The 57,671-nt window shown below is 52.3% G+C and carries 54 protein-coding genes, 1 tRNA gene and 3 pseudogenes (2 of these 58 running past the window's edge); 36 read left to right on the top strand and 22 right to left on the bottom strand.

The window, feature by feature from the left end; all coding sequences use genetic code 11:
• The 4 genes and pseudogenes from OGY72_RS02305 to OGY72_RS02290 form a co-directional block, all read left to right on the top strand.
• Positions 1-318, top strand: a pseudogene (locus tag OGY72_RS02305) (transposase); its annotated part reaches 165 nt to the left of the window's first position; the annotation flags it as partial.
• Between the two features lie 345 nt (positions 319-663).
• A complete protein-coding gene (locus tag OGY72_RS02300) occupies positions 664-1,026 on the top strand; it encodes a GtrA family protein (RefSeq protein ID WP_257661732.1) in 363 nt (120 codons plus the stop codon).
• Positions 1,023-1,946: a glycosyltransferase family 2 protein gene (locus tag OGY72_RS02295; protein WP_286546555.1), complete on the top strand. Its 924-nt coding sequence runs from the start codon at positions 1,023-1,025 to the stop codon at positions 1,944-1,946. The genes OGY72_RS02300 and OGY72_RS02295 overlap by 4 nt, the downstream gene beginning before the upstream one ends.
• Positions 1,936-3,435 carry a hypothetical protein gene (locus tag OGY72_RS02290; RefSeq protein WP_286546550.1) on the top strand — a complete coding sequence of 500 codons (1,500 nt, stop codon included), beginning with the start codon at positions 1,936-1,938 and terminating at the stop codon, positions 3,433-3,435. The genes OGY72_RS02295 and OGY72_RS02290 overlap by 11 nt, the downstream gene beginning before the upstream one ends.
• 22 nt (positions 3,436-3,457) lie before the next feature.
• Here OGY72_RS02290 and OGY72_RS02285 read toward each other — a convergent pair.
• Positions 3,458-4,478, bottom strand: a pseudogene (locus OGY72_RS02285) (IS3 family transposase); the annotation flags it as partial.
• A gap of 230 nt (positions 4,479-4,708) precedes the next feature.
• On the opposite strand from OGY72_RS02285, the pseudogene OGY72_RS24750 reads away from it, so the two are divergent.
• Positions 4,709-4,840 (top strand): annotated as a pseudogene (locus tag OGY72_RS24750) (tyrosine-type recombinase/integrase); the annotation flags it as partial.
• Between the two features lie 29 nt (positions 4,841-4,869).
• Here the strand turns inward: OGY72_RS24750 and OGY72_RS02280 are convergent.
• Both OGY72_RS02280 and OGY72_RS02275 read right to left on the bottom strand, forming a co-directional pair.
• Positions 4,870-4,946, bottom strand: a tRNA-Arg gene (locus OGY72_RS02280).
• A gap of 39 nt (positions 4,947-4,985) precedes the next feature.
• On the bottom strand, positions 4,986-5,165 hold the full coding sequence (locus OGY72_RS02275) for a hypothetical protein (protein WP_003831122.1): 180 nt from the start codon (positions 5,163-5,165) through the stop codon (positions 4,986-4,988).
• 34 nt (positions 5,166-5,199) lie between these two features.
• On the opposite strand from OGY72_RS02275, the gene fimW reads away from it, so the two are divergent.
• The 3 genes from fimW to fimZ all read left to right on the top strand — a co-directional run bounded on the left by fimW (position 5,200) and on the right by fimZ (position 8,121).
• On the top strand, positions 5,200-5,793 hold the full coding sequence (fimW, locus tag OGY72_RS02270; protein WP_008784010.1) for a fimbria biosynthesis transcriptional regulator FimW: 594 nt from the start codon (positions 5,200-5,202) through the stop codon (positions 5,791-5,793).
• 386 nt (positions 5,794-6,179) lie between these two features.
• Entirely contained in the window at positions 6,180-6,902 is a 723-nt protein-coding gene (gene fimY, locus OGY72_RS02265; RefSeq protein ID WP_148362308.1) for a fimbria biosynthesis regulator FimY, read from the top strand.
• A 586-nt stretch (positions 6,903-7,488) separates the two neighbouring features.
• Positions 7,489-8,121 (top strand): fimbria biosynthesis transcriptional regulator FimZ, encoded by a 633-nt coding sequence (gene fimZ, locus OGY72_RS02260; protein ID WP_003831119.1) that lies wholly within the window; start codon positions 7,489-7,491, stop codon positions 8,119-8,121.
• 49 nt (positions 8,122-8,170) lie between these two features.
• On the opposite strand, the gene sfmF is transcribed toward fimZ, so the two are convergent.
• From sfmF to fimA, 6 genes are all read right to left on the bottom strand, one after another.
• Positions 8,171-8,665: a fimbria assembly protein gene (gene sfmF, locus OGY72_RS02255; protein ID WP_286546990.1), complete on the bottom strand. Its 495-nt coding sequence runs from the start codon at positions 8,663-8,665 to the stop codon at positions 8,171-8,173.
• A 34-nt stretch (positions 8,666-8,699) separates the two neighbouring features.
• Positions 8,700-9,707, bottom strand: a complete 1,008-nt coding sequence (gene fimH, locus OGY72_RS02250) for a type 1 fimbria D-mannose specific adhesin FimH (protein WP_407599170.1) — start codon at positions 9,705-9,707, stop codon at positions 8,700-8,702.
• Positions 9,708-9,711: 4 nt separating this feature from the next.
• Entirely contained in the window at positions 9,712-12,333 is a 2,622-nt protein-coding gene (locus OGY72_RS02245; RefSeq protein ID WP_286546545.1) for a fimbrial biogenesis usher protein, read from the bottom strand.
• Positions 12,334-12,340: 7 nt separating this feature from the next.
• Entirely contained in the window at positions 12,341-13,033 is a 693-nt protein-coding gene (fimC, locus tag OGY72_RS02240; protein WP_279275086.1) for a type 1 fimbria chaperone FimC, read from the bottom strand.
• 41 nt (positions 13,034-13,074) lie between these two features.
• Positions 13,075-13,608, bottom strand: a complete 534-nt coding sequence (gene fimI, locus OGY72_RS02235) for a type 1 fimbrial protein subunit FimI (protein WP_032942585.1) — start codon at positions 13,606-13,608, stop codon at positions 13,075-13,077.
• Positions 13,609-13,685: 77 nt separating this feature from the next.
• Positions 13,686-14,240, bottom strand: coding sequence for a type 1 fimbrial major subunit FimA (gene fimA, locus OGY72_RS02230; protein ID WP_126318952.1), 555 nt, complete (start codon positions 14,238-14,240; stop codon positions 13,686-13,688).
• Positions 14,241-14,815: 575 nt separating this feature from the next.
• Between fimA and folD the strand changes: the two genes are divergently transcribed.
• The 3 genes from folD (at position 14,816) to OGY72_RS02215 (ending at position 16,546) form a co-directional block, all read left to right on the top strand.
• Positions 14,816-15,682, top strand: coding sequence for a bifunctional methylenetetrahydrofolate dehydrogenase/methenyltetrahydrofolate cyclohydrolase FolD (folD, locus tag OGY72_RS02225; protein ID WP_003831112.1), 867 nt, complete (start codon positions 14,816-14,818; stop codon positions 15,680-15,682).
• A 1-nt stretch (position 15,683) separates the two neighbouring features.
• Entirely contained in the window at positions 15,684-15,896 is a 213-nt protein-coding gene (gene ybcJ, locus OGY72_RS02220; RefSeq protein WP_003831111.1) for a ribosome-associated protein YbcJ, read from the top strand.
• Positions 15,897-16,021: 125 nt separating this feature from the next.
• Positions 16,022-16,546, top strand: coding sequence for a metal-dependent hydrolase (locus OGY72_RS02215; protein ID WP_003831110.1), 525 nt, complete (start codon positions 16,022-16,024; stop codon positions 16,544-16,546).
• Positions 16,547-16,623: 77 nt separating this feature from the next.
• Here the strand turns inward: OGY72_RS02215 and cysS are convergent, their stop codons facing one another.
• Entirely contained in the window at positions 16,624-18,009 is a 1,386-nt protein-coding gene (cysS, locus tag OGY72_RS02210) for a cysteine--tRNA ligase (RefSeq protein ID WP_286546538.1), read from the bottom strand.
• Positions 18,010-18,182: 173 nt separating this feature from the next.
• Here cysS and ppiB point away from each other — a divergent pair, with 173 nt between their 5' ends.
• The 5 genes from ppiB (at position 18,183) to mnmH (ending at position 22,394) form a co-directional block, all read left to right on the top strand.
• Positions 18,183-18,677, top strand: a complete 495-nt coding sequence (ppiB, locus tag OGY72_RS02205; protein WP_003021875.1) for a peptidylprolyl isomerase B — start codon at positions 18,183-18,185, stop codon at positions 18,675-18,677.
• Positions 18,678-18,679: 2 nt separating this feature from the next.
• Positions 18,680-19,402 (top strand): UDP-2,3-diacylglucosamine diphosphatase, encoded by a 723-nt coding sequence (gene lpxH, locus OGY72_RS02200; protein ID WP_286546536.1) that lies wholly within the window; start codon positions 18,680-18,682, stop codon positions 19,400-19,402.
• A 236-nt stretch (positions 19,403-19,638) separates the two neighbouring features.
• Complete coding sequence (gene purE, locus OGY72_RS02195; RefSeq protein WP_043001520.1) at positions 19,639-20,148, top strand: 5-(carboxyamino)imidazole ribonucleotide mutase; 510 nt, start codon at positions 19,639-19,641, stop codon at positions 20,146-20,148.
• A complete protein-coding gene (gene purK / locus OGY72_RS02190) occupies positions 20,145-21,212 on the top strand; it encodes a 5-(carboxyamino)imidazole ribonucleotide synthase (RefSeq protein ID WP_008783999.1) in 1,068 nt (355 codons plus the stop codon). Before purE ends, purK begins: the two co-directional genes overlap by 4 nt.
• Before the next feature lie 96 nt (positions 21,213-21,308).
• Positions 21,309-22,394 carry a tRNA 2-selenouridine(34) synthase MnmH gene (mnmH, locus tag OGY72_RS02185; protein WP_148362315.1) on the top strand — a complete coding sequence of 362 codons (1,086 nt, stop codon included), beginning with the start codon at positions 21,309-21,311 and terminating at the stop codon, positions 22,392-22,394.
• Here the strand turns inward: mnmH and OGY72_RS02180 are convergent, their stop codons facing one another.
• The 6 genes from OGY72_RS02180 to ybbA all read right to left on the bottom strand — a co-directional run bounded on the left by OGY72_RS02180 (position 22,395) and on the right by ybbA (position 29,636).
• A complete protein-coding gene (locus OGY72_RS02180; protein WP_003831085.1) occupies positions 22,395-23,054 on the bottom strand; it encodes a methionine ABC transporter permease in 660 nt (219 codons plus the stop codon).
• Positions 23,047-24,063 (bottom strand): virulence-associated ABC transporter ATP-binding protein SfbB, encoded by a 1,017-nt coding sequence (gene sfbB, locus OGY72_RS02175; RefSeq protein ID WP_200920705.1) that lies wholly within the window; start codon positions 24,061-24,063, stop codon positions 23,047-23,049. The genes OGY72_RS02180 and sfbB overlap by 8 nt, the downstream gene beginning before the upstream one ends.
• 63 nt (positions 24,064-24,126) lie before the next feature.
• Positions 24,127-24,957, bottom strand: a complete 831-nt coding sequence (locus tag OGY72_RS02170; protein ID WP_286546527.1) for a MetQ/NlpA family ABC transporter substrate-binding protein — start codon at positions 24,955-24,957, stop codon at positions 24,127-24,129.
• 260 nt (positions 24,958-25,217) lie between these two features.
• The gene (locus tag OGY72_RS02165) at positions 25,218-26,351 is read right to left on the bottom strand and encodes a porin (protein ID WP_079938334.1); all 1,134 of its coding nucleotides are present in this window, start codon (positions 26,349-26,351) and stop codon (positions 25,218-25,220) included.
• A 187-nt stretch (positions 26,352-26,538) separates the two neighbouring features.
• Positions 26,539-28,953, bottom strand: a complete 2,415-nt coding sequence (ybbP, locus tag OGY72_RS02160) for a putative ABC transporter permease subunit YbbP (RefSeq protein ID WP_286546525.1) — start codon at positions 28,951-28,953, stop codon at positions 26,539-26,541.
• Positions 28,950-29,636, bottom strand: a complete 687-nt coding sequence (ybbA, locus tag OGY72_RS02155; protein WP_286546523.1) for a putative ABC transporter ATP-binding protein YbbA — start codon at positions 29,634-29,636, stop codon at positions 28,950-28,952. The genes ybbP and ybbA overlap by 4 nt, the downstream gene beginning before the upstream one ends.
• On the opposite strand from ybbA, the gene tesA reads away from it, so the two are divergent.
• From tesA to OGY72_RS02140, 3 genes are read left to right on the top strand one after another with little or no spacing between them, the layout of a single operon-like run.
• Positions 29,607-30,230, top strand: coding sequence for a multifunctional acyl-CoA thioesterase I/protease I/lysophospholipase L1 (gene tesA, locus OGY72_RS02150; RefSeq protein ID WP_032932667.1), 624 nt, complete (start codon positions 29,607-29,609; stop codon positions 30,228-30,230). The genes ybbA and tesA overlap by 30 nt on opposite strands.
• A gap of 28 nt (positions 30,231-30,258) precedes the next feature.
• Entirely contained in the window at positions 30,259-31,029 is a 771-nt protein-coding gene (locus tag OGY72_RS02145) for an SDR family oxidoreductase (protein ID WP_286546521.1), read from the top strand.
• A gap of 58 nt (positions 31,030-31,087) precedes the next feature.
• Positions 31,088-31,942 (top strand): co-chaperone YbbN, encoded by an 855-nt coding sequence (locus tag OGY72_RS02140; RefSeq protein WP_286546519.1) that lies wholly within the window; start codon positions 31,088-31,090, stop codon positions 31,940-31,942.
• Between the two features lie 80 nt (positions 31,943-32,022).
• On the opposite strand, the gene fetB is transcribed toward OGY72_RS02140, so the two are convergent.
• Entirely contained in the window at positions 32,023-32,802 is a 780-nt protein-coding gene (gene fetB, locus OGY72_RS02135; RefSeq protein WP_003831075.1) for an iron efflux ABC transporter permease subunit FetB, read from the bottom strand.
• Entirely contained in the window at positions 32,789-33,466 is a 678-nt protein-coding gene (gene fetA / locus OGY72_RS02130; RefSeq protein WP_286546516.1) for an iron efflux ABC transporter ATP-binding subunit FetA, read from the bottom strand. Before fetA ends, fetB begins: the two co-directional genes overlap by 14 nt.
• Before the next feature lie 134 nt (positions 33,467-33,600).
• Between fetA and OGY72_RS02125 the strand changes: the two genes are divergently transcribed.
• From OGY72_RS02125 to OGY72_RS02110, 4 genes are read left to right on the top strand one after another with little or no spacing between them, the layout of a single operon-like run.
• Positions 33,601-34,518 carry an SPFH domain-containing protein gene (locus OGY72_RS02125; RefSeq protein ID WP_003831073.1) on the top strand — a complete coding sequence of 306 codons (918 nt, stop codon included), beginning with the start codon at positions 33,601-33,603 and terminating at the stop codon, positions 34,516-34,518.
• Positions 34,515-34,973: an NfeD family protein gene (locus OGY72_RS02120; RefSeq protein WP_286546513.1), complete on the top strand. Its 459-nt coding sequence runs from the start codon at positions 34,515-34,517 to the stop codon at positions 34,971-34,973. The genes OGY72_RS02125 and OGY72_RS02120 overlap by 4 nt, the downstream gene beginning before the upstream one ends.
• A 19-nt stretch (positions 34,974-34,992) precedes the next feature.
• Positions 34,993-37,137 (top strand): PA5441 family protein, encoded by a 2,145-nt coding sequence (locus tag OGY72_RS02115; RefSeq protein WP_286546511.1) that lies wholly within the window; start codon positions 34,993-34,995, stop codon positions 37,135-37,137.
• A complete protein-coding gene (locus tag OGY72_RS02110; RefSeq protein ID WP_126318970.1) occupies positions 37,107-37,823 on the top strand; it encodes a DUF3142 domain-containing protein in 717 nt (238 codons plus the stop codon). The genes OGY72_RS02115 and OGY72_RS02110 overlap by 31 nt, the downstream gene beginning before the upstream one ends.
• On the opposite strand, the gene cueR is transcribed toward OGY72_RS02110, so the two are convergent.
• Positions 37,820-38,230 (bottom strand): Cu(I)-responsive transcriptional regulator, encoded by a 411-nt coding sequence (cueR, locus tag OGY72_RS02105; RefSeq protein WP_008783984.1) that lies wholly within the window; start codon positions 38,228-38,230, stop codon positions 37,820-37,822. The two genes, OGY72_RS02110 and cueR, sit on opposite strands and share 4 nt — an antisense overlap.
• A gap of 290 nt (positions 38,231-38,520) precedes the next feature.
• On the opposite strand from cueR, the gene OGY72_RS02100 reads away from it, so the two are divergent.
• From OGY72_RS02100 to ybaK, 10 genes are all read left to right on the top strand, one after another.
• Complete coding sequence (locus OGY72_RS02100) at positions 38,521-40,665, top strand: TonB-dependent receptor plug domain-containing protein (RefSeq protein WP_286546506.1); 2,145 nt, start codon at positions 38,521-38,523, stop codon at positions 40,663-40,665.
• 2 nt (positions 40,666-40,667) lie between these two features.
• On the top strand, positions 40,668-41,492 hold the full coding sequence (locus OGY72_RS02095) for a heme/hemin ABC transporter substrate-binding protein (protein ID WP_126318976.1): 825 nt from the start codon (positions 40,668-40,670) through the stop codon (positions 41,490-41,492).
• A gap of 18 nt (positions 41,493-41,510) precedes the next feature.
• Positions 41,511-42,848 carry a heme anaerobic degradation radical SAM methyltransferase ChuW/HutW gene (gene hutW, locus OGY72_RS02090; RefSeq protein WP_003831065.1) on the top strand — a complete coding sequence of 446 codons (1,338 nt, stop codon included), beginning with the start codon at positions 41,511-41,513 and terminating at the stop codon, positions 42,846-42,848.
• Positions 42,849-42,860: 12 nt separating this feature from the next.
• Complete coding sequence (gene hutX / locus OGY72_RS02085; protein ID WP_079938344.1) at positions 42,861-43,355, top strand: heme utilization cystosolic carrier protein HutX; 495 nt, start codon at positions 42,861-42,863, stop codon at positions 43,353-43,355.
• Positions 43,355-43,978: an anaerobilin reductase gene (gene chuY / locus OGY72_RS02080; protein ID WP_149281110.1), complete on the top strand. Its 624-nt coding sequence runs from the start codon at positions 43,355-43,357 to the stop codon at positions 43,976-43,978. The genes hutX and chuY overlap by 1 nt, the downstream gene beginning before the upstream one ends.
• 51 nt (positions 43,979-44,029) lie before the next feature.
• The gene (locus OGY72_RS02075) at positions 44,030-45,022 is read left to right on the top strand and encodes a FecCD family ABC transporter permease (protein ID WP_223116622.1); all 993 of its coding nucleotides are present in this window, start codon (positions 44,030-44,032) and stop codon (positions 45,020-45,022) included.
• Positions 45,019-45,789 (top strand): heme ABC transporter ATP-binding protein, encoded by a 771-nt coding sequence (locus OGY72_RS02070; RefSeq protein WP_286546497.1) that lies wholly within the window; start codon positions 45,019-45,021, stop codon positions 45,787-45,789. The genes OGY72_RS02075 and OGY72_RS02070 overlap by 4 nt, the downstream gene beginning before the upstream one ends.
• A 147-nt stretch (positions 45,790-45,936) precedes the next feature.
• On the top strand, positions 45,937-48,438 hold the full coding sequence (copA, locus tag OGY72_RS02065) for a copper-exporting P-type ATPase CopA (RefSeq protein ID WP_286546495.1): 2,502 nt from the start codon (positions 45,937-45,939) through the stop codon (positions 48,436-48,438).
• A gap of 153 nt (positions 48,439-48,591) precedes the next feature.
• Positions 48,592-49,386, top strand: coding sequence for a TraB/GumN family protein (locus OGY72_RS02060; RefSeq protein WP_284968875.1), 795 nt, complete (start codon positions 48,592-48,594; stop codon positions 49,384-49,386).
• Positions 49,387-49,586: 200 nt separating this feature from the next.
• Positions 49,587-50,066 (top strand): Cys-tRNA(Pro)/Cys-tRNA(Cys) deacylase YbaK, encoded by a 480-nt coding sequence (ybaK, locus tag OGY72_RS02055; protein ID WP_003831056.1) that lies wholly within the window; start codon positions 49,587-49,589, stop codon positions 50,064-50,066.
• Between the two features lie 181 nt (positions 50,067-50,247).
• Here the strand turns inward: ybaK and ushA are convergent, their stop codons facing one another.
• A complete protein-coding gene (ushA, locus tag OGY72_RS02050) occupies positions 50,248-51,900 on the bottom strand; it encodes a bifunctional UDP-sugar hydrolase/5'-nucleotidase UshA (RefSeq protein ID WP_174785038.1) in 1,653 nt (550 codons plus the stop codon).
• Positions 51,901-52,074: 174 nt separating this feature from the next.
• Here ushA and fsr point away from each other — a divergent pair, with 174 nt between their 5' ends.
• Positions 52,075-53,295: a fosmidomycin MFS transporter gene (fsr, locus tag OGY72_RS02045; protein WP_003021788.1), complete on the top strand. Its 1,221-nt coding sequence runs from the start codon at positions 52,075-52,077 to the stop codon at positions 53,293-53,295.
• Between the two features lie 225 nt (positions 53,296-53,520).
• Positions 53,521-55,200: a YbaL family putative K(+) efflux transporter gene (ybaL, locus tag OGY72_RS02040; RefSeq protein WP_003021783.1), complete on the top strand. Its 1,680-nt coding sequence runs from the start codon at positions 53,521-53,523 to the stop codon at positions 55,198-55,200.
• Between the two features lie 45 nt (positions 55,201-55,245).
• Here the strand turns inward: ybaL and gsk are convergent, their stop codons facing one another.
• Positions 55,246-56,550 (bottom strand): inosine/guanosine kinase, encoded by a 1,305-nt coding sequence (gsk, locus tag OGY72_RS02035; protein ID WP_003831054.1) that lies wholly within the window; start codon positions 56,548-56,550, stop codon positions 55,246-55,248.
• Between the two features lie 152 nt (positions 56,551-56,702).
• On the opposite strand from gsk, the gene aes reads away from it, so the two are divergent.
• Positions 56,703-57,662: an acetyl esterase gene (gene aes / locus OGY72_RS02030; RefSeq protein WP_126318996.1), complete on the top strand. Its 960-nt coding sequence runs from the start codon at positions 56,703-56,705 to the stop codon at positions 57,660-57,662.
• On the opposite strand, the gene hemH is transcribed toward aes, so the two are convergent.
• Positions 57,659-57,671 carry the 3' portion of a ferrochelatase gene (gene hemH, locus OGY72_RS02025; protein WP_003831052.1) on the bottom strand. 950 nt of this gene lie beyond the right edge of the window, so only the last 13 of its 963 coding nucleotides appear in the window; its start codon lies beyond the right edge, outside the window — the gene reads right to left on this strand; it ends in the stop codon at positions 57,659-57,661. The genes aes and hemH overlap by 4 nt on opposite strands.

Here is a 57,671-nt window from a genome sequence, read left to right as displayed (position 1 = left end):
TCACGCGTCGGGTGTTGAAGGGCTGGAATCATTACCCGCCGGTCGTGCCCGCCACTTGTCATTTGAGCATATCTGCACACTGTTATGTGAGCTGGTAAAACAATCTCCTGGCGACTTTGGTTACCAGCGTTCACCTGGAGTACAGAAGGGCTGGCAATAAAAATTGACGAGAAGTTCCAAACTGGAACCGTGCGCCGCTGGTTGTCCCCCCCTCCCGCGAGACTTGTGTGGCGCGGGGCAGCTTCAACTCTGGGTATCCGTGAGCCGCATAAAGATAAAAAGATGGAGGCAATACATAAAGCACTGGGCGAATGCAATACATCTTTTGCTTAGAAAATTGATGCCATTTTTGGAATGACATGACACAAATACGGCACAGGGAGAAAATCAATCCAGGACTGAAACTATCGTAAGTTACTAAGTTATAATGACTCCTGTAGGATTCTAACCTACACCCTACCCCCCCTACAATTCCCTTCTAAATCAATGCAATATAACATAAAACACTACACTCATAGATCCTATCTTCGAAAATCATGCAAAAACTTGCAAACCGATGCAAAGCTTTCTGTACCTGCTTTTGTCTCACATCAACATCACGGGTCGATCGATTCGCTTTCAGATGTTAAACTCTCGGGCCTCAAGAATTTACTGATTTCTATAATGTTAAAGCTATTCGCTAAGTACACATCAATAGGCGTATTAAACACGCTCATACATTGGGTAGTGTTCGCCATATGTATATATGTATTTCACACTGGACAGGCACTCGGTAACCTTGCTGGGTTCGTTGTGGCTGTGTCATTCAGTTTCTTTGCTAATGCCCGATTCACGTTTAAGGCATCGACCACAACCGTACGTTACATGCTATATGCCGGATTTATGGGCACGCTAAGCGCTGCAGTGGGTTGGTGTGCGGACAAATCGGGGTTGGCACCTATCATTACGTTAATCGTGTTCTCCGCAATCAGCCTGGTGTGCGGCTTCATATATTCAAAATTCATTGTCTTTAGGAATACGAAATGAAAATTTCTCTGGTCGTTCCAGTTTTTAACGAAGAGGATGCAATTCCAATCTTCTATAAAACTGTGCGGGAGTTTGAAGGACTTCAGCATTATGAAGTCGAAATAGTCTTCATCAACGACGGAAGTAAAGACGCGACAGAATCAATTATAAACGCGCTTGCAATCACTGATCCGCTCGTGGTTCCTCTGTCATTTACTCGCAACTTTGGAAAAGAGCCTGCACTGTTCGCAGGACTTGATCACGCAAGCGGTGACGCGATCATACCAATTGATGTCGATTTACAGGACCCTATCGAAGTCATTCCGTGCTTGATTGAAAAATGGCAAGCAGGTGCTGACATGGTACTAGCGAAGCGAGCAGATCGTTCAACTGATAGCCGACTCAAGCGAAAATCAGCTGAGTGGTTCTATAAGCTACATAACAAAATCAGCAACCCAAAAATTGAAGAGAATGTTGGTGATTTTCGCCTGATGTCACGTCAGGTAGTTGAAAATATAAAACTTCTTCCTGAGCGTAATCTTTTCATGAAAGGCGTTCTTAGCTGGGTAGGAGGAAAAATAGATGTTGTTGAATATGCCAGAGCTGAAAGGATTGCAGGGGATTCGAAATTCAATGGCTGGAAGTTGTGGAACCTTGCTCTTGAGGGGATAACCAGCTTCTCTACTTTCCCTCTGCGTATATGGACTTATATAGGATTATTAGTCGCCGGATTGTCGTTTATTTATGGCACATGGATGATTTTAGACACAATCGCGTTTGGCAATCCGGTGCGTGGCTACCCGTCACTTCTAGTTTCTATTTTGTTCCTTGGTGGTGTGCAGCTTATTGGTATTGGGGTGCTCGGTGAGTACATCGGAAGGATTTATACCGAATCTAAGAATAGGCCTAGATATATCTTGAGAAAAAAGGATGAAAAATAACATGTTAATAAACAAAAGATCAATCGAGATAGTTATATTATTCTTGTGCGCGGCATTAATTCTATATCTTTCTTATCTATATTTTAGAATAGATGCTGATGGAGTGAATGGACCTGTTGTCTGGCTTGAGTTTAAAGAGCACGGATTTAAATCTCTTTTGGATTGGAATCCAACACCAGACAACTGGTATTTCACGCTATACCCTGTATATTTTCTGTTTTATTTAGTTTCAGGAAATCATGACGCAGAAATGTTGATATTTGGATCGGCCTTTTTTGCATTTAGTGTTATCCTTATGGCATATATAATTTCAAGAAAACTAAATAAGTACAGCTCATTACTGATTTGTGTGATTCCTCTTGCGGTTTTGCCACATATATATTGGACACATGGTTTTGTGCAGCATCCATTTGCTCACTATTCCACGGTTGCTTTTGGAATGTTAACCTGTTTTATGGCAATGAACGCACATAGAAATCAAGGGTTGTTGTCATATACAATAGTTGGGATTTTTGGATTACTAGTTTGTTCTTCAGATATGTGGGCAGCACCTACCTATCTGTTACCAATATTGATTACTGAATTTTTTTATCTCATTAGAAAAGAAACAAAGTTAGCAAACTTTATTGTCCTTGCTATTTTTTATGGTATCGCTCTTAACCATACAATTCCAAAGCTACTTGGTATCGGTTCACAACCTTTCAACATTGTTGACTTTGATACTATGTATGGAAATGCGCATCAATTGATTCTTACAGTTGGCGAGATGTTTAACATTTTCCTATTTAGGAGCAATTTCCTCTATATACTTTCATTTGTCATTGTGGGCATCCTGTTCTCTTACATTTGTACCAAAGGCATTCTAAAGAAAGAAAACTCTAGCTATTTTTATATGCTGTCTCTTCTTTCAGTTGCTGGTATTATTTCAGCTTATATAATAAGCAATCCAGACCCAAGTCAACCAATACCTCGTTTTTTTGTAAATATTGCCCCTTTTGTTTTCATTGCATATTCAATTGCTCATGGAAAAATAACAAAATGGTTAACATTAATAATTTGCATTTTATTTATACTGTCTAGCATGACAACATACAACTTTAAAATTAAAACTTATGAAGATTCTGAAAAGGAAATAAAGGATTACTCTTCTTTTTTGCTAGATAACAACTTGCGTTATGGATATGGTGATTATTGGAATAAAAGCCTTACTACATTTTGGGTTTCTAATGGCGAAGTCATTATCGCACCAGTTGATATTTCAGAGGATGGGACCATTAATTTTAACTCACCTCGATATCAAACTATGCGGAGCTGGTATGATAAAGAAAAAAGGTTATCAAACGGTAATGTAAATTATTTTATCGCTATTGATGGACATGAAAAATGCGGAGATACTCAATCATGCATCAATGCCATTTCATCCAAAAATGGAAAGCCAGATAAAGTTTTAAACAAGGGCGATATGACGATACTAGTTTACAATAAATAATTGAAAAGTAGCCCGCTTAACGCGGGCGTTTACAGTTATATTCTGATAGCCGCCTTTCCGACATTTCCCGTACTTCATTCGGTGTTCTGAACAGATAAAAATCCAGTATTTCTGTACAGTGTGTTCGGTAAAAACGTTCAATAAAAGCATTCTGAGTCGGTTCGCCTGGTTTGATAAATTCCAGCTTTACTGCATGCTTCTCTGCCCATTCAGCCAGGGGTAGAGAGATAAACTCCGGGCAATTGTCCACCCGAAGCTTAATCGGATATTCCCAGTTGGCTGCGCTCCATTCGAGTACACGAACCACTCGCTGAGCGGTTTAGCTCTATTTCGCTCCACAAAGCTTCACGATTAAAGTCATCAACAACGTTGAATATACGAAAGCGACAACCACAAATCAGAGAATCATGCTTGAAATCAACAAACCAGAGCTGGTTTAACGCTTCTGGTGTAGTCAACGGTGATGGATTATGCACCGGTACACGCTATTTTCCTTTGCGGCGAAAATTCAGTTTCAGTAGACAGTAAATTCGGTGGATCCTTTTGTGTTTCCACGGGTGTCCCTACCGCCTCATAACCTGAAAAAGTTTCGGAAAACCGTATCGTGGGTATCGCCCGGCCACTGCCTGCAACGCGACAATAACGGGTTCGTCCCGCGTGGCATCCGGACGGTAATGGTAAACCGTTCAGCTCAGGTTCAGAATCCGGCAGGCCTGACGGATTCTGAGTCCAAATGTCGTTATCAGATGAGTGATCATCTCACGCTTAAAGGCTGGTTTTAAAGCTTTTTTTCGATAACGTCTTTCAGCGCCCTGTTCTCCAGGCTAAGGTCGGTAAACATCTGTTTGAGACGGCGGTTCTCGTCCTCAAGATCCTTGATTTTTTATATCAGAAGCTTCCATACCGCCGTATCTGGACTTCCAGTTGTAGTAAGTGGCTTCAGAGATACCGACCTCCCGGCAGACATCTTTAACGGTTCTTCCAGCTTCAACCGACTTAATCACAGCGATGATCTGCTTCTCAGTAAAACGGGCTTTACGCATAGCGATCTCCTTCGGTGGCAGATTGATTATGTGATCTCTAAATATGAATGGCACGATTATGCGGAGTACTTACAAAACCACTTTCGGCGTCCCCCTATCCCACCGGAAATATTCTCCATCGACTTCGTTCTGAACAACTTGATTAGGTAGAGTTAATTCGTTAATTGGCAATAGTGCACCACATTAAAAGCTTTTTAATGCATCCGGCCTAACGGTTCAAAAATGCCTAGATGTGCGTCGATGCTCAGCGAGCATGGAATGCAGCTTGCCGCCGGGCCGGGATTGAGGATTTTCGCTTCCACGGCCTGAGGCACACATGGGCCAGTTGGCTGATTCTGTCCGGAGTACCGCTTTCTGTTCTGAAGGAAATGGGTAAGTTACTGAAATATAATGGTACGCCCTGTAGGATTCGAACCTACGACCTACGGCTTAGAAGGCCGTTGCTCTATCCAACTGAGCTAAGGGCGCATTGCGAAGTGATTACTTCATGCAGATGAAACGCGTGAATTATACGGTCAGCGCCTGCTGAGTCAATGCCTTTTGTTTCAGTTGCTGGCGAAGTGAACGAATGTTGATTTTTTCTGCTTGTTCAAGGGTATCCAGGAAATCGCCTGGTAACAACTCAGCCCACGAAACGCCAGATTTAGGGATACATGTATTTAGAATATTTATGATTTTGCTTAACATTCCCTTACCCCTCCAGCGGTTCAGGAACTCTTTAATGTTAAGTATCGCCATCAAGGAAGAAAACAGTCACTTCGAACATGGACTAAAAATTATCATCTCCCATTTGGCAAATCAGTGGCATCAGGAGATTTGCTTTTTGCCTGTCGAGGATATCGATCGCGCTGACATCGCGTTTATTTCCCTGGATGAAGATTGGCTCAGCGCCGATTGCTATCAGATTCCGGTCCATACCCGCCGCCAACACCGGGTTGTCATCTGCAACAGAAACGATAAAGATAAGCTGATGTTCCGGCCCTGCCTGTACATGTTGCCACTGATCTATCGGGAAGATGACGTTGAGGAAATGACTAAAAAATTAGTCCTCATCCTGCAAAAACGTGCGCTGCGCAACAACGTGCCCGCAACTATCTGCCATTACTGCACCACTCGCAACTTTTCTATCGAAGAACGTCAGTTCTTAATGTTTCTCGCCAGCGGCTATACCTTAGCCGAAACGGCTCACCTGCTCTCGGTAAGCGAAATTCAGGCCAAAGCCACCCGTCGCAGCATTATGAAAAAGCTGCATGTGAAAAACGATCAGCAATTCTTAAGATACATCCGGGCGCATCTGAACTTTCTACAAAATTAGGTGGCATCTCTCTGCCTGATTTTTTATTGAGAAAAATCTCATCACCAATTAAGTATCGACACCTACTGTACCTGGCTTCAGGCTGCCAGAATAATCCTGGCTTACTATTTCCGGGGTAACAGAAAGACACACCCGGTAATATTTTATCTAATCCCATAGAGAGGTTGAACTGGATAAAACGACTTTTTGGGCATTGAGTAAGACATCAGAAAACTTCCGGCAGATTATTCTGATGGGATACGCAATTGCCAGTCTGATGATTGCTGAAGCATTGAAACCCAACAGCACAAGGAAACTCGCCTTTACGCTGGAGAAAACTTGGGTCAGGGATGTTTATAGTCGGCAATTTATCCAGACCTGCCGCAACAGAAATGGAATGGAAAAGGATGCACAGCGCAAAACGCCGGGATCGACATCGCCGTATACGAAACACTAACTGTACCTGGCAATATCCTCACTACACATCACAGGTATTTGACCAACTTGAGTATCTGACGCAAAAACTCGAATACACATTACCGAGTGACACTATATCTCAGGCGATTATTACGACAGATTACTATCTGGCCTATGCGCTGGGTCGACATTTATTTTCAGGAGCACGTACCGCGATCTTCCAGACCATTGAATCGGCCAAAGTCAGCCTGCGAGAGTCGGTAATTAGTCAGTTAGTGGTTGATATGGAAGGTTTAACAATCTCTTATTTTGATGTTCTGGAGTATCTGCGCCAGCTAATTAAACCGCGGAATAACATCCAAATCTTCATATTGCTTTCCCGCCACGATGAAGACCTAATCCCTTTTATTTCTCTGTCCGGTCCATTTTATATCTTGTCACGTAGCCTGCGCCTCCCGGAGATGCGCCGCGCTTTCTTGTCGCCAGTCCTTAGCTATATTCACTCCAGGCACATAAACCAGCTCGATTGGGAGATGGTGGAATTACTTTTACAAGGTAACTCGTTAAAAGAGATTGCTTTGTTACAAGCTCGCCCCTACCACCGTATCATCTATCGCCTGAACCAGCTGATTGCGCGTCTGGGCTTAGCAAACCGGCAGCGTTTTTTGCACCTGATACATCGCCTCAGCGTTACCTCTGCTCATTTAATTTAACACCCTAACCCTATGTGCCATAAGATTTTTTAGGAAATTACTTATTTTTATATGAGATAAAAGATCTAAATTTCACAACTATTTAATATTTACAACTATTCCTGGTATTATGCTAACTTCCACCACCCCAGTAAACCATACTGATTCTGTGCATATCAGCACAAATAGCGTCATTCCCACCTTAACAAATCCTAAACAATTAGTTTATTGTATTGTTTTTACCATTTAAAATTTTTTTTCAGTCTGCCATAATTCAAACAGCAGTAAAATAATGCCAATAGTCATTAACACATCTGGATCTTTTAGAACATCCTAACTGACATTAACAACCTGAATGTTGTAAGCCTTTTCCGAAAGAACAGAGCAGGTATAATCCCCATAGTTTTCTGATTAATTGTTAGTTTTCCCAGTGTGAAATGGATTTTCCACAAATTCATTGTTCTGTAGAAGAGCAACCGAATAAACAAGGATGAAATAATATTTATTCGACTCTCCCTCAGAACAACCCTTGGCTATTTGACAATATTATAACGCCTGATGTTTTATAAAATTATCAAGATACGCATACAGTTTGAGGCATACAACAATGAAACCAGCATCCGTTATCATTATGGACGAACACCCTATTGTCAGAATGTCGATAGAAGTACTACTTGAAAAAAACAGTAATATCCAGGTTGTGTTGAAGACCGATGACAGCCGTACGGCAATAGAGCACCTGCGCACTTACCCTGTCGATCTTGTCATTCTGGATATTGAACTACCTGGTTCAGATGGATTTACATTACTCAAGAGAATAAAGTCTCTGCAGGAGAATACTCGGGTGCTGTTTCTCTCCTCCAAATCGGAGTCCTTTTATGCCGGGCGTGCTATCCGGGCCGGTGCAAATGGTTTTGTCAGTAAACGAAAGGATTTGAATGATATCTACAATGCGGTAAAAATGATTTTATCGGGATATTCTTTTTTCCCTTCAGACACCCTAAACTTCATTAACAATATAAATATGAAAAAAGGTGTATTGAATGACATGCCGCTCTCTAATCGCGAAGTTACGGTTTTGCGTTATCTGGCAAATGGCCTCTCTAATAAGGAAATTGCTGAGCAGCTGTTACTCAGCAATAAAACGATTAGTGCTCACAAAGCTAACATCTACGCCAAACTCGGCTTACATACTATCGTTGAGCTGATCGATTACGCAAAAATGCATGAATTAATGTAATAGCACTCCCGGCGAGATGTCGTTCGGGAGCGTTTTATCCAGGCATTGATTAGTTATAGTTAATCATAAATGTGGCATCGGCCCTGGCGAGGCCTGGCTGAACCCCGTCTGCTAACGCGATATAGTTGGCGAAAAAGGTCAACGTGGCATTACCGTTTTCATCAATCCCTACGGTTTGGCTGGCCTGTTCGAGCGGTAATCGCGTACGGTCACTGTCATGAAGTTCAATCGCCACCTTTTGCGCCATCACCGCATCGTCAAGTGCGAGCAACGTCGTGCCTGGGGCCGGAGTACCCGAAAACGTTATCGAGGCGGATCCTGGCGGGCAGCCTTCCAGCTTCAGCGTAAACGCGACTGGTTGGGTAGTATCCCCGCTGGTCTGTAACTGCTTTGTTGGCCAGGAGCCCAATTCAACCGACTTATTGCTGTCACTGGCAATCACCGCACAGGTAAAGTCCACCACGTTTCCGCGCAGTTCAATATTGATTTCGCCCAGCGATGAGGCCGCATGGCACAACGAGCTGAATGTCAGTATGGGCAGCATCACCAAAAGCGCCCATGAAGTTGGCGTTTGCTTGTTAGTCATAATCTACTCGCAGATAGCCACGGGCAGTAAAAGGCCCTTCGGTAGGTTTATTCCCTGTCACGCTGACCGGCCATGTCCGAATACTCACGTTTGCCGCGGCGTTATCATCCAGTTGAAATGGGATCGTGCTGGACAGATTATTGGGCGTCAGCGGTCTACCGGTTTTGTCGGCGACAATGAACCCTAAGTCAGGATTGTCCGATACCATCATTTGCCCGGAGGCTTTCTCGGCCTCTACCCGCATGGTTAAGTAGGCTTGTGCAGCGACGTTGGTGCATTTTATCGCCACCGTTTTGGTCTGCGGATTAATGCCTTCGGGACGGTTTCCTGCCCCCGCCTTGCTGAACAACGATGCGCCAATATCGCCAAAATCAAACTCGACAATCTGCCCTGCGTTCACCTCACAGTTTTGTGGAACCTCCACCTTACCGCTGTAGCTGATGGTATAAACCGGCGTGCTTAGCGCATCTCCAGTACTGGTCGTGACATAGACTCTGAACATGGTCTGGCGCGGGATCGGCACCATGTTAATAAACGAGCGAATCACTTTTAATTTAAACACCAGCTTTGAATCCATTACGCCAAAAGGCTGCTGCTTAGGTACGTTGGGGTGAGTTCCCATACGGATATAATTACGCGGGGGATAAAACAACCCAGCAGAGCTATCGGTGATGCTCATGGCCCCCAGCAGGTAGTCATTGAGTTTCAGGTACTGAAAACCATTTTCTGTACTTTGCACAGGGAGTTCCGTAACGTAGCTTCGATAGGTGTAATTCACCGTCGTCCCGGCCGGACAGGTAGCATTAACGCCAATCCAGCCCGATTTTTCCGGTAACGTCACCACCTGTCCCGGCCGGTTATTGCTGCTGTTAAAGACGTTCGACAGATCGTAAAAAACATCCGTTGGTGTGCCATTCGAGTTTTGGCAGACTGTCGCCCATGACGAATGGGCCATCAGCAGTAAAGCGCATCCCAGTAACAAACCCGTTTGTCGTTTCATCGTATTATTCCTGTCGTGCCGTTGGAGATTCGCACGTAACGTTCGTGAGCGTCACCGCCTGTTTCAGACTCTCCTCAGGCAAGGCATAGTGCGCCACGCAGCGAGCGTTAGCGCTTTCCCCCCATTGGATCAGTAATTCACCTTTTAGCGGCAAGCCGCTCAGGTAGATTTGCCCGTCTTCGCCCACCATACTGGTCACGCCGCTGGCGTTTTCACGCACAACGGAGCCAAATGGCACAGGTTTACCTGCATATTTCGCGGTTATCAGCGCCCGCACACCGATACGTGTATCAAACGCCGCTCGCACTAATGCCCCTTGCGTTGGCACGACGCTGCTAACGTTATTTTCCACATCGGTATTGTTGTTCATTGAATTGGTATCTAATGCGACGCGGTTATAGCGATAAACGGTGGCATACGGCATCACCGCGTATCCACGCCAGTCGGTTTGCACGCCGGTCTGGTTTTCTACTCGTACGCCCTGCGCGCCAGGCGCTTTAACCAGCACGTTGGTGTCCCCCAGCGGCTGACTGAGCGTAATACCGTCCGCATGCCCCACCACGCCGCCGGAAAGCTGCCAGTTGTAGTCATGCTGATCGCGATCGTAGTTGTATCCCACGCCCAGCGTGCCATAGGCCGCCTGCCAGTTGGCGCTGGCGTTTCCGCTGTAGCCGTTGGTGCTGCTGTGCCCCTGATTCACGCTGTAGCTCAGGTTGCGCCCATCCAGTAACGTCCCGCCGATCCCGCTCTGCCAGCTGTTTTGTCCGTTGCTGTTGCGGTTGGCATTAAAGGTGGCGTAGGTGCGATCGAGCGCGTTATCACGCGAGTAGCGCCGTCCGCTTAGCAGGCTGAACGGCACTGACATATTGAATGCCAGAATACGGTCGGTGTCGGAGATGCCTACCGATTCATTCCACGACCAGGAGAGTGAATAGCTAATCCCCTGCCAGCCGCTGGCATAGCCCACCTGATACCAGGTATTGGTGTCTGAGGTATTCCAGTACGTTTGCTGACTCCCCGAAACATACAGCGAGCCGTAGTCTCCCAGGTTCTGCGAAATGTTAATCTGAAAGCGGCCCTTTTTGCTGTAACTCAGATTGTGATAGCTCTTCACATCGGGCACGTCGTGGCGATTACCTTCGCTGTCGTATTCATACTCATAGCCTTCCATGCTGCGATACGCGACGTCATCAAGGGTATAGAAGCCGCGCGTTGAGTAGCGATATCCCAACAGCTGGAAGTTTGTGCCAAAGTTGTTCAGCGATTTTGCATACAGAAAACGCAAAGACTGCCCCTGATGCGTACTGTCATCCGCCAGCTGACTGCGCGCATGGGTTAAATCCACAGAAACCGCCCCCCAGTCCCCCAGGTTTCGGCCAGTGCCTAAAACTACCGCGGTGTAACGTGAGGCCAGCTGCGTACCGCCATAAGCGGTGTAGCCTTCTGGTAACCCGGCAATTAATGTTCCCTGGAAAAAGAACGGTGAAGATTGCTGGCTATTGCCGCTGCGAAAATCCCCGGCAACCACGTCGTATTTGAAACGCCCTTCTCGTTGTAACAAGGGAACCGTGGAGTACGGCACCGTATAGCGCTGCTGGCTGCCGTCCTTTTCGTCCACTGTCACCTCAAGGTCACCGCTGGATGACGTCGGGTTGAGATCGGTTATCGAAAAAGCGCCCGGTGAAACATAGCTTTGATAAATCACATAGCCATTCTGACGAATGGTCAGTTTCGCTGCGGTGCGCGCAATACCGCGAACGGTAGGCGCGTAGCCCTGTAAGCTGTCGGGATACATACTGTCTGAGGAATAGAGCCGCGCCCCGCGAAACCCGACGCTGTCAAAAACGTCGTTGCCGGTGTTGCTGTCGCCCATCACCAGTTCACCCTTCAGCGGGATAATCGCGCGCTGAAGCCATGTACCGATATTTTTCCAGCTTTGTGAGTGGTATCCGTCACCTTTGGAATAGCTCCATGCGCCGTTATTTCTCAAGCGCCAGGGGCCATAGTTCAGGCCACTGAGCATACTTAAGAAATAGCTGTCAGTGTCACTGCCGCGGCTGCCGGTAAAGCTGTAGTTGACCAGCGCAGCCGGGATCCCTTCATCCCACTCTTCCGGCGGAATATAGCCACGCGCGCTGTTTAACATTGACGCCTGAGGCAGGCTGACGTTTAAGCGCAGGGTAGAAAAATCAAATGCAATCTCGCTGCCTGGAATCGCCTCAGGTAGATTGATGCAGGTATCGTTCGCATCCTTACTGAGTGCCGGAAATGCGGTGATATTGACACCAAGGCGCTTCACCCAGTCGAGTCCAAAACATGGCATCAGCCCACAGGACTTCTCCCCGGCTTTTCCCGCGCTGGTCGTAAAACGTATATCCTGAGTGGCAACAAACTCATCGTTGCGCCAGATATCCACACGATAAACGCCTTCAGGCTGGTGATTGCCTTTTTCAAAACGTGATAAATCCGCCACGGTTGCCGTATCCGCGGATAAAAAGGCCGGATTAAAATAGCTTTCCCCATGGCTTAAAGAGGGAAAGAGCGCCGCCAGCGTGGACAACGCCACCCCCGCCAGCGGTGGCGTAACCCCCGGTAACAGGCCAGGAAAATACGTTGTCTTATTCATCGTTATCTCAACGCACGCTAACCGTTTGGGCCGGAGTCACAGCGCCATAATCATTGACCGTCTGGAACGTGACGTTGCCCTGAACGCCCGTTGGTAGCAGGACCTGCGCATCACTTTTCGGCGCGACCATCACGTTATCAACCTTCGTTTTCCCCACGTTGAGATTGACCAGGGTGACGTAATACGCTGACGGATTGTTGATTTTCAGGTGGTTGCCGGTACGGGAGAATTTCAGCATCCCAGGCGCATCTTCCGGAATTTGCGGCAGATTATTCGGACGGACAAAAAGCTTGATGCGGGACAGAATCGCCAGTTGCAGAACGTTTTTACCCTCGAGGCTGTTTTTATTGACTGACGGAATGGCTTTCACGTTCATCCAGAACAGCGACTCACGATCTTTAGGCAGCGGAACACCTGCATAGATGATACGCAGCGTGTTTTCGCTTTTGGGCTCGCTGACAAACAACGGAGGCGTAACCACAAACGATTTTTCTTTAACGCCTGCGCTATTCTCGATCCATGAATTTACCAGGTAACGTTCTTTGGTATCACTATTGCTAATAGACAGGGATGTTTGTTTGGCATCCGCTGGATAAATAACGCGGGTAGCGCCTAATGCAATCCCTCCGGCAGCCTGAACACTGGCAACAGGAAATAAGACCAGTAAAAGGATAAAACCTGATTTTAGATAATTAAACATAGCTAAAAATACCTTTGGTGTGATTATCGTTGGGAAATAAATCAGGGATAAACCAACGTAAACCACACGTCTGAACGAAGCGTTCCCGGCGTTATATTTTCCGAGACAGCCCGATAACGAGCAGTGAAATGAAACGTCATCTCTTGCGTTATAATCGGCGCATAATGAAGCGGCAGCGCATTCGGAATAATTTGCCGTTGGCGCTCATCAAATAACGCCAGACCGATCCCTGAAGCCGCAGACGCATCGCCACTGGCAAGAAAAACCTGCGGATCTTCCGCTGGCGTCACACCTGCAAACGCAATCCCAACATGGTCATAAACATCGGAGCTGCATGACGTTAAGCGCAGTGAAAACGGCACGCTGGTAGAGGCAAAGCTTCCCGTCCCGGAGAAAGCATTGGTGCGATACTGCCCCATTTGCACCCGCAAATTTTGGCTGTCGGTAGCGACCGTACAGGCACCATTGACGAGCTGCCCCCGTAAGTGAAGGCGGCCACTTTCCAGTATTACCGTATGTGCAAACACAGGCAGTACGCACAGCATTCCCGCCAGCGCTACGCCTTTCCCTATCATCTGCCGCATCCTTCATCATCCCCGGAAATTGCCTCATCCAGTGAGGCGTACTGCATCCTTGCACAAATCAAAACGGCTTATTCGTACTTCATGATGAACGTTGCGTCGGCATTTGCCTGACCCGGCGTAGCGCTGGTGGCTGTGGCTTTGTAACGCGCAGCGAAACGCAGGGTGTTGGTCCCTTCTACCAGCGCCTGAGCGGTAGAGAAGGTGGCTCCATCCGGCTTCAGCGCGGTGGACGTATTGTCCAGAATTTCAATCCCGACACCGCTGGCAGTGGTACCGTTGTCTGCAGAAGTGACGGCCAGCAGGTTGTTGTTGGTGATGTCGGATTGACCAGAGAAAGCCACGGCTGCGGTTGCGGCAACTTTCGGGTCACAGTCGTTCAGCACGATTGAGAACGGAATTTGCGCCGTTGTATCGCCAACTGCGGTAAAACTGGCGGTACGATACTGGCCTAAGGTGACAACCTGATCGGATGACTGAGTACTGACTGCACAGGCTGCATTGACCAGTTCACCTTCAAAATGCACAGTACCGCCGCTAACGCTTACCGGATCGGCTGCAACCGCTGCACCTGCAACTAACATCAGGCTGGCAATAACAGAAGAGGTCATTAATTTACGTTTCATGGATTTCCCTTGAATTACACACATCCGGCTCCGGCGTCCTGCGGGATCCGTTTGAATCATTATCGACATTAAATGTCAGGCTAATTATCTCTGCATCCTGTAAAGATATATATCGCAAGAGAATTAGCTAACCTTTTACCCCAACTCTCCTGAGTATTTGATTCACTAATTAATCTTCGCGAATATGACTATTCGTCACAGGGTTAAATTAAACATTTCAATTAATGAAAAATACCTGCAAATCCTTTTATTGACCCTGGCCAATTCTTATTGTGACCTAAGAAAAATCTGGGTGAATATTACTTAAATCCTTCCATAAAGGTACGTAACAGACTGGTTTATGGCGCATTACCCCTGAAAACACCAGGGTGATGAATTGTTTCATTCACGTTAATTTTAATTCGCATGCTCATTAATTATTCGGGGGACTTCAGCCTCTGAACTGACCCCGTTCGCGGACCGCGGTGATCCCTATCGCACGTAAAAACGCAAACGAAAACTGACAGCACGCCCCGCTTCTGACAAAATAGTGGCATCCCCTTCGGTTTAACGTAACAGACGGAATTCTCTCTCTGATGGCAGCAAAGATTATTGACGGTAAAACGATTGCGCAGCAGGTGCGCTCTGAGGTTGCTCAAAAAGTTCAGGCGCGTTTAGCGGCTGGATTACGCGCCCCAGGCCTGGCTGTTGTGCTGGTAGGTAGCAACCCGGCTTCGCAGATTTATGTTGCGAGTAAACGCAAAGCCTGTGACGAAGTGGGGTTTGTCTCCCGCTCCTATGACCTGCCTGAAACCACCAGCGAGGCGGAGCTTCTTGAGCTGATCGATACGCTCAATGCAGATACCACCATCGACGGTATCCTGGTACAGCTGCCGTTGCCGGCGGGTATCGACAACGTGAAAGTGCTGGAACGTATTGCACCAGATAAAGACGTTGACGGTTTCCACCCGTATAACGTCGGTCGTCTGTGCCAGCGCGCGCCGCGCCTGCGCCCATGTACTCCGCGCGGTATTGTTACCCTGCTTGAGCGTTACAACATCGATACCTACGGTCTGAATGCCGTGGTCATTGGCGCCTCGAATATTGTCGGTCGCCCAATGAGTATGGAGCTACTGCTGGCTGGCTGCACCACCACCGTCACCCACCGATTCACCAAAGATCTGCGCCGCCACGTAGAAAATGCTGACCTGCTGATTGTTGCCGTCGGTAAACCGGGCTTTATTCCTGGTGAGTGGATCAAAGAAGGTGCGATTGTGATTGATGTCGGCATCAACCGTCTGGAGAATGGTAAGGTTGTTGGCGATGTGGTCTTTGACGATGCGGCCGCACGAGCGTCATATATCACGCCGGTCCCCGGCGGCGTAGGCCCAATGACGGTCGCCACACTTATCGAAAACACGCTGCAGGCGTGTGTTGAATATCATGATGTAAAGGACGTTTAAGATGGCCACATTTTCACTGGGTAAACACCCACATGTTGAACTCTGCGATTTGCTGAAGCTGGAAGGCTGGAGCGAAAGCGGCGCCCAGGCAAAAATTGCTATTGGCGAAGGGTTAGTGAAGGTCGATGGCGTTGTTGAAACGCGTAAACGCTGCAAAATCGTTGCCGGACAGACCGTCAGCTTTGAAGGCCACAGCATTAACGTCGTGGCGTGACCCTAAGTGCCGGATGAGGTTAACACCGTATCCGGCCACTTCCCCCTCTCGTTTTCAGATAATGACTTCATCCCCACTTCACAGTGAACTGATAGCATGTTGTTTTTCAACACGAAGCGATCATCATGCCCACTATCGTTACCCACGCGGCCGTTCCGCTCTGTTTAGGCTTAGGTCTCGGACTTAAAGTCATCCCCCCACGATTACTGTTTGCTGGCGTCGTTCTGGCCATGCTGCCAGATGCCGACGTGTTGTCATTTAAGTTCGGCGTCGCCTACGGCAATGTGTTTGGCCACCGGGGATTTACCCACTCACTGCTGTTCGCCTTCGTGGTACCGCTGCTCTGCGTCTTGATTGGCCGACGATGGTTTAAGGCGGGATTGATTCGCTGCTGGCTATTCCTGACAGTTTCACTGCTGTCCCACAGTCTGCTGGATTCTGTCACCACCGGCGGCAAAGGCGTCGGCTGGCTGTGGCCGTGGTCGGATGAACGCTTCTTCGCGCCATGGCAGGTGATTAAAGTCGCCCCGTTTGCGTTATCACGCTACGCCACGCCGTACGGGCACCAGGTGATCATGTCGGAGTTGATGTGGGTATGGCTGCCGGGAATCGTAATGATGGGTGTGCTGTGGTGGTATCGGAAACATTAATCTGCCGGATGCGACGCGATGCGTCTTATCCGGCCTACACGGCCCGGTAAGCGTAAGCGCCACCGGGCATTACAGAGTTACTTACGACGCCAGGTGGTACCCTGCGGGCCGTCTTCCAGCACGATGCCCATCTCGTTGAGACGGTCACGCGCGGCGTCAGCAGCCGCCCAGTTTTTCGCCTTACGTGCATCCAGACGCTGTTGGATTAACGCTTCAATTTCAGCAACTTCACCGTCATCCGCCTGCGCACCGCTTTGCAGGAACGCTTCTGGATCCTGTTCCAACAGACCCAGTACGCTGGACAGCTTACGCAGATGCGCAGCCATGCCGTTAGCCGCCGCCATATCTTCACCCTTCAGACGGTTAACCTCACGCGCCATATCAAACAGCACGGAGTAGGCTTCCGGGGTGTTGAAGTCGTCGTCCATCGCTTCAATAAAGCGCGCTTCAAAGGCTTCGCCACCGGCTGGCGCAACGGATTTGTCGGTGCCACGCAGCGCGGTATACAGACGCTCCAGCGCAGAACGCGCCTGCTTGAGGTTCTCTTCGCTGTAGTTTAACTGGCTACGGTAATGCCCAGACATCAGGAAGTAGCGAATGGTTTCGGCGTCGTAGTATTTCAGCACATCGCGAACGGTAAAGAAGTTGCCCAGCGATTTGGACATTTTCTCGCGGTCAACCATCACCATCCCTGAGTGCATCCAGTAATTAACGTACTCACCGTCATGCGCACAGGTGGACTGAGCGATTTCGTTTTCATGGTGCGGGAACATCAGGTCCGAACCGCCGCCGTGAATATCAAAATGGTTACCCAACTGCTTGCAATTCATCGCCGAACATTCGATGTGCCAGCCCGGACGGCCTGCGCCCCACGGAGACGGCCAGCTCGGCTCGCCTTCTTTGGACATTTTCCACAGCACGAAGTCCATCGGGTTGCGCTTCACATCTACCACGTCAACGCGCGCGCCTGCCTGCAGCTGATCCAGATCCTGGCGCGACAGCTGGCCGTAGTTCGGGTCAGTCGGCACGTCGAACATCACGTCGCCGTTATCAGCAACGTAAGCGTGACCTTTGGCAATCAGCTGTTCAGTGATTTCGATAATTTCAGCAATATGGTGCGTAGCACGCGGCTCCAGATCCGGGCGCAGAATATTCAGCGCATCGAAATCGCTGTGCATTTCCGCGATCATTCTGTCGACCAACGCCACAAAGCTTTCGCCGTTTTCATTCGCGCGCTTGATGATTTTGTCATCAATATCGGTAATGTTGCGCACATACTTCAGCTTATAGCCGAGGAAGCGCAGATAGCGCGCGACGACGTCGAAAGAAACGAAGGTACGTCCGTGGCCAATATGACAGAGATCGTAAACGGTAATACCACACACGTACATGCCGACTTCCCCGGCATGAATAGGTTTGAATTCCTCTTTTTGGCGCGTCAGTGTATTAAAGATTTTTAACATCGAAGATTCCGTGTAGACGTGTGTGGATAGTAAAGTCTGTATAATACCCATAATTTAGACCGGAAGCAGCACACTTTGCGAGGTGATCGCAGCTTGCGGTTATGCTATAACACACCCCTAACTCTGACCCTTGACGGGGTCGAAGCACCAATCTATCGGAACAGGATGCAAAAATGGTTACTTTCCACACTAATCACGGCGATATCGTAATCAAAACGTTTGATGATAAAGCGCCTGAAACAGTTAAAAACTTCCTGGACTACTGCCGCGAAGGTTTTTACAACAACACCATTTTCCACCGTGTTATTAACGGTTTCATGATCCAGGGCGGCGGTTTCGAGCCAGGCATGAAGCAAAAAGCCACGAAAGAAGCGATCAAAAACGAAGCGAACAACGGTCTGAAAAACACCCGTGGTACGCTGGCGATGGCGCGTACTCAGGCTCCGCACTCCGCAACCGCACAGTTCTTCATCAACGTTGCAGACAACGACTTCCTGAACTTCTCCGGCGAAAGCATGCAAGGTTGGGGTTACTGCGTGTTCGCTGAAGTTGTTGAAGGCATGGACGTGGTTGATAAAATCAAAGGCGTTTCCACTGGTCGCAGCGGTATGCATCAGGATGTGCCAAAAGAAGACGTTATCATCGAAAACGTGACCGTCAGCGAGTAATCGTGGCGACACTGTTTATTGCAGATCTTCACCTCTGCACAGAAGAACCGGCGATCACCGCCGGTTTTCTGCGTTTTTTAGCCGGTGATGCGCGAAAGGCCGATGCGCTATACATTCTTGGCGACCTGTTTGAAGCCTGGATTGGCGACGACGATCCTAATCCGCTGCATCGTGAAATGGCCGCGGCGATAAAATCACTGACTGATTCCGGCGTTCCCTGCTTTTTTATTCACGGCAACCGTGATTTTCTGCTCGGTAAACGTTTTGCCCGTGCGAGCGGCATGACCTTGCTTCCCGAAGAAAAAGTGCTCGACCTGTATGGCCGCAAGGTGCTGATCATGCATGGCGACACCTTGTGCACCGACGACACAGGCTATCAGGCATTTCGCGCCAAAGTGCATCAACCCTGGTTACAGAAGCTGTTCCTCGCTCTGCCGCTGTTCGTTCGCCAGCGAATCGCTGCGAAAATGCGTGCCAACAGCAAAGCAGCCAACGACACCAAATCGCTGGAAATCATGGATGTGAATCAGCAGGCCGTGATTAGCGAGATGGAAAAACATCAGGTTCAGTGGTTAATTCACGGCCATACCCACCGCCCTGCCGTCCACGAGCTTACGGCCAATGAGCAACCCGCTTTCCGCGTGGTTTTAGGCGCATGGCACACCGAAGGTTCGATGATCAAAGTCACCCCTGACGACGTTGAACTGATCGCATTTCCATTTTAATTCTGCAGATACCCAGTTCCTCTTTACACAAAACTATTCGAGTTGCATCGAGGCGGCAAATCTGTGAGTCCCCTGGAGCTTACAAAAGTAAGTGACTGGGGTGAGCAGATGCAGCCAACAAAGAGGCCGCTTGAAGAGTGAAGTGCAAAGCGCAATCGTTTTCCTTGGCGGTGAATTATGCTATTCTCTGTGGCCTCAAAAGTCGAGTGTAGTGCACCACAGGAGTTTTCAGACGCATGTCTTCCCGCAATAATCCGGCGCGTGTCGCCATCGTGATGGGGTCCAAAAGCGACTGGGCTACCATGCAGTTCGCCGCCGAAATCTTCGAAATCCTGGACGTTCCGCATCATGTTGAAGTCGTCTCCGCCCACCGCACCCCAGACAAACTGTTTAGCTTCGCCGAAAGCGCTGAAGAGAACGGTTATCAGGTGATTATTGCCGGGGCCGGTGGCGCAGCGCATTTGCCTGGCATGATTGCGGCGAAAACGCTGGTGCCTGTCCTCGGTGTTCCGGTGCAAAGCGCAGCGCTGAGCGGCGTAGATAGCCTCTACTCTATCGTTCAAATGCCGCGCGGTATTCCGGTCGGCACGCTGGCGATCGGCAAAGCGGGTGCGGCAAATGCGGCCCTGCTGGCAGCACAAATTCTGGCAACACACGACAAAGCCTTACACCAGCGTCTGAACGACTGGCGCAAAGCGCAAACTGATGAGGTGCTGGAGAACCCGGACCCGCGAGGTGCCGCATGAAGCAGGTCTGCGTACTCGGCAACGGACAGCTAGGGCGCATGCTGCGTCAGGCCGGTGAGCCGCTGGGCATTGCGGTCTGGCCCGTCGGGCTGGACGCTGAACCGGCTGCGGTCCCTTTTCAGCAAAGCGTGATCACCGCTGAGATTGAGCGTTGGCCGGAAACGGCACTCACCCGCGAACTGGCACGCCACCCGGCGTTTGTTAACCGCGACGTCTTCCCGATTATTGCCGACCGTCTGACGCAAAAGCAGCTTTTTGACAAGCTCGGTCTGGCGACCGCGCCGTGGCAGCTGCTGGCAGATAAAAGCGAATGGTCTGCTGTATTCGACAAACTTGGCGAGCTGGCGATCGTGAAACGTCGCGTCGGCGGCTACGACGGACGTGGACAGTGGCGCTTGCGCGCAAATGAAACCGAGCAACTGCCGGACGACTGCTATGGCGAGTGCATCGTCGAGCGGGGAATCAACTTCTCCGGTGAAGTCTCCCTGGTTGGCGCTCGTGCGCACGACGGCAGCACCGTTTTCTATCCGCTGACCCATAACCTCCATCAGGATGGCATTCTGCGCACCAGCGTGGTATTCCCACAGGCTAACGCCAGACAGCAGGAACAGGCTGAAGCAATGCTCTCTGCCATCATGCAGGAGCTGGGCTATGTCGGCGTGATGGCGATGGAGTGTTTCATCACCCCGGAAGGTCTGCTGATTAACGAACTGGCTCCGCGCGTGCACAACAGCGGGCACTGGACGCAAAACGGCGCCAGCATCAGCCAGTTTGAGCTGCACCTGCGCGCCATTACCAACCTGCCGTTACCAACGCCGGTGGTGAACCATCCTTCGGTGATGGTAAACCTGATTGGTAGCGACCTGAACTACGACTGGCTGAAGCTGCCGCTGGTGCATCTGCACTGGTATGACAAAGAGGTGCGTGAAGGGCGTAAGGTGGGTCACCTGAACCTGAGCGACAGCGATACCGCACGCCTTAGCGCGACGCTGGAAGCGCTTATCCCCCTGCTGCCGCCGGAATATGCCAGCGGTATTATCTGGGCGCAGTCAAAGCTGAAATAAGCCAATAATGCCGGGGAGTTGATTTTATCCTTCCCCGGCCCCTCCTCTGGCGCGTAAAATCCCCTCCATTGCTGTTTTGTATTTTCAGGATCAAACATGAACGATGGAACGGACTACCGCGCAATTTTGCTCGCCGGTACGCCTTTAATCGATGTACGCGCCCCCGTGGAATTTCAGCAGGGCGCAATGCCGGGCGCAATCAACCTTCCCTTGATGAACGATGACGAACGTGCCGCCGTTGGGACCTGTTATAAACGTCAGGGACCCGAAGCCGCCCTCGCGCTCGGCCATCAACTGGTCTCGGGTGAAACCCGCCAACAGCGCATGCATGCCTGGCTGGATGCCTGTCGTCAAAATCCTGCGGGCTATTTATGCTGCGCGCGTGGCGGTCAGCGTTCGCATATTGTGCAGCAGTGGCTGCACGAGTCCGGCATTGACTATCCGCTGATTAAAGGCGGTTACAAAGCCCTGCGCCAGGCAGTGATACAGCTGACTGAAGAATTAGTGCAAAAGCCGATCGTCTTAATTGGCGGCTGTACCGGGAACGGCAAAACCCAACTGGTGCAACAGCAGCCAAACGGTGTGGATCTCGAAGGTCTGGCGCACCATCGCGGCTCCTCGTTTGGTCGCACCGTTGAACCTCAATTGAGTCAGGCGAGTTTTGAAAACCTGCTGGCGGTTGAAATGCTCAAAACCGATAGCCGTCAGGATTTACGTCTGTGGGTACTGGAAGATGAAGGCCGCATGATCGGGGCTAATCATCTGCCCGAATGCCTGCGCGAGCGCATGACCCAGGCATCAATTGCGGTGGTGAACGATCCTTTTGAGCGTCGTCTGGAGCGACTGCGCGAAGAGTATTTCGTGAAGATGCACCACGATTTTACCCACGCTTATGGCGAGAGCCAGGGCTGGCAGGAGTACAGCGAGTACCTGCACCACGGCCTGTTTGCTATCCGCCGCCGTCTGGGTTTACAACGTTTTGCCGAGCTGACCACCCTGCTCGACGTCGCTCTGCGCGAACAGCAGGCGACGGGCAGCACCGACGCCCATATGGGCTGGCTGGTGCCGTTGCTCAACGAGTATTACGACCCGATGTATCGTTATCAGCTGGAAAAGAAAGCCGCGAAAATCGTTTTTCGCGGCACATGGCAGGACGTTGCCGAGTGGCTTAACGCACAGTGATCAGTGTCTGTCGCGCTTATCTGCGCGTTTTGCCAGCCAGTCACCCAGCACCTGAACGACCTGCACCAGAATAATCAGCGCCACCACGGTGACAATCATGACCTGGGTTTCGTAGCGGTAATAACCAAAGCGAATCGCCAGGTCGCCGACTCCACCGCCGCCAACGATCCCGGCCATAGCGGAGTAACCGATCAGACTCACCAGCGTAATCGTCAACCCACGCAGCAGACCCGCGCTCGCCTCCGGCAACAGAACGGTGCAGATGATGCGCATCGGGCTGGCCCCAAACGCTTCCGCCGCTTCAATAATGCCTTTATCGACTTCACGTAGCGCACTATCAACCAGACGGGCATAGAAAGCGATTGCCGCCACCGAGAGTGGGACCGATGCCGCAATCGGGCCAATGGTATTCCCGAGCAAAAACTGGGTTAGCGGCAACAGCAGAACCAGCAGGATCACAAACGGCACCGAACGAATGATATTCACCAGCACGGAGCTGAGCAGATACACAAAACGGTTTTGCCAGAATAAATGCCGATCGGTGACGAAAATAAGAAAACCGAGCGGCAGTCCGCCAATAATTGCCAGCACCGTAGAGATGCTCAGCATCTGGAAAGTTTCATTAAACGCCAGCGTCAAATCCGGCAATAAATCATCCACGAATCACCTCCACCTGTGCAGTACGTTGACGAATATGTTCCACGGCGACATCCACCGCAGAAGGGTTATGCGGCGCGGTCAGTTGCACCACCAGAATCCCCAGCGCACGTTCACCGATATACTCAATTTTGCCGTGCAGAATGTTCACCGCCACGCCAAATTTAACCGCCACTTCTGACAACACCGGCTGTTCCGCCGAATCGCCGATGAACAGAATTTTTAGCAACTGGCCAGGCAGATGCTGGCGCAGACGCTCGGGCAGCGTCAAATTGAGGGTATGTGACACCAGCTGCTGTGTGAACGCATGCTGCGGGTGAGCAAAAACGTCAAACACCTCACCGGATTCCACCACCTTGCCGCCGGACATCACCGCCACGCGATCGCAAATCGATTTGATCACGTTCATCTCGTGAGTGATCAGCACGATCGTGATCCCCAACTGTTGGTTGATCTGCTTAAGCAACGCCAGAATCGTGGCTGAGGTTTCCAGATCCAACGCCGAGGTAGGTTCATCACACAACAGCACATCCGGGTGATTGGCAATCGCGCGGGCAATACCCACACGCTGCTTTTGCCCACCGCTTAGCTGAACCGGAAAGCGGTTCGCCTTGTCTGACAGCCCCACCAGCGCCAGGATTTCTCTCACGCGCGGGCCAATTTTACTGCGCTCCCATCCGGCAGCCTTCAGGCTAAAGGCGACGTTTTGCGCCACGGTACGGGTATGCATCAGGTTAAAATGTTGAAAAATCATCCCGATACGCTGACGGGCTTTACGTAGATGCCCCCCTTCAAGCGCAGAAATTTCTACGCCGTTCACCTTCACGCTTCCCTGGCTCGGACGCGTTAAGGCGTTCAGGGTACGCAGCAGCGTACTTTTCCCCGCGCCGCTGGTCCCGACAATGCCAAATATCTCACCTGCGCCGATGCGCAAGCTGACGTCATCAACCGCCCGGGTTGATGGTCCACGGCCTGCGCTAAAATCCACGCAAACTTTCTCTATCTCAATCATAGCCACCTCAGAAATGCGAAAAGGGCAGTCGTCGCTGCCCCTGTTAACCCTTGTGCGCAGCGATTATTGGGCTGCCGACATCCATTCCGGTTTCTGGAAGGCGCTGTAGATATTTTGCGGATCGTCGATCACCGCGCGATACGCCGGAGATTTCACCGCCTCAACAATATCTTTGGCGAACGGTTTATCCGCATCTTCAGTGCGTACCGCGATGATATTTTTTAGATTTTCGTCCAGGTGTTCCTGCTTGATGGCGCTGGCGAGATCCAGTTTTGCCGCTACGGCAAAGTTGCCGTTGACCAGCGCACCGGTCACACCGTCCAGCGTACGCGGCAGCTGTGCCGCTTCCAGCGGTTTAAACACCAGCCCTTTCGGATTGCTGGCGATATCGCGCTCGGAGGCTTTAGTTGGATCAATATTGTCTTTGATGGTGATAAGGCCAATAGACTGCAGGAAACGCAGACCGCGAGCCAGGTTGGTGGGATCGTTGGAGAGCGTGATCACATCTCCTTTTTTCAACTCATCCAGGCTTTTGATTTTATGTGAGTAAAACCCCATCCCTGCCGTCGGGACCACAATCAGCTTGCTCAGCTTCAGGCCTTTATCTGCGGTGAATTTGTCAAAATAGAGCGAATGCTGGAACAGGTTAGCATCAATGCTACCGTTGGAGAGCGCCATGTTCGGTTGCACGTAGTCGCTGAATTCGCGCACTACGACCTTATAGCCTTTCTCTTTCAGCGTAGGGGCAATGGCCTGTTTCACCATATCGCCGTACGGCCCAGGCGCGACGCCAAACACGATGGTGTGCGGATCACTGTTCGCATGAGCAAACTGTAATCCACAGGCCAGTAACAGCGCCCCGGTCGCGACGCGTAAACTCTGACGCAATCCCATATTCTCTCCATTTTAACGTTGTGGTGTCATATCTCACGCCGTTCTTGCGGCGTTGTTCTTGTTGGCCCGTTAACAGGCTGATTGTTAACATGACACAGATCACAACCTGCTGTCCTTGAAATTATTTCATGATGTTGCAGAGTATGTTTTTAAATGAAAGAAGGCATGAAAAAGCCGGATGTCGGCACAAGTGCCTAATCCGGCCTACAACAGCTCTCTTAGGCCCGATAAGCGCAAGCGTATCGGGCGGCAGGCGTCGATTAGAAATCGTAACGCAGACGAACCAGGTTCATGTCACCCAGATTGTCGGTGCTGGAGGTAAAGACGTGTTCGTAGTCAACACGGAAACCGTAATCCAGCTGGAAGCTGATCCCCACGCCGTTGTCGGTACGCAGGTAGTTACGGCCATTCACGTACTCAATACGGTCGCCCATAAAGTAAGGCTGAACGGATTTCAGCGCATACTGACCCACCGGGAAGGTGTAACCCGCGAAGTATTCCAGACCCCAGGCGTCACCGGCAAAGTAGTCGTTAACAGACACTTTTTTGGTGGTCATGAAGTTTTGATACCAACCGCCGCCCAGCGAGAAGGTCCAGTTGTCCGGTTTCCAGCTCAGCGCAGTACCGACGATGTTTTGATCGTAGGTTTTGCTGGTGTTGCCACGCATTTCCGCGCGGGTGTAGTTCCACGCCGTACCCCAGGTCAGATCATCGGTGATGTGATAATCCACACCCAGCGAGCCGCCGCCTTTACGTTTGTAGCGCAGACCGTTGTTCGGGTTGTAATCATCGCTAAACAGGTAGGAGGCGTAGAGATCAACATCGCCTACCGTATTTTTATACTTCAGTGACTTACGTGTACGATAGGAACCGTCATAGTCGCCATTGATACCGTTACCCGGTGCCTGACCGATCATGTCGTAGTCCCAGATATCGGTTTTCGCACCGACTACATCATAGTAAATGCTGTTCTGTTGACCGAAGGTCAGCGTACCCCAGGTTGCACTCTTCAGACCGGTGTACAACATACGACGCGTGGTATCGTTGGCACCGTCAGCGTAGTGGTTATCCCAGTTGAACATCGCCGGGAAGTTAACGCCCAACTCGTAGTAGCTCACCCAACTGATATCATCAAACAGATAGTAGTCAGCGGCGAAGCGGAAACGTGTACCGCCATCGAAGCCATTACGTTTGTAGCCATTCTTACCATCGTCACCGGTCATATTCTGGAACTGCGGACGAATACTCCCGCCGACGGTGAAGTTAAGACGACTCAGCGGGTTGCCCGCCTGCGGATCTTGTTTCAGGACCGTGATTTCCGCCTGGGAGGCGAAAGTCGTTAATGCCACTGCTGCGCCGATCGATACCGCCAGCGCCGTTTTTTTTATAGTCATTATTTGTACCTTGATAGATAGCCTGCCAATTATTCAGCGTACAAATATTAACGTTTATTAATACACTCGTGTTGTCGGGTTTTTATTGTTCTGTGCTGTTAAATATCAACGAGTTATCAATTTGTGCTGCATAGATAAAAAAACGCACCGATTTAAAAAACCGGTGCGTAATCATCACTAATATGAATTAACTACTGAACTGACGGAACAGCGCTTTGCCTTTTAGCAGACGTGAACCGAGCCATCCGCCGCATAAAGAGAGCAGCAATGCTCCACTAAATGGTAATACTACCCACAGTCGCCAGTCTGGTTCCCACGGGAAATCAAACACTCTGGTTTGCAGTACCGCCAGCGCCGTTTCTGCGCCGATGGCTGCCACCAGTCCGGCAACCATCCCGAGCATGGCGAACTCGCACCACAGCGTGGTACGCAGCAGCTTCTTACCCGCACCCAGCGTGCGCCAGACCACCAGTTCCTGATGACGCTGACGCATACCGACCTGAACCTGCGCCAGTAGCAGCAACATACCGCAGGCGGTGACCAGTACCACCATCACCTCCAGCGCCCGACTCACCTGCTCCAGCACCTGGCTCACCTGTTTGAGGATGGCGCCAATATCCAGCAGGCTGATGGTCGGGAATTCGCGGTTAAGCTGCGTTAGCATGCCGTTGCTGTTCTCCCAGCGAAAGCTGGTTAACCAGCTTTGCGGCTGAGCATCCAGCGCGCCGGAGGGGAAGATAAAGAAGAAGTTGGGCCGCAGGCTTTCCCAGTCCACTTTGCGCAGACTGCTGACCGTGGCGCTGAAATCCTGGGTGTCGCCCATAAAGGTCACTCGATCGCCGAGTTTGACGTTCAGCCGTTTCGCTAACCCCTCTTCCATCGACACTTCGCCCGCTTTTGGCGGCCAGCTTCCGGCGGTTATCGGGTTATGATCCGGTCGGGTATCCTGCCAGGTAAGATTAAGCTCGCGGTTCAGCGCCTCATCCTGATTGCCTTCGGTCGGCTTCTCATTGATCGCCGTCAGACGCGCCCGCACAATCGGATAGAACGATTCCGGGAGCACCTGATGCTCAGACAGGAAAGCCTTCAGCGGAACCACCTGCTCGGTGGCAATGTTGATCAGAAAATAGTTCGGACTTTCCGGCGGCATTTGCTGCTGCCAGCGGTCGAGCAAATCGCCGCGCAGCACCAGTAACAACGCCAGCAGCATAAAGGAAAGCGAAAATGCCGATAGCTGGCTGAGCGTTGACCACGGCTGGCGTAACAGTCGACTGACCGCCAAACGCAGCGGCAGTGAGGAGAGCGTCAGACCACGCAGTACGTTGAGCAGCATCCAGCCGAGCACCCCGCACAACAGCGCCAGTACCACCGCGCCAGCCAGTACCGCCCACAGCAGCGGACTTCCGCCCATCAGTCCAGCAAGCAGTGCAGTCACGACTATCACTACCACCGGCAAATAAAACTTCAGCGGCCAGACGTTTGCCACCACGTCACGGCGCAGCACCCGCAGCGGCTGCGTTGCCAGCAGCAGGCGATAAGGACGTAACCCCACCAAGAGCGAAATCACCGTCATGGTGCCTAATGCCCATAGCCACGGCCAGGGGCTGGCAGGCGGCAGTTCGCCGGGCAGAACCGGCTTGAGCAGCAGCACCAGCACGCGCTCAAATAACAGCCCGAACAGTCCGCCGGTCACGCCAGACAGCGCCAGCACCATCAGCCATTGACCAACAATCAGCCTGCGCAGTTGCGCCCTGCCCGCGCCGAGGGTTTTCAGAATAGCCACCAGATCGTAACGACTGCGGCAATAATGGCTCATCGCCACGGCAACCGCGGCGACCGCCAGCAACAGCGTTAACAGCGCCGACAGCAGCAGGAACTGTTGCGAACGCTCCAGTGATTTCCCCAGCGCCCCTTCATCCTGCTCCAGCCCATACCAGCGCTGTTCAGGCTTTAACTGCGGTAGCAGCCACTTTTCATAGGCTTCCAGTTGCGACGGCGTGCCGCCAAATTTATAGCGCCAGGTCACGCGGCTTCCCGGCTGGACCGCCGCCGTTTTTTCGACATCAGCCATGTTCATCATCAGGCGCGGTGCTATCTGGAACGGATTAAAACCAGAGTCCGGTTCCTGCACCACCTCCCCGGCAATGTGCAGCGTGGCATCGCCAACGTCGATGGAATCACCGACTTTTAAGTTGAGCAGCGCCATCAGTCGCGGAGCCAGCAGCACCGAGCCAGGCTGAGGTTTCAGCCCCGGCGGATTGGTCTGCAACGTGCCGTACATTGGATACACATCATCCACCGCTTTGACGTTCGCCAGTTGCGGCGTATCGCGGGCAAAAGTCATGGTGGCAAAGGTGAGCTGTTCTCCCACCTTCAGGCCACGCTGTCGCGCCTCGTCAATCCACGCTTTCGGCACGGTACGCGAACTTTGTAGCGACCGATCGCCCGCCATAAACTCACGGCTTTGCTGGCTCAGCCCTTTTTCCATACGATCGCTGATATTGCCCAGCGCCAGTACGCAAGCCACCGCCAGGCTCAGCGCCAGCCAGACAATCAGTAATGAAGGCGAGCGCCATTCGCGCCAGAACCAGCGTGCAATCATGCCTCCTCCTGCAACTGTCCGTTCACCAGGCGTAAACGCCGATCGCAACGCGCCGCCAGCTGCGGGTCATGGGTCACCAGAATCAGGGTGGTACCGTGTTCCCGGTTCAGAGAAAACAGCAGGTCGGCGATTTTGTCTCCGGTCTGGCGGTCCAGATTGCCCGTTGGTTCATCGGCAAACAGCACGTCAGGGCGACCGTTAAAGGCCCGCGCCAACGCCACGCGCTGCTGCTCCCCGCCGGAAAGCTGAGCCGGAAGATGATCAAGACGTTTTCCCAACCCCAGTTGCTCCAGCAGCGTTTTTGCCCCGTCACGACTTTTTCCGCTGTTTTCGCCGCGCAATAGCGCGGGCAGTTCGACGTTTTCCAGCGCGTTGAGGGTCGGAATTAACATGAATGACTGGAAGACAAAACCCACGTGCCGCGCCCGCAGCTGCGCCCGGGCTTCTTCGTCCATGGTGTGCAGCGCCTGCCCCACCAGGCTGACTTCACCGCTGGTGCCATCGTCCAGCCCGGCAAGGATCGCCAGCAGCGTGGATTTCCCCGATCCCGACTCGCCAAGCAACGCAATGGTCTCGGCGCGTTTGACAACCAGTTCAACTCCGGTAAGGATGGATAGCTCATGATCACCCTGACCGACGGATTTCTTAAGATGATGAACTTCAACAATGTTTTCCGCTGGCATTGGCCTTTCCTGTTCCTGGTCCTGTTAACTTTCCGCGCCGCCGCTGCGGACACGTTATTAATTCTGGGTGACAGCCTGAGCGCCGGATACCGTATGTCCGCCAGCGCCGCGTGGCCTGCGCTACTTAATGATAAATGGCAAACCAAAACGCCGGTGGTGAATGCCAGCATTAGCGGCGACACCTCGCAGCAAGGTCTGGCCCGTCTGCCTGCATTGCTCAAGCAGCACCAGCCGCGCTGGGTGCTGGTCGAACTTGGCGGCAACGACGGCCTGCGCGGCTTTGCGCCTGCGCAAACCGAACAAACCCTGCGAACAATTTTGCAGGACGTGAAAGCGGCAAATGCCGAACCACTGCTGATGCAAATTCGTCTGCCGGCAAACTACGGTCGCCGTTATAATGAAACCTTTAGCGCGATTTATCCAAAGCTCGCCAAAGAGTTTGATATTCCTCTGCTGCCATTTTTCATGGAAGAGGTTTATCTGAAACCCCAGTGGATGCAGGATGATGGTATTCATCCTAACCGTGACGCCCAGCCGTTTATCGCCGACTGGATGGCGCAACACCTCACTCCACTAGTAAATCACGACTCGTAATTTAACGGAGATCCTGACAGGTAAAGTTATGCAAAAATCGGTCTTAATAACAGGATGTTCCAGCGGAATCGGTCTGGAAAGCGCGCTTGAGCTAAAGCGCCAAGGTTTTCAAATTCTGGCAGGCTGTCGCAAACCTGACGATGTCGCGCGTATGAACAGCATGGGATTCACTGGCGTGTTGCTGGATCTGGATTCACCCGAAAGCGTGGATCGTGCCGCCGATGAAGTGATCGCCCTGACCGATAATCGTTTATATGGGATCTTTAACAACGCCGGATACGGTGTCTATGGTCCACTGCTCACCATCAGCCGTGAACAGATGGAACAGCAGTTTTCCGCCAACTTTTTTGGCGCACATCAGCTTACTATGCGCCTGTTACCTGCCATGTTACCCCACGGCGAAGGGCGCATTGTGATGACCTCATCGGTGATGGGATTGATCTCAACGCCGGGACGCGGTGCCTATGCCGCCAGCAAATATGCACTGGAAGCCTGGTCCGACGCACTGCGTATGGAACTGCGCCATAGCGGGATTAAGGTCAGCCTGATTGAACCCGGCCCCATCCGTACCCGCTTTACCGAAAACGTCAACCAGACCCAGAGCGATGCTCCCGTTGAAAATCCCGGCATTGCCGCGCGTTTTACGCTGGGACCAGAAGCGGTTGTCGCCAAAGTGCGTCATGCGTTTGAGAGCGATAAACCAAAGCTACGTTATCCGGTTACGCTGGTGACCTGGGCAGTGATGCTGCTTAAACGCCTGTTACCAGGCCGCATAATGGACAAAATTTTACAGGGTTGAGTTGAAGCTCGCGCGTCAGCCCCCATGTAACAAGAAATCGACAAAAGAGAGTAACTCCATGTCCACACAGAATATTGTTAACATTAACGAATCGAACCTACAGCAGACCCTCGAACAGTCGATGACCACGCCGGTCCTGTTCTATTTTTGGTCTGAGCGCAGCCAGCATTGTCTGCAATTAACGCCGGTACTGGAGAGCCTTGCCGCCCAGTATAACGGTCAGTTTATTCTCGCTAAGCTGGACTGCGATGCCGAGCAGATGATCGCCTCCCAGTTTGGTCTGCGCGCGATCCCTACGGTTTATCTGTTCCAGAACGGCCAGCCGGTAGATGGATTCCAGGGCCCGCAGCCGGAAGAGGTTATTCGCGCGCTGCTGGAGAAAGTGCTGCCGAGCGAAGAAGAGCTGAAAGCACGCCAGGCTATCGAATTCATCGAAGCCGGTAATCACGCGGATGCACTGCCGTTGCTGAAAGAAGCCTGGCAGATCTCCAACCAGAGCAGCGAAATTGGTCTGCTGCTGGCAGAAACACAAATCGCCCTCAATCGTTCGGATGAAGCCGAAGCGGTACTGACAACCATTCCGTTGCAGGATCAGGACACCCGCTATCAGGGGCTGATCGCGCAGATTGAACTGCTGAAACAGGCAGCTGATACGCCGGAAATCCAACAGTTGCAGCAGCAGGTCGCCAACAATCCGCAGGATGCGGCACTGGCAACGCAGTTGGCTATTCAGTTACACCAGGTTGGACGTAACGAAGAATCACTGGAATTACTGTTCAGCCACCTGAAGAAAGATCTTACGGCTGCCGATGGTCAGGCACGTAAGACCTTCCAGGAGATCCTTGCCGCACTGGGTACGGGCGATGCGCTGGCCTCGAAGTACCGCCGCCAGCTGTACGCGCTGCTGTACTAATCCATTTGATTTTGCCCGATAGCGCCTGCGCGCTTATCGGGCCTGTAAATTCGACAAATACCGATCCCTCCGGCATCACATCACGTCTTCTTCAAATGCGTTACCACTAATTGGTGGCGCGAATTATAGAATTTTCGATAGGTTAAGTAGCAGGCGATAATGGTTGACAGGCTGGCGGTTGATAGCAGCATAAACGTCACCATAATCTGATACTTAATCGCTTTTACCGGGTCAATACCTGCAAAGATCAATCCTGACATCATCCCCGGTAAACTCACCAGCCCCACGGTCTTCGCTGAATCAATCGTCGGGATAAGCGAGGCGCGAATGCTGTCGCGAATAAGCGGTGCAGAAGCCACCTTCGGCGTTGCGCCGAGGCTGAGTTTTTCCTGAATTTGCTGCTGCTCGCTGTTAAACCGCTGCCCCAAATTGTTGTAACACAGCCCCACGGCCACCATCGCATTACCTGCAATCATGCCGGAGATCGGGATGACCTGCATCGGCGTGAACTCGATAGAGCCTGAAAGAACCAGCACCGAAAGCGTTAGCCCCGCTCCCACCGTAATAGCAATAAACGACGAGAGAAAAGCTTTATCAATATATTTACTGCGTTTTTGCGCGTTATAGGCCGCGTTAAAGCAGATAAACAGCACCATCAATAAGGTCAGAATGCTATGGTTGACGCCGAAAATATATTTCAGCACGTAGCCCACGATAATAAGCTGAACCACTGCCCGGCAAACGCTCCAGAGAATATCTTTTTCCAGCGCCAGCTTTTCTTTGTTGCTGATCAGTATCGCGACCACCACCAGCATCATCGCTAACGCCAGGGATTCATTGGTAATATTATGCTCGTTCATTGCTTACTTCCTGCATTTCACCGGCGTGCGGTTGAAGGGTTATGACGTTATCCGCATGTTCAATTTCATCTTTGTCATGCGTCACCCACAGCACAGCAATATTCTTATCGCGAACATAGTGGTGAATTAATTCGTTCACATTACGCTTGTTGGCTTCATCCAGCGCGCTGGTGATTTCATCAAGCAGCAGAATTTTCGGCAGAAACTGCAAATTACGAATTAACGAGACGCGCTGCTTTTCGCCGCCGGACAGCTCATTGATGTTTTTTTTGAGGATCGTCTCGGGTAACTCAAAGCGGGCCAGATCGGTCAGAAACACATCCGGATCCGGACTTTTGTTGCGGATTTGCCAGGGGAAAATGAGATTGTCGTAAACGGTGTCGCCAAACAAAGCGGGCGTTTGCGCGCAATAAGAGACCTGCTGGCGATACGTTTCCGGCTTGAGGGTATTTATCTCTTTGCCCTCAAAGAGAATCTCACCACCAGTCGGACTTATTAACGACGCCACAATCTTGATTAACGTACTTTTACCACAGCCGGATTGGCCGGTAATCAGCTTAAATTCTCCGGCGCGGAGATCAAAACAGATGTTATTAAGAACCTGCGTCGCCCCTGCCTGCCACGCGACATTTTTTAACTGAAGCAGAATGCTGCTTTCTTCCATTACCAATCCCTTTTTTACCTCTTTCGTGCTGACAGTGTATCTCTGTAATTTATTATAGGGGAGCTCACCTTGATAAATCGGGTATAATTTGACTAATGAGGCAGTAAAGGACAGCACAACAGGAGGTTTCATCAATGCTCATTTTTATTCCTATTCTTATTTTTGTCGCGCTGGTGATCGTCGGCGCAGGCGTCAAAATCGTCCCGCAGGGATATCAGTGGACGGTAGAGCGTTTTGGCCGTTACACCAAAACCCTACAACCGGGTTTAAGCCTTGTTGTACCGTTCATGGACCGCATTGGTCGTAAGATCAATATGATGGAACAGGTGCTTGATATCCCCTCTCAGGAAGTCATCTCCAAAGATAACGCCAACGTCTCGATTGATGCTGTGTGCTTTATTCAGGTGATCGACGCGCCGAAAGCCGCGTATGAAGTCAGCAACCTGGAACTGGCGATCATCAACCTGACCATGACCAACATTCGTACTGTTCTCGGCTCGATGGAGCTCGATGAAATGCTCTCCCAGCGCGACAACATCAACACGCGCCTGCTGCATATCGTTGATGAGGCCACCAATCCCTGGGGAATAAAAATCACCCGTATTGAGATCCGCGACGTGCGTCCTCCTGCAGAACTTATCGACGCCATGAACGCGCAAATGAAAGCCGAACGTACCAAGCGCGCCTACATTCTTGAAGCCGAAGGGATCCGTCAGGCAGAAATCGTTAAGGCCGAAGGTGAGAAGCAATCGAAAATCCTCATTGCGGAAGGTGAACGTCAGTCCGCATTTTTACAGGCTGAAGCGCGTGAACGTTCCGCAGAAGCAGAAGCCCGCGCCACGCAGATGGTGTCTGAGGCCATTGCCGCCGGGGATATTCAGGCCGTGAACTACTTCGTGGCGCAGAAATACACCGAAGCGCTGCAGCATATCGGTTCGTCGAATAACAGCAAAGTGGTGATGATGCCGCTGGATGCCAGTAGCCTGATGGGCTCCATTGCCGGGATCGCCGAACTGGTTAAGGACAGCGCCAGCGAGCGGAAAAAATCATGATAGCGATGATTCTGGTGCACCCGCACATCTTCTGGCTCAGCCTCGGCGGTTTGCTACTCGCCGCCGAGATGCTGGGCGGCAACGGCTATCTGCTGTGGAGCGGCGTGGCTGCGGTGATTACCGGTCTTGTCGTCTGGCTCGTTCCGCTAGACTGGGCGTGGCAGGGGGCGATGTTTGCCGCCCTCACCCTGCTGGCGGCCTGGCTGTGGTGGAAGTGGCTGTCAAGGCGCGTTCAGGAGCAAAAGCCAGCCGACAGCCATCTTAACCAGCGCGGACAACAGCTGGTTGGCCGTCGATTTATTCTGGAAACCACCCTGGTCAATGGTCGCGGACATATGCGCGTCGGCGACAGTTCCTGGCCCGTTAGCGCCCGTGACGATTTGAGCGCCGGAACGCAGGTTGAAGTCATTGCCGTTGAGGGAATCACACTGATTATAAAAGCGGTATCACACTAAAGAGACAGGAAATAAGACTATGGTCAGGAAGACACCCCTTGCCTTTGCCCTTTGCATATTGCTGACCGCCGCCCCGCAGGCATTCGCTTCGTTCGATATGGAAGACTGCAAATGGAGCGACGACAGCTGTCTACTCAAGGGAACGCCGACCTTTAACCCTGAAAACGACAGCCGTGACAACCTGATGCGGCTGCTGAGCCAGGAAAAATCATTTGCTCTGCCGGTGCAATCAATGCCCGCAGACATCACCCGCTCCCGTGATTTCTATTTTGCCTATCACCCGCAGTGGGATGAGGCTGCCCCGCAGCCAGCCGCTGCTCCGGCATCCGCCGCAGACAGCCCTCTCTCCCAACAGATGGCCGAGCTGTACATTAGCGCCGACGAAATAAACATCAACGACGCTGAGCTTGAGAACCGCCATGTTTCGAATAACACCGAGAGCGTCAGCGCGTTTTTTGCCGCGCTGTTGGCCGATTCCACGTTAACGGCGGAACAGCGTCAGGCCTTAGCCCAGGCGCGTACAGGACTGCTTTCCGGAGCAACCCGCGAGCAAATTGAGTCTGCTCTTGCTACCTTCCCGGCAGATTCTCCTGCTCTGCCCTATAAAAGCTATCTGGCAGCAGCCGCCAGTTTCTATGCCGGTGATTATGCCAGTGCCGAACGGGATTTCGCTCAGCTTGCCAAAAGCGATCGTCCGTGGCTGGCAGAGACCGCGCAATACATGCTGATGCGCACGGCGTTGAACAAGAGCAGTCAGAACAGCGTGGGCGAGTACGGCGATTTTGATATTGCGAAAATTAACCGCGAGGATGCTACTCAGGCTCAGACGCTGGCGCAGGCCTATTTGCAGCGTTTTCCTCAAGGACTCTACGCTGACTCTTCACGCGGTATGTTGCGTCGCATCAACTGGTATTTACAGGCGTGGCCGCAGTTAGCCGGGTTGTATGAACAGACGCTTCAGCAGTCGGTTGACGCACAGCAACTGCGCGAAAATGTCATCGAATACGATAATGTCTATGGCATGGCGTTCTACGACCAGTCCGTCGTTGAAGCCTTCCCCAACGCGCCGCGAGTCAGCTATATCGAACTGCTACGCGCGCTGCGCCTGGATAACAATAACAAACCCACGCTGACGCAGGCACAGCTCGACGCCAGCAAACCGGTGTTTGAACAGAGCCAAAAACTGCCGCTATGGCGCGATCTGCAACTCAATCTGTGGCTGGCAACGGGCAACTACGCGGCAATTATTCAGGCAGTTACGCCAGCGCAGAAACTTGCCGCTCACGATACCCTCGCCTTCAGCGAACAGGTGCTGTACGGCGAAGCGTTGATGGGCCAGAAGAAATGGGCCGAGGCGCGCGATTTCTGGCAGCAGTTGTTAAAACTCAGCCAGGATAACGAACAGCAGCAATATGTGCAGGCTAAGCTTGCCGCCACGCTGGTATATAGCGGCGACGTGGCTGCGGTTTTCGCACCGAATAGCGCGGTGACCAACCTGCGCTTTCGTTCGCAGGTACTGAAAACACAGGCCACACCAGAACTGCTGCGCCAGCAGGCCGTTCATGGCCCGAATAACGAAGAGCGTACCATTGCGTTGCATACGCTGCTGGTGCGAGATCTTACAGAGAATCGTTTTGGCGATTGGCTGAATGACAGAAAACTGGCCAGCGCGATTACGCCTCCGGTCATTGGCGAAGCGTTTGCTGACGTTAACCTGAGCATATTCGACTGGAATGGCGACACGGCGCAGGCGGGCTATACGTGCCGCAGCCTCAATGAAACGGTAACGGTATTGAGCAAAAAAGCGGATGATGCTCACGCGCTGAACTGCCTTGGCGAATTCTTCCGCACCACGCAAACACATGTTGATCTGTGGAAAAACAGCGCTGGCAACGACGTGCTTGAATCAGCTATCTCGCGCAAGAAACCTTTCGGCCAGTTCGACAGGCAAAGCTACTATCAGCAGGTAATCACCTCACCCACCGCGGAAGTCGAAGATAAGAGCTTCGCGCTGTATCGCGCCATCATGTGCTATGCGCCATCAGGCGCTAACGAATGCGGCGGTGAAGACGTGGATAAACTGCTGCGTAAGGGCTGGTTCACCCAACTGAAAACGCAGTATCCGGGAAGTCCGTGGGCGCAAAAACTCAAATATTACTGGTAACCGCGCTGCTGATAGGTCAGGCACAGGCGGCGGATATCGTCGCCGCCCGTGAACATTCGGCCTTCTGGCTGTGGTCTGGGGTGAAGGCCAGTGACGAGCTGAAAGACGCGCAAACGGTTTATCTGCACCAGGGCGAGGTACTGGTTCGTTCCGGTAACGTGGTGTTCCAGCGCCTCGGACTGCCGGTCAGTCGTCTGTCTTTTCCCTCAATCTGGCTGACCGTACGCTTTACCACCCTCGACGTACCGGAAGAGATCCCGGCGCGTATCATACGGTTGATGCAGCGCTGGCAGACCGCCGGGAATCACGTCGTCGGCCTGCAGGTTGATTTTGACGCAGCGACCCATCAACTGACCGACTACGCCCGCTTTCTGCAGCAACTGCGCCAACAGCTCCCGGCCGAGTTTGCGCTAGGCGTAACCGGACTACTGGATTGGGCAAAAACGGGCGACGTCGCTACGCTGAACGCGTTGGCGGTCGATGAACTGGTGGTGCAAAGCTATCAGGGGCGTCACACGGTGACGAATTATCAGGCGTATCTGCCCGCGCTGAGCCGCCTGCGCATTCCATTTAAGCTGGGACTGGTGCAAAACGGTAACCGGGATCCACTGGCTGAAGCGCAGCTTGAGAAATCCCCGTGGTACCGCGGCACGGTGGTGTTTATGCTTAATCCCTCTCGCCGTTAAGCCTTCGCTTTGTGATGGCAGCAGCCGGAGAGATTATCCATAATCGGACATTCAGCGCTGTCATCACCCGGGCAACTGTCCGCCAGCGCCAGTAAATGCAAGCGCATGGCCTGCAGCTCACTGATATGCCGCTCAATATCCGCCACCTTTTCCAGGGTGCGCTTTTTCACATCCGCGCTATGACGCGCCGGATCGTTAAACAGGTTTACCAGCTCGCCGCACTCTTCCAGGTTAAACCCAACCTGCCGCGCCTGACGCAGCAACGTCAGTTCATTCAGATGCTGTTGGTTGTAAGTGCGATAGCCATTGTCACTACGCAGCGGCGGCGTCACCAGTCCTTTCTCTTCATAAAAGCGAATGGCTTTGCTGGTTAAACCGGTTTTTTTCGCAACGTCGCTAATATTCACATTTCCCCCGCGGTGCTTGTTGGTGCTGAGCCACATTATAGCCCAGATTGCCGTAATCATTTACCCGAGAAATCTGCACATTTTAAGTCAACAAAGAGATGAATAAATCCTTTCTATTCACATTGTTATATCCGATACAGATCACATTTCAGTTTTTATTGACCGTACAAAATTGACTCAAATCAAAAGATATATTGGTTATACATCTTTCATATTGAACAAAGGGAAACATTTTTATATACAAATGCGAATGATAATGATGATCATTTACATTAAATAAAGGTTCTCTTATGTTGCCACGGATTAACCAAAGGCCATTTATTCTTTCAGCCCTGACATTATGCATGTCCGGCGCTGCTTCTGCAGCTACCTCTACAACACACGCTTCAACGCCCGATGATGATACGGTGATCGTCACGGCTAACCGCTCTGAAAGTAGTCTCTGGGATAGCCCGGCAACTATTCAGGTTATCGATCGCCAGACGCTGCAAAACTCCACCAGCGTTTCTATTGCTGATGATTTACAAGATATTCCCGGCGTCGAAGTCACCGATAACGCCCTCGCTGGCCGGAAACAAATTCGTATCCGTGGCGAAGCCTCTTCGCGGGTGCTGATTTTGATCGACGGCCAGGTCGTCAGCTACCAACGTGCCGGGCAAAACTACGGGGCCGGTTTGCTGATTGACGAATCCGCGCTGGAGCGTATTGAAGTGGTCAAAGGCCCCTACTCTGTCCTCTACGGTTCGCAGGCGATTGGCGGCGTCGTGAATTTTATTACGAAAAAAGGTGGCGATAAGCCTCTCGGCGGCAGCGTTAAGGCCGTTTATAACTCCGCAACGGCAGGATGGGAAGAATCAGCGGCAGCCTGGGGCAGCATCGGAAACTTTGACTACCGCATCAATGGCAGCTACTCCGACCAGGGGGACCGCGATACGCCTGACGGAAGATTGCCTGACACCAACTTCCGTAATAACGGCCAGGGCGTGTGGCTGGGCTACAACTTCGATCGCCATAAAATCGGACTCTCGCTCGATCGTTACAAACTGTCTACTCAAACCTGGTTTGACGATCCAGAGGGCCAGTTCGACGACTTTAGCGTCAAAATACCTAAGCTGGAACGAGAGAAAATCGGTCTTTTCTACGACTATGCGGCTGACGGGGATTACCTGAAGAAAATCCATGTTGACGCATACAGCCAGACAATAGAGCGCAAATTTGAAAACCGGGTCAAAACCACCCAAGTAATCCCCAGCCCGGCGATTAAAGCGCTGACGATAAACAATCAAACCAATACCAACGACAAACAGTATACCCAGGGGGTAACGCTGCAGGGCAATTTCTCCCTTCCCGCGAACAACGAGCTGGTGATTGGCACTCAATATCAGCATGACAAAATCAAACAGGACACGGACGGCAGTACACGCCAGACCGCGGCTACCGGCTTCTTCGATACGCAAACCCGCACCCTGTCATACAACGAAGCGGAGCAAAGCAACACCTCATTATTCGCGCAAAACGACTGGCGCTTTGCCGATGACTGGACCTGGACCGTAGGCGCACGCCAGTACTGGCTGTCTTCGAAGCTCAATCGCAACGATACGCAAACCCTGCAAAGCAGCGGCAGTACCTGGCAATCCACCGGAGGAAATTCAGTACACGATGATGAACTAGTGACCTCAACCAGCCTGCGTTATTCCGGTTTTAAAGATCTTGAACTCCGGGCAGCGTATGCCCAGGGCTATGTTTTCCCCACGCTGACTCAGTTGTTTATGCAGACGTCCGCAGGCGGAAGCGTGACCTACGGCAACCCAAACCTGAAGGCGGAACACTCGAATAACTATGAGCTGGGCGCACGGTATAAAGGGAATATGTGGCTGATTGACGGTGCCATTTATTACTCCGAAGCCAAAGACTATATCGCCAGCCTGGCCTGTTCAGGCCAACCCGTTTGCAGCGGTAATACCACCTCTTCACGGGGTGGCTATTACTACTACGAAAACATCGATCGGGCCAAAACCTGGGGCATGGAACTCACCGCAGAATACAACGGCTGGGCGGTTTCACCTTACCTGAGCGGTAATCTCATTCGCCGTCAGTACGAAGGCAATACCCTAAAAACCTGGGATACCGGTGAGCCCACGCTGACCGGGCGCGTCGGCCTGAAACATACCTGGTTGATGAATGTCGCTAACGTGACGTCCGATGCCTTTATCCGCGCGGCGTCCAGCGCTAAAGATAATACCGGCTCCACGGAAATCAACTACCCTGGCTGGGCCACACTTAACCTCGCATTCAACACCGAGTTTGGTCCACAGGACCAGTATCAGGTCAACCTCGCGCTCAACAACCTGACCGACAAGCGTTACAGGACCGCGCATGAATCTATTCCAGACGCGGGTTTCAATGCCGCCGTTGGCTTTGCGTGGAATTTCTGACGATGAAAAAACTCATGATTGGCTTACTGAGCCTCGCCTGCGTTTTCAGTGCCCAGTCCGCCGACCGCCTGGTGGTGGCGGGCGGCTCGCTTAGCGAACTGGTATACGCCATGGGCGTCGGCAACCGGGTGGTCGGCGTTGATGAAACCACCTCATATCCGCCCGAAACTGCCGCACTCCCGCATATCGGCTACTGGAAGCAGTTAAGCAGTGAGGGCATTTTGTCGCTCCATCCGGACAGCTTTATCACCTGGCAGGATGCAGGTCCCCAAATCGTGTTGGATCAGTTGCGGGCGCAAAAGGTTAACGTCGTGACGTTGCCGCGCGTACCGGCCACCGTAGAACAGATGTACGCCAACATTCGAGAACTGGCTACAACACTGCACATTCCTGACCAAGGTGAGGCGTTAGTCAATCGCCTGCAGCAACGTCTGGAGCGTATTAAGCGCAGCGTGGCGGCGAAAAACGCGCCGGTCAAAGCGATGTTCATTCTCTCTGCTGGCGGCAGCGCACCTCAGATCGCCGGAAAAGGCAGCGTTGCCGATGCCATTATGACCCTCGCAGGCGCACAAAATGTCGCCACCCATGCGCAGTATAAAAGCTACAGCGCGGAGTCACTGATCGCCGCCAACCCGGAGGTGATCGTGGTGACGTCGCAAATGGTCGATGGCGGTCTGGCTCGCCTGAGCGCGATTGCCGGTATTACCCACACTGCGGCCTGGAAAAATCAGCGCATTGTGGCGGTAGACCAGGCGCTGATTCTGGGGATGGGACCTCGCGTCGCCGATGCAGTTGAAGCCCTACACCAGCAATTCTGGCCTCACTAACAGGATTTATTAAGAAGAATGAAAACTGAACACTCGCTGGATCTCACCGCGCATTTTGCGCTCGAGGGAAGTCAGCCATTTAAGGATCGCCGCGCCACGATGCCCTGGCGTGGGGCGATCCCGGTTGCCAAAGAGCTTTTGTCACAAACCTGGCAGGAGGTCATCAGCCAGCCAACCCCGCCACGTAAACGGCTGGTGTACTTGCATATCCCGTTTTGTGCAACACATTGTACTTTCTGCGGTTTTTATCAAAACCGCTTTGAAGAAGACAACTGCGCCCGCTACACCAACGCGCTGTTGCGCGAAATAGAGATGGAAGCTGATAGCGCATTACACCAGTCAGCCCCCATTCACGCCGTCTATTTTGGCGGCGGTACGCCTTCTGCGTTGTCTGCACAGGACCTGGCCAGAATCATCACCGCGCTGCGTGACAAGCTACCGCTGGCGCCGGACTGCGAAATCACCATTGAGGGGCGAGTACTCAATTTTGACGATGCGCGAATCGATGCCTGCCTTGACGCTGGCGCCAATCGATTTTCGATCGGTATTCAGTCTTTTAACAGCCGGATCCGCAAGAAAATGGCGCGTACTTCGGACGGCCCGACCGCAACGGCCTTTATGCAGGGACTGGTAAAACGGGATCGTGCCGCCGTGGTGTGCGATCTGCTATTTGGTCTGCCAGGACAAGACGCAAAACTGTGGGGCGAGGATCTGGCGATTGCCCGCGACATTGGCCTCGACGGCGTAGATCTTTATGCGCTGAATCTGATCCCTAATACACCGCTTGGCAAAGCAGTTGAAACCGGGCGCACAACCGTTCCCTCTCCCGCCGAACGCCGCGATCTCTATCTTCAGGGCTGCGATTTCATGGACAGCGCGGGCTGGCGCTGCATCAGCAACAGCCACTGGGCGCGTACCACACGGGAACGCAATCTGTACAACCTGCTGATTAAACAGGGTGCAGACTGTCTGGCATTCGGCTCTGGCGCAGGAGGGTCAGTCAATGGCTATTCCTGGATGGTCGAGCGCAACCTGAATACATGGCATGAATCTATCGCCGCCGGAAAAAAACCGCTAATGATGATAATGCGCACCGCCGAGCGTGGTTTCCAGTGGCGACACACTCTCCAGGCCGGTATTGAGACGGCCCGCGTCCCGCTGGATGAGCTGACGCCTCATGCTCAAAAACTGGCCCCGCTACTGACCCAATGGCATCACGCAGGACTGACGCGAGATGCCAGCACCTGTGTACGCCTGACCAATGAAGGGCGTTTTTGGGCGAGCAATATTTTGCAGTCTCTTGATGAACTGATTCAGGCACTTAACGCGCCGCGCATTGCGGTAGAGCAACCATAAAAGGAGTGAATAATGAGCCATGTCTCTTTACAGGATTTTTTGAAAACTGAGCCGGACGGTACGCTGGAAGCTATCGCAGCCCAGTACAACACTACATTGCTGGAGGTGGTGAAAAACCTCCCTTCCCCAACGCTGGTTTCCGGCAGTCAATTTGATACCGTCTGGGAAACCGTCTGCGAATGGGGCAAAGTCACCACCCTGGTCCATACTGCTGATGTCATTCTGGAATTCACCGGTGAATTACCTTCCGGATTCCACCGCCACGGTTACTTCAACCTGCGCGGCAAAAAAGGCATGACCGGGCATATCAAGGCAGAAAACTGCACGCATATTGCTCTGATTGAACGCAAATTTATGGGAATGGACACCGCGTCAATTCTCTTCTTCAACCAGGCGGGTAGCGCTATGTTCAAAATTTTCCTCGGTCGCGATGAGCATCGACAGCTACTGGCCGAACAGGTCAGCGCCTTTCACGCGCTGTCTTCATCTTTAAAGGAACATGCCTGATGGCTCCATGGCTTATTTTTGGTGCAGGTGGTCGCGGCGTCGGCGCGAAAACGCTGGAACTCGCGTTGGCGGAGCATCGTCCGGTGATTGCTGTCGTTCGCAATCCCCAGGTCGCTGCCGGGCTGCAGGAAAAAGGTGTGCAGGTCTTTATTGGCGATGCTTGCGACAGCCAGGTCACCGCCTGTGCCTGTCGCGCAGCGGGGCAACACGCCACGGTGATCTCCTCCATGGGCGGTGCCCAGGATTATCTGGCGCACAGAACCGTCATTGATGAAGCAGAAAAAGCTGAGATCAAACGCATGATTCTGGTCACCTCCCTGGGCTGTGGTGACAGTTGGCCCTTTTTGTCCCCACGCGCCAGGGCCGCATTTGGCCAGGCCGTACGGGAAAAATCATTGGCTGAAAGCTGGCTACAAACCAGTCAACTGGACTACGCCATTCTCCGCCCCGGCGGTTTGCTGAACGGTGAAGCCACAGGCCTGGCGCAACGCATACAGGCCGAGGAGTGTCACGGCTTTGTAATGCGCGCAGATGTTGCCAGGCACATTCACGAACTGGCCACGGCGCCGGCACTCAATAACCAGATTTACAGTTTGGTTGAGCCGGGACTGAAACCCGCGTAAACCCCTCGCGGCGCGGAAATTTCGCGCCGCAAAGACGTTATGGAGCGTTGCGTGCTTAAGGACTCGCTTTCTTCCGTCAGCATTCTGACGGGCCTTTCTCTCTTGCTGGTCGCTCTGATGCTGTTCGGTGCCAGCCAGGGGGCGTTGAACATTAGCTTCAGCGCCCTGTTCAACGACGAATACCGTGATATCTGGTTGAACATTCGCCTGCCCCGCGTGCTGCTGGCCGTTTTGGTCGGTGCTGCGCTGGCTACGGCAGGGGTCATTATGCAGGGGCTTTTTCGCAATCCAATGGCCGATCCCGGCCTGCTTGGCGTGAGCAGCGGCTCCGCGCTGATGGTCGGCATCGCGATAGTTATCCCCTTTTCATTCCCCGTAGTGCTAGTGTTGTATGAGCAGATGATTTTTGCCGTCGCGGGCAGCATGGTGGTCTGCACGATTATTTTTCTGATAAGCCAGCGTCATAACCACGGCGGAATGATGCAACTGCTGTTAGCCGGTATCGCTATCAATGCCCTGTGCGGTTCGGCTATTGGCGTGCTGAGCTATGTGGGCGACGAACAACAGCTACGTCAACTTACGCTGTGGATGATGGGGAATCTCGGCCAGGCCCAGTGGCCAACGCTGCTGGTTGCCAGCACGTTTATTCTTCCAGCCATTGCTGTCACCGTCTGTATGGCGGGAACGCTTAATTTGCTGCAGTTGGGTGATGAAGAGGCGCATTACCTCGGCGTAAACGTCAAACGTAAGCGCCAGCAGCTACTGTTGCTCAGCTCGCTCCTTGTCGGTGCTGCCGTTTCTGTCAGCGGCGTGATTGGCTTTATTGGCCTGGTGATCCCGCATCTGATCAGAATGACTACCGGCGCCGATCATCGCTGGTTGATTCCCTGCTCTACGCTGGCCGGCGCCTGTTTACTGCTGATTGCCGACACGCTGGCCCGCACACTTGTTCAGCCTGCCGAAATGCCCGTTGGCCTGTTAACCAGCCTGATCGGTGGACCGTATTTCCTGTGGTTAATACTGCGTAGCCGGAGGATGTCATGATCGTCGCTGAAAATCTGGTCTACCACATTCAGGGCAGACGACTGACCGATGACGTTTCTCTGACGCTACCTGATGGAGAAATCATCGCGATTCTTGGTCCGAATGGGGCCGGAAAATCGACGCTGCTTCGCCAGCTTACGGGCTATCTGCAGCCCCACAGCGGGCGTTGTAGCTTGTTTGGCAAGCCGCTGAACGAGTGGTCAATCACCGAGCTGGCAAAAACCCGCGCCGTGATGCGCCAGAACAGTCATATGGCCTTCCCGTTTAGCGTGCAGGAGGTCATCCGCATGGGCAGGCATCCGTATCGTACGCGCAATACGGGCGATGAAACGGAGCACATCATGACGTTGTGTGACTGCCAGGCGCTGGCCGCGTGCGATTACCGGCACCTGTCGGGAGGAGAACAACAGCGGGTACAGCTGGCGCGCCTGCTAGTGCAACTTTGGGAGCCCGAACCCAGGCCAAAATGGTTGTTTCTCGATGAACCCACCTCCGCCCTGGATATTCACCACCAACAGCATCTTTTTCGTCTGCTGCGTCGTCTGGTAGGTGAACGACAGTTCAGCGTCTGCTGCGTCCTGCACGATCTCAACCTTGCGGCGCGCTATGCTGACCGCGTTGTATTGATGGAACGCGGCAGGATAGTTGATAACGGTCGTCCGCAGGATGTTCTACAGCAATCATCGCTAAATGCCTTGTACGGCGCCGATCTCACGGTGATGAATGAACCGGAGCATCGAACGCCGCTTATTGTTCTCAATCAATAATTGACCGGGAGCGTCCTGTTCTGACGTTCCCGTTTTTCTTCCTTTTCGCCCTTTTTGCACCTTTTCAAAAAACTCCCTTGACCTTCCCCTAGATGGAAGGTTTAACCTTTATCACAGTCAGTTAATCCTGCAATAAAGGAGTTGGTTATGTCTCAAACAATCGATCTAACCCTGGACGGCTTGTCCTGTGGTCACTGTGTAAAACGCGTTAAAGAGAGTCTGGAGCAACGCCCGGACGTTGAGCAAGCGGATGTCACTGTGACTGAAGCGCACATCACCGGGAGCGCCAGTGCTGAAGCGCTGATTGAAACCATCAAACAAGCCGGTTACGGCGCGGAGTTAAGCCACCCAAAGGCTAAACCGCTGACGGAGTCATCAATCCCGTCGGAAGCACTGGCAGCGGTCCCTTCCGAGCTTCCGGCAGCTACGGCTGATGATGACAGCCAACAGTTGCTGTTAAACGGCATGAGCTGCGCCAGCTGTGTTATCCGCGTACAAGATGCTCTGCAAAGCGTACCGGGTGTCACGCAGGCACGGGTAAACCTGGCGGAACGTACTGCGCTGGTAATGGGCAGTGCGTCCGCCGACCAGTTAGTGAAAGCGGTGGAAAAAGCGGGCTACGGCGCAGAAGCCATTGAAGATGATGTTAAGCGCCGCGAGCGTCAGCAAGAAACCGCCGTGGCAACCATGAAACGTTTTCGCTGGCAGGCGGCCGTCGCGCTGCTGTTGGGTATCCCTGTCATGGTATGGGGAATGATTGGCGAAAACATGATGGTCACTGCCGACAACCGTAGCCTGTGGCTGACGATTGGTCTGGCAACGCTTGCCGTGATGGTTTTCGCGGGCGGTCATTTTTACCGCAACGCGTGGAAAAGCCTGATGAACGGCACCGCGACCATGGATACGCTGGTGGCGCTGGGTACGGGGGTGGCATGGCTTTATTCCATGAGCGTCAACCTCTGGCCGCAATGGTTCCCGATGGAAGCACGACACCTCTATTATGAAGCCAGTGCGATGATTATCGGTCTGATTAACCTCGGGCACATGCTGGAAGCACGGGCTCGTCAGCGCTCGTCCAAAGCACTGGAAAAATTACTCGATCTGACACCGCCGACCGCGCGTGTTGTTACCGACGAAGGTGAAAAGAACGTGCCGCTGGCAGACGTTCAGGCGGGAATGTTGCTGCGCCTGACCACCGGCGATCGCGTTCCGGTTGATGGCGAAATCACTCAGGGCGAAGCCTGGCTGGATGAAGCCATGCTGACCGGTGAGCCGATTCCGCAACAAAAAGGCGAAGGCGATAGCGTCCACGCCGGTACGGTCGTACAGGACGGCAGCGTGCTGTTCCGCGCCAGCGCCGTTGGCAGCCACACCACGCTGTCACGTATTATTCGTATGGTGCGCCAGGCGCAAAGCAGTAAACCGGAGATTGGCAAACTGGCTGACCGTATCTCCTCAGTGTTCGTTCCGGTCGTCGTAGTCATTGCGCTGGTAAGTGCAGCAATCTGGTATTTCTTCGGGCCGGCACCACAAATTGTTTATACGCTGGTGATTGCCACTACCGTACTGATTATTGCCTGCCCTTGTGCGCTGGGCCTGGCAACACCAATGTCGATTATTTCCGGTGTGGGTCGTGCCGCTGAGTTTGGGGTTCTGGTACGTGATGCCGATGCACTGCAGCGCGCCAGTACGCTTGATACCGTCGTATTTGATAAAACCGGGACATTGACTGAAGGTAAACCGCAGGTTGTCGCCTTCAAAACGTTTGGCAACACCGATGAAGCACTGGCAATTCGTCTGGCAGCAGCCCTTGAACAGGGGTCCAGCCACCCGCTGGCCAGAGCGATACTGGACAAAGCCGGTGATGTTACGCTGCCACAGGTCAATGGTTTCCGTACGCTGCGCGGTTTAGGCGTCAGTGGTGAAACGGAAGGTCATACGCTGCTGCTGGGCAACCAGGCGCTGCTTAATGAACAGCAGGTAGATACCACTGAAATGGAAGCTGAAATCACTGCTCAGGCATCCCAGGGTTCAACCCCGGTCCTGTTGGCGATTGATGGTAAAGCGGCGGCGCTGTTAGCGGTGCGTGATCCACTGCGTAGCGACAGCGTGGCAGCACTTCAGCGCCTGCACCGCAACGGGTATCGTCTGGTGATGCTTACCGGTGACAACCCGACCACGGCTAACGCTATTGCCAAAGAAGCCGGTATTGATGAGGTGATTGCCGGTGTTCTGCCGGACGGTAAAGCCGAGGCGATTAAACGTCTGCAAAGCCAGGGGCGTCAGGTTGCCATGGTGGGTGACGGTATCAACGATGCACCTGCGCTGGCTCAGGCCGATGTAGGGATTGCCATGGGTGGCGGCAGCGATGTGGCGATTGAAACCGCCGCGATTACGCTGATGCGTCATAGCCTGATGGGCGTGGCGGATGCACTGTCTATCTCCCGGGCAACGTTGCGTAATATGAAGCAGAACCTGGTCGGCGCGTTTATTTATAACAGCATCGGTATCCCCGTTGCCGCTGGGATCCTGTGGCCATTCACCGGAACGCTGCTGAATCCGGTCGTTGCCGGGGCGGCGATGGCGCTCTCCTCCATTACTGTGGTGAGCAACGCTAACCGACTGCTGCGCTTCAAACCGAAAGAGTAACCCTCTACCGCATGGCGCTTACGCTTATCCGGCCTACAAAGTGCAGGTAACATTGTGGGCCGGATAAGACGATTTCGCGTCGCCATCCGGCGATTCTCGCATTGCACCTTCCTGGACCACGCGCTAGCATGAAAGTCTACTTAGGGAGGTCGTATGGATCTGTTATACCGGGTAAAAACATTTTTCACCGCGCTACGCGGCAACCACTATACCTGGCCTGCCATCGACATTTCATTGCCCGGCAACCGCCATTTTCATCTGATTGGCAGTATTCACATGGGCAGTCGCGATATGGCACCTCTGCCTGCCAAATTACTCAAAAAACTCAACCATGCCGATGCGCTGATTGTCGAAGCGGATGTTTCCGGTGACGACGCGCCGTTTGCTAACCTTCCTACATTTGCCGCACTCGAAGAACGAATCAGCCCGGAGCAGTTAGAAAACCTGCGTAAAGTCACCAACGAACTGGGGATTTCCCCCTCCCTGTTATCTACTCAGCCGTTGTGGCAAATCGCCATGGTATTACAGGCGACACAGGCACAGCAGTTGGGGCTACGGGCAGAATACGGAATTGATTACCAATTGCTGAAAGCGGCAAAGCAAGCGCATAAACCCGTCATCGAACTGGAAGGTGCATCCAGCCAAATCGAGCTGTTATGTCAGTTGCCTGATAACGGACTGGCCCTGCTGGACGATACTCTGACGCACTGGCATACCAATGCCAGATTGTTGCAACAGATGATGGGTTGGTGGCTTAAAACACCGCCACACAATAGCGAACTGACGCTTCCCAATACCTTTAGCCAGTCGTTGTATGACGTATTGATGCATCAACGCAACACAGCCTGGCGCGATCGGCTCAGAGCGATGCCTGCTGGTCACTACGTCGTGGCCGTTGGCGCGTTGCATCTGTACGGAGAAGGAAATTTGCCGGAAATGTTACGGTAAAAAAATGGCCAATATTTCTATTGGCCCGTCAAAGAGGAATTTCATCATTATTATGATCCCAATGCTTAAAGCATCGGTGTAGTTCGATTGTCGCTCAAAGTCATCATCCTGCCAATACTATTGCGCAAGATGGTACTATTTTTTAGACAGACATCAGGCGTATGCTTGAGTCGTATTTTGTCTGGTCCAGGAAAATTGCTATGACACCCGCCGTTAAATTACTCGAAAAAAACAAAATTTCTTTCCAGATCCACACCTACGATCACGATCCGTCCGAGACGAACTTTGGTGATGAAGTGGTGCGCAAGTTAGGTTTGAATGCGGACCAGGTCTACAAAACGCTGCTGGTTGCCGTGAATGGCGACATGAAGCATCTGGCGGTTGCGGTCACGCCTGTAGCCGGTCAATTGGATCTCAAAAAGGTCGCTAAGGCGCTGGGGGCTAAAAAGGTCGATATGGCCGATCCAATGGTTGCGCAACGAACCACCGGTTATCTGGTGGGAGGGATCAGCCCATTAGGACAGAAAAAAAGATTGCCAACGCTCATTGACGCCCCTGCCCAGACGTTTGACACCATTTATGTTTCCGGCGGCAAACGCGGGCTGGATATCGAACTGGCAGCAGGCGATCTGGCGAAAATTCTGGATGCGAAATTCGCCGACATCGCACGCCGTGATTAAGCGATTTTAGAATGATTGCCTGATGGCGCGCAGCTTTAAGGCCTACAAACCGAATACTCAACAGGGCGTTATTGGTGAAGGCAGTTTGGACGCGGCCAGCGCGCAGGAACCGGAGCGTACATGTAGTACGTGAGGATTCCGAGCACTGCCCGCGTTCAAAATGGCGAACAAAATAGCCCTGTTACTGCCAGGTAACTTCACCCTTCGGCTCATACATACTGGCATCCAGCGGTGAGTTCTTCTGCACGTACTCTTTCAACACTTCCGCATCAATAAACCCGGTATTCACATAGCCTGGCTTATTATCAATTCGCGGATAGCCATCGCCGCCGGTCGCGTTGAAGCTTAGCGTTGCCATGCGATAGGTTTTGGCTGAGTCAACGGGTTCGCCTTTGATTTTCAAATCGTTAAGCTTGCCATCTTTCGCCACAAAGCTGACATTAGCAAACTGCGGATAGGCCCCGGAGTCCGGCTTCATTTGTGCTACAGCGGTCAGATAGTCAATCACTTCTTTCCCACTCATGTCTGCATACACCACGATGTTTCCGAACGGCTGTACTTTCAGCACGCTCTTATAAGTGATATCGCCACCTTCGATGGAATCACGGATGCCGCCGCCGCTCATCACGCCAAAATCAGCGCTGGTTCGCGCCATTTGCGCAGCCAGCAGTAAATGTCCCATGTTGGTCTGCACGAAACGGACTTTGCTTCGGTCGCCTTCGAGGCGCGCATTGACGCTACCGATTTTCACGTCGAGCTGCGCTTTACCTTTATTCTGGAACGGCGTCAGCAGCGAAAGCATTTGCTGATTTTCAGCTATTTCCGGGGTGTAGAGTACGCGCTCACTTTTACCGTTGTCCCAGGTCACTTTTTTCTTCAGGTTGACGGGGATGAGCTGGTAGTTAACCATTTTCATTTCGCCGTTACGGAACTCAAAGTCAGCCCGGCCCACATATTTCCCCCACTCGTGCGCCTGCACAATCCAGATCCCATTTTGCTTGTCTGGCGCACACGGCGTACCCGGTACGTAATCAACCTGCTTCTTGTTCTCTGAAGCCATACACACCGGGTCCTGCGAGTGACCACCGACAATCATCGCCAACGATCCCGCCGGCAGGCTACGCGCCATTTCGACATCGCCAGGGGCGTTCGAGCCGTGGTTGCCGTTGTCATAATGTCCCATATGGGTGGTTGCGATAATGATGTCTGGCTTTTCACCCATATTCAGTTCCTGAATAACCAGTTTGGCTTCATCAGCAGGTTTACGGAACTCAATATCGGTAAAGAACTCGGGGTTGCCTATTTTCGCCGTATCGTCAGTAGTCAAACCGAGTACGGCAATTTTTAAATCCTGGCGCTTAAAGATGGCCCACGGTTTAAATAAACGCTCTCCGGTGCTTTTCTGATAGATATTGGCCGAGAGAAACGGGAATTTGGACCATTTTTCCTGCTGGCGCAGTACGGTCATGGGATTATCAAACTCGTGGTTTCCGACCGCCATCGCGTCATAGCCAATCAGGTTCATCCCACGAAAATCAGGTTCCGCATCCTGCAGATCGGACTCCGGTACGCCGGTATTAATATCGCCACCGGAAAGCAGCAGTACGCTTCCCCCTTCCTCTGCCACCTCTTTACGAATACCGTCCACCAGCGTTTTTTGTGCCGCCAGTCCGTATTCTCCGTATTCGCTGCGCCAGAAGTGACCGTGATGATCGTTGGTATGCAAAATGGTAATTTTGTAGGTTTTATCTTTTTCGTACGCTTGTGCAGGCTGACCTGCCAGCGTAAATGCGGCGAATAACGCCAGCGCCACGCCCCGTTTTAAAAACTTCATATTTCTCTCCCTGAGCCAAAATCAACGACTGAAATTACAATGATATGAAATAATAGTCGAAAATGTTTTCAGAAATGAGACTTCCTTCAAACACCTTCCGCAGGTATGTTAGTCAGGTAATAATAACAAAATAGATTACCCTCATAATCGCAACCCAAACAGAAGTGACTTTCTATGGCAATAAGTGAACCAACCCAGCCTGTGGCTGGCGCGTCAGCGTCGGTTGCTAAAGCACGCACCTCATTTGGCATTTTAGGAGCGATCAGCCTCTCCCATTTGCTAAACGATATGATTCAGTCGCTGATCCTGGCGATTTATCCGCTATTGCAGTCAGAGTTCTCGCTAACGTTCATGCAGATCGGGATGATCACCTTAACCTTCCAGCTTGCTTCTTCGCTGCTGCAACCGGTGGTGGGTTACTGGACGGACAAATACCCGATGCCGTGGTCGCTGCCCATTGGGATGTGCTTCACGCTGAGCGGACTTGTTTTGCTAGCCATGGCCGGCAGCTTCCATATGGTGCTGCTCGCCGCGGCGCTGGTTGGCACCGGCTCTTCGGTATTTCATCCGGAATCGTCCCGCGTGGCACGCATGGCCTCCGGCGGTCGTCACGGCCTGGCACAGTCAATTTTCCAGGTTGGCGGCAACTTCGGCAGCTCTCTGGGACCCTTGCTGGCAGCTGTCATCATCGCGCCATATGGTAAGGGTAATGTGGCCTGGTTTGTTCTGGCTGCGTTATTAGCGATTGTCGTCCTGGCACAAATCAGCCGTTGGTACGCTGCGCAGCATCGGATGAGTAAAGGAAAACCGAAAGTCGCCATCGTAAATCCGTTACCGCGCAATAAAGTTGTGCTGGCGGTAAGCATCCTGCTGGTGCTGATTTTCTCCAAATACTTCTATATGGCGAGCATCAGCAGCTATTACACCTTTTATCTGATGCAAAAATTCGGATTATCGGTACAAAACGCCCAGTTTCACCTGTTTGCCTTCCTGTTTGCCGTCGCGGCCGGGACGGTGATTGGCGGACCATTGGGCGATAAAATTGGCAGAAAATATGTTATTTGGGGGTCTATCCTCGGCGTTGCGCCATTTACCCTCGTTTTACCCTACGCAACGCTGGAATGGACCGGGATTTTAACCGTGATCATTGGTTTTATCCTCGCATCGGCGTTTTCTGCTATTTTGGTCTACGCACAGGAACTGCTTCCTGGGCGTATCGGCATGGTTTCTGGGCTATTTTTCGGTTTTGCCTTCGGCATGGGCGGCTTGGGAGCCGCGGTGTTAGGGCTGATAGCCGACCATACCAGCATCGATTTGGTCTACAAAATATGTGCTTTCCTGCCACTTCTGGGGATACTGACCATATTCTTACCTGATAACCGACACAAAGCCTGATTTTCTGACGGCCAAAAGTAAATTTTGGCCGTCATTACTTGCAGTAGCCATCAGCCTTTACCTCTCACATATCACCGTACTTTTCCGATCCGTGCTTTTTTGCGCGTAAAATCCCGTTTTCTTCAAAATTCAATAATTATTCATAAACATAAACATTAAAATTGTCATAAACTATTACTCGTAGTTTGGGTTTTCAGGATCACCACAGCAACCAAAGGAGACGGAATGCATCACGCCACCCCGCTTATCACCACCATTGTCGGCGGCCTTGTGCTCGCTTTTATATTAGGCATGATTGCCAATAAACTACGTATTTCTCCTCTGGTGGGATATCTGTTAGCGGGCGTTCTGGCCGGTCCATTTACACCTGGTTTTGTTGCTGATACTAAGCTCGCGCCTGAGCTGGCCGAGCTTGGCGTTATTCTGCTGATGTTCGGCGTGGGGCTGCACTTTTCGTTGAAGGATTTGATGGCGGTAAAGTCTATTGCCATTCCCGGCGCGATTGCCCAGATAGCGGTGGCAACGCTGCTGGGTATGGCGCTTTCAGCTGTATTAGGCTGGTCGCTGATGGTGGGGATCGTCTTTGGTCTGTGTCTTTCAACCGCCAGTACCGTGGTGCTACTGCGCGCGCTTGAAGAACGACAGCTCATTGACAGCCAGCGAGGGCAAATTGCCATTGGCTGGCTGATTGTCGAAGATCTGATGATGGTGCTGACGCTGGTTCTCCTGCCAGCCGTCGCCGGGATGCTGGAAAAAGAAGATGTCGGCTTCGCCTCGCTGGCCGTCGATATGGGCATTACCATCGGTAAGGTGGTGGCGTTTATCGCGATTATGATGCTGGTGGGTCGTCGCCTGGTACCGTGGATTATGGCCCGCAGCGCCGCAACCGGTTCACGCGAACTGTTTACCCTCTCAGTCCTCGCCCTCGCCTTAGGTATCGCCTTTGGCGCAGTAGAGCTGTTCGATGTCTCCTTTGCGCTGGGCGCGTTCTTCGCTGGTATGGTGCTGAATGAATCTGAACTAAGCCACCGTGCGGCGCATGATACTCTGCCGCTGCGCGATGCGTTCGCCGTGCTGTTCTTCGTCTCCGTCGGGATGCTGTTCGATCCGTTAGTTCTGATCCAGCAGCCGTTGGCGGTACTGGGCACGCTGGCGATTATCATCTTTGGTAAATCCCTTGCCGCCTATTTCCTGGTGCGCCTGTTTGGTCACTCCCAACGCACGGCGCTCACTATTGCCACCAGCCTGGCGCAGATTGGTGAATTTGCCTTTATCCTGGCGGGTCTGGGAATGGCGTTAAACCTGCTGCCGCAGGCCGGACAGAATCTGGTACTGGCGGGGGCAATCCTGTCCATCATGCTCAACCCGGTGCTGTTCGCGGTGTTAGAAAAATATCTCGCCAAAACAGAAACGCTGGAAGAGCAGACGCTGGAAGAGGCTATCGAAGAAGAGAAGCAAATTCCGGTAGATATCTGCAATCACGCCCTGCTGGTTGGCTTTGGTCGCGTCGGTAGCCTGCTGGGTGAGAAATTGATGGCTGCCGGGATCCCGCTGGTGGTGATTGAAACCTCACGTACCCGGGTGGATGAACTGCGCGAGCGTGGGATCCGCGCGGTGCTGGGAAATGCCGCCAACGAAGAGATTATGAATCTGGCGCATCTGGATTGCGCGCGCTGGCTGCTGCTGACCATTCCCAATGGTTATGAAGCGGGTGAAATTGTCGCTTCTGCACGTGAGAAATGCCCGTCGATTGAGATTATCGCCCGCGCGCATTATGACGATGAGGTGGAATATATTACCGAACGCGGCGCCAACCAGGTCGTCATGGGTGAGCGCGAAATCGCCCGTACCATGCTGGAGCTGATTGAAACGCCGCCTGCAGGTGAAGTTGCTACGGCCAGTTAATGTCCGTGCCGGATAGCGCTATCGCTTATCCGGCCTATGCAAGATTTAACGGTCCCAGTACGACTCTTCGAGACTGTCTTCACGTTCCGGCAAACCGCGCGTCAGGCGCGGTGAATGCTGGTTCAGCACCTGATAACTCACGCGATTAGCATATTTACACACCTGGGCTAACGACGAATAGGTCAGCCAGGTGAACTTGTGCTTGCTGGAGTTAGGCACGTTGCTGCGGTGATAGCTGTTGGCGGTAATATCATGCAGCAATGCCGCCAGCGCGCCATCACCTGCGCCGTTGGTGTTCATTATCTTTTCAGGTCCGCCCATATACGGTGCGATGTGCGAATACACGCGCAGCGGATTGGTACAGTCTTTATGGCGCATGGCGCGGCTGAATTCGTACTGGTTAAATTCGGCAATAGCACCGGGCAGCAGCGGATGCTGGGTTTTACGTTTGACTTCTTCTTCCGTAAAGCCCGCCATATACAGCCCCGCCGGACCCGCAGTGCACAGCACCAGATCCACCCAATCCAGCGCTTTATCAGACGCCAGCAGCGGATCATTCTCGCCGGTCAGCGCTTCGGCCTCTTCTTCATTCATCGCCAGAATAGAGACATGCTCTTTGAGGAATGCCTGCCACCACTGCGGATTATCGGCAATGACGAATTTGGTGCCCAGGGTCAGAACCACCGGCACATTGTGTTTTTTGGCATATTCAATCGCCTTCATGGTCGCTTCCGGCATCGGCTCACCCGGCTCGCAGCGCACCAGATAAGACGTCAGCACCAGCGCGGATGCACCAGCAATCACCGATTCAGGGATGCTCTCCGCCCGTAGTTTATTCATATGCCCAGGGCTGATTGCGAAGGTACGCTCACCTGACTCGCCAATCAGCGTAAAGCAGCGGCCAATCGGTCCGTTAACGCCTTGCAGGTAGTTCAGGTCGGTACGGCTGGAGGTATTGCATAAATAGCGGTACGCATAGCTGCCAATCTCGATATTGCTGCACATCACGCCCAGCAGCACCGAGCGGTCATCCGCCAGCACGGAGTAGTTGTGCATCGTGTTACCGATAGTACCGCCCGCAAACTGATGGGTGATCAAATTTTCACGCACCAGTTCCTGGTAGAGCGCTTCAGCAACATCATCGGCAATCACCAGAGAATGCCCGGCGCTTAATCCATAACGTTTTACAAAGTCATCATCCACTTTGGCTTCAATATCCACCAGCGTCTGGTCGATGCCCACCACCCAGGCTGCGCTGGTTTCATTTTCTGGCTGAATTTGTTGCAGCAACGGATCGCGCGCGCTGACGGGAAAATAGTGTTTGGATTTGCGTTTACCGGGAAATTTCATGGTCGATTTTACGGGTGGTTAACTGAGCGATGCATGGTAGCACATTCCCTGCCACGCATGCGATGCGGCGCTAAGTTTCAATATCAGACGGTGAGATCGCAGTTTAAACGGGATTAATTTCTACAATAACTCACCTTCACAAGGAGCGTTTTATGAAGCCGGAAAACAAGATCCCCGTACTCGACAGAATTTCGGATGAAATGAAAAGCGTGGTGAATTTTCATCGCGACGATCTGCCGCCGTGGCCCGCTGCCGATGACTTCGTGGCCCAGCGCCAGCACTACATTCATGAACGGCAGCTGTGGAATGCCGATGCCCCAGAGATGAATACCCGCGAATGCGTTATTTCTACCGCATGCGGCCCCGTGGCCACACGTATTTACTCACCGCAGCCCCATAGCCTGGCAACGTTGTATTATCTGCACGGCGGCGGTTTTATTCTCGGTAATCTGGATACCCATGACCGTATTATGCGCTTACTGGCGCGCTATACGCAGTGCACGGTAATTGGTATCGACTATTCGCTTGCGCCAGAAGCCCGTTTCCCGCAAGCCATCGAAGAGATTGCCGCCGTCTGCCAGTATTTTCATCAGCACTCTGGCGACTATTCTCTTAATGTGAATCATATCGGTTTTGCGGGCGATTCCGCCGGAGCCATGCTGGCGCTTGCCAGCGCGCTGTGGCTACGGGATAAACGCATTGTCTGCGGCAAGGTGGCTGGGGTGCTGTTGTGGTATGGGCTTTACGGCCTGCAGGATTCACTGAGCCGACGGCTGATGGGCGGAGCGTGGGATGGGTTAACCCGCGAGGACTTGCAGATGTACGAAAACGCGTACCTGCGTAGCGCTGACGATCGCGAGTCACCGTATTATTGTCTGTTCAATAACGACCTGACGCGTGACGTACCGCCGTGTTTTATCGCCGGCGCTGAGTTTGATCCGCTGATTGACGATAGCCGCTTACTATTCCAGACGTTGCAGGCGCATCAGCAGCCCTGCCAGTACAAAATGTACCCCGGCACGCTACACGCCTTCCTGCACTATTCGCGAATGATGAAAACCGCCGACGATGCGTTGCGGGAAGGCGCTCGTTACTTCAGAGCCCAGCTTTAACGGTAAGCG

This window comes from Citrobacter sp. Cpo221, from assembly GCF_030332345.1.
In the GTDB taxonomy this organism is placed as follows: domain Bacteria; phylum Pseudomonadota; class Gammaproteobacteria; order Enterobacterales; family Enterobacteriaceae; genus Citrobacter; species Citrobacter portucalensis.
Note: the sequence above shows the minus strand (reverse complement) of the source record. Positions and strands in the feature narration are given on the sequence as shown.

Excerpts from the sequence above, each read along its gene's own strand:
- OGY72_RS02070 (WP_286546497.1), top strand. The coding sequence starts at position 45,019 with ATGATCGTCGCTGAAAATCTGGTCTACCACATTCAGGGCAGACGACTG.
- sfbB (WP_200920705.1), bottom strand. The coding sequence starts at position 24,063 with ATGATTGAGATAGAGAAAGTTTGCGTGGATTTTAGCGCAGGCCGTGGA.
- gsk (WP_003831054.1), bottom strand. The coding sequence starts at position 56,550 with ATGAAATTTCCCGGTAAACGCAAATCCAAACACTATTTTCCCGTCAGC.
- OGY72_RS02215 (WP_003831110.1), top strand. The coding sequence starts at position 16,022 with ATGCCCACTATCGTTACCCACGCGGCCGTTCCGCTCTGTTTAGGCTTA.
- ppiB (WP_003021875.1), top strand. The coding sequence starts at position 18,183 with ATGGTTACTTTCCACACTAATCACGGCGATATCGTAATCAAAACGTTT.
- OGY72_RS02275 (WP_003831122.1), bottom strand. The coding sequence starts at position 5,165 with ATGTTAAGCAAAATCATAAATATTCTAAATACATGTATCCCTAAATCT.
- OGY72_RS02140 (WP_286546519.1), top strand. The coding sequence starts at position 31,088 with ATGTCCACACAGAATATTGTTAACATTAACGAATCGAACCTACAGCAG.
- chuY (WP_149281110.1), top strand. The coding sequence starts at position 43,355 with ATGGCTCCATGGCTTATTTTTGGTGCAGGTGGTCGCGGCGTCGGCGCG.
- OGY72_RS02145 (WP_286546521.1), top strand. The coding sequence starts at position 30,259 with ATGCAAAAATCGGTCTTAATAACAGGATGTTCCAGCGGAATCGGTCTG.
- mnmH (WP_148362315.1), top strand. The coding sequence starts at position 21,309 with ATGAACGATGGAACGGACTACCGCGCAATTTTGCTCGCCGGTACGCCT.
- fimI (WP_032942585.1), bottom strand. The coding sequence starts at position 13,608 with ATGATAGGGAAAGGCGTAGCGCTGGCGGGAATGCTGTGCGTACTGCCT.
- ybbP (WP_286546525.1), bottom strand. The coding sequence starts at position 28,953 with ATGATTGCACGCTGGTTCTGGCGCGAATGGCGCTCGCCTTCATTACTG.
- fetA (WP_286546516.1), bottom strand. The coding sequence starts at position 33,466 with ATGGAAGAAAGCAGCATTCTGCTTCAGTTAAAAAATGTCGCGTGGCAG.
- hutX (WP_079938344.1), top strand. The coding sequence starts at position 42,861 with ATGAGCCATGTCTCTTTACAGGATTTTTTGAAAACTGAGCCGGACGGT.
- fimC (WP_279275086.1), bottom strand. The coding sequence starts at position 13,033 with ATGTTTAATTATCTAAAATCAGGTTTTATCCTTTTACTGGTCTTATTT.
- OGY72_RS02165 (WP_079938334.1), bottom strand. The coding sequence starts at position 26,351 with ATGACTATAAAAAAAACGGCGCTGGCGGTATCGATCGGCGCAGCAGTG.
- OGY72_RS02115 (WP_286546511.1), top strand. The coding sequence starts at position 34,993 with ATGGTCAGGAAGACACCCCTTGCCTTTGCCCTTTGCATATTGCTGACC.
- OGY72_RS02120 (WP_286546513.1), top strand. The coding sequence starts at position 34,515 with ATGATAGCGATGATTCTGGTGCACCCGCACATCTTCTGGCTCAGCCTC.
- OGY72_RS02170 (WP_286546527.1), bottom strand. The coding sequence starts at position 24,957 with ATGGGATTGCGTCAGAGTTTACGCGTCGCGACCGGGGCGCTGTTACTG.
- sfmF (WP_286546990.1), bottom strand. The coding sequence starts at position 8,665 with ATGCTGCCCATACTGACATTCAGCTCGTTGTGCCATGCGGCCTCATCG.
- fimA (WP_126318952.1), bottom strand. The coding sequence starts at position 14,240 with ATGAAACGTAAATTAATGACCTCTTCTGTTATTGCCAGCCTGATGTTA.
- ushA (WP_174785038.1), bottom strand. The coding sequence starts at position 51,900 with ATGAAGTTTTTAAAACGGGGCGTGGCGCTGGCGTTATTCGCCGCATTT.
- ybaL (WP_003021783.1), top strand. The coding sequence starts at position 53,521 with ATGCATCACGCCACCCCGCTTATCACCACCATTGTCGGCGGCCTTGTG.
- ybaK (WP_003831056.1), top strand. The coding sequence starts at position 49,587 with ATGACACCCGCCGTTAAATTACTCGAAAAAAACAAAATTTCTTTCCAG.
- ybbA (WP_286546523.1), bottom strand. The coding sequence starts at position 29,636 with ATGCCAGCGGAAAACATTGTTGAAGTTCATCATCTTAAGAAATCCGTC.
- OGY72_RS02100 (WP_286546506.1), top strand. The coding sequence starts at position 38,521 with ATGTTGCCACGGATTAACCAAAGGCCATTTATTCTTTCAGCCCTGACA.
- folD (WP_003831112.1), top strand. The coding sequence starts at position 14,816 with ATGGCAGCAAAGATTATTGACGGTAAAACGATTGCGCAGCAGGTGCGC.
- purE (WP_043001520.1), top strand. The coding sequence starts at position 19,639 with ATGTCTTCCCGCAATAATCCGGCGCGTGTCGCCATCGTGATGGGGTCC.
- fimZ (WP_003831119.1), top strand. The coding sequence starts at position 7,489 with ATGAAACCAGCATCCGTTATCATTATGGACGAACACCCTATTGTCAGA.
- fimW (WP_008784010.1), top strand. The coding sequence starts at position 5,200 with ATGTTAAGTATCGCCATCAAGGAAGAAAACAGTCACTTCGAACATGGA.
- OGY72_RS02300 (WP_257661732.1), top strand. The coding sequence starts at position 664 with ATGTTAAAGCTATTCGCTAAGTACACATCAATAGGCGTATTAAACACG.
- aes (WP_126318996.1), top strand. The coding sequence starts at position 56,703 with ATGAAGCCGGAAAACAAGATCCCCGTACTCGACAGAATTTCGGATGAA.
- OGY72_RS02095 (WP_126318976.1), top strand. The coding sequence starts at position 40,668 with ATGAAAAAACTCATGATTGGCTTACTGAGCCTCGCCTGCGTTTTCAGT.
- hutW (WP_003831065.1), top strand. The coding sequence starts at position 41,511 with ATGAAAACTGAACACTCGCTGGATCTCACCGCGCATTTTGCGCTCGAG.
- fimH (WP_407599170.1), bottom strand. The coding sequence starts at position 9,707 with ATGAAACGACAAACGGGTTTGTTACTGGGATGCGCTTTACTGCTGATG.
- purK (WP_008783999.1), top strand. The coding sequence starts at position 20,145 with ATGAAGCAGGTCTGCGTACTCGGCAACGGACAGCTAGGGCGCATGCTG.
- OGY72_RS02295 (WP_286546555.1), top strand. The coding sequence starts at position 1,023 with ATGAAAATTTCTCTGGTCGTTCCAGTTTTTAACGAAGAGGATGCAATT.
- fimY (WP_148362308.1), top strand. The coding sequence starts at position 6,180 with ATGCACAGCGCAAAACGCCGGGATCGACATCGCCGTATACGAAACACT.
- OGY72_RS02125 (WP_003831073.1), top strand. The coding sequence starts at position 33,601 with ATGCTCATTTTTATTCCTATTCTTATTTTTGTCGCGCTGGTGATCGTC.
- fsr (WP_003021788.1), top strand. The coding sequence starts at position 52,075 with ATGGCAATAAGTGAACCAACCCAGCCTGTGGCTGGCGCGTCAGCGTCG.
- cysS (WP_286546538.1), bottom strand. The coding sequence starts at position 18,009 with ATGTTAAAAATCTTTAATACACTGACGCGCCAAAAAGAGGAATTCAAA.
- fetB (WP_003831075.1), bottom strand. The coding sequence starts at position 32,802 with ATGAACGAGCATAATATTACCAATGAATCCCTGGCGTTAGCGATGATG.
- copA (WP_286546495.1), top strand. The coding sequence starts at position 45,937 with ATGTCTCAAACAATCGATCTAACCCTGGACGGCTTGTCCTGTGGTCAC.
- tesA (WP_032932667.1), top strand. The coding sequence starts at position 29,607 with ATGAACTTCAACAATGTTTTCCGCTGGCATTGGCCTTTCCTGTTCCTG.
- OGY72_RS02245 (WP_286546545.1), bottom strand. The coding sequence starts at position 12,333 with ATGAATAAGACAACGTATTTTCCTGGCCTGTTACCGGGGGTTACGCCA.
- ybcJ (WP_003831111.1), top strand. The coding sequence starts at position 15,684 with ATGGCCACATTTTCACTGGGTAAACACCCACATGTTGAACTCTGCGAT.
- OGY72_RS02060 (WP_284968875.1), top strand. The coding sequence starts at position 48,592 with ATGGATCTGTTATACCGGGTAAAAACATTTTTCACCGCGCTACGCGGC.
- OGY72_RS02290 (WP_286546550.1), top strand. The coding sequence starts at position 1,936 with ATGAAAAATAACATGTTAATAAACAAAAGATCAATCGAGATAGTTATA.